Genomic DNA, 57,509 nt, shown 5'->3' on the forward strand with positions numbered 1-57,509 from the left:
CCGCGGTGTTCTTCGCGAAGCAGACCTCCGCGATGAAGTCCTCGTTCGACACCAGCGAACGCTCCACCAGCGCTCTCGTGTAGACGCGGGCCACGTCGGTCTTGCGCGCCATCTCGGTGACCGTGTTCTGCACCGACTGCCTGCTGATCAGCGGACGGCCGAACGTCTCGCGGTCGCGCACCCACTGCAGCGTGAGGTCGAGGCACCGTTGCGCGCTCGAGTAGGCCTGCGCGGCGAGGGCGATGCGCTCGGTGAGGAACGCCTGGGCGATCTGCGCGAACCCGCTGTTCTCCTCGCCGACCAGGTTGGCGGCGGGGACCCGTGCGTCGACGAACGACAACTCGGCCGTGTCCGATGCACGCCAGCCCATCTTGTCGAGCTTGCGTGCCACCTCGAATCCCGGTGTGCCCTTCTCGATCACGAGCAGGGAGACCCCGGACGCGCCGGGACCGCCGGTGCGGACGGCGGTGACCACGAAGTCGGCCCTGACGGCGGACGTGATGAACGTCTTGGACCCGTTGACGACGAAGTGGTCGCCGTCGCGGACCGCGGTGGTCCGCAGATGCCCGACGTCGGAACCGCCGCCGGGTTCGGTGATGGCGAGCGAGCCGATGAGCTCGCCGCGCAGGGTGGGGCGGACCCACTTCTCGATCTGCTCCGGGTCACCGGCCGCGGCGAGGTGCGGCAGCGCGATTCCCGACGTGAACAGGGAAGCGAACGCGCCACCCGATGCACCCGCCTGGTGGAATTCCTCGCAGATCAGCACCGCGTCGACGAGGTCGCCGCCCTCGCCCCCGACGGATGCGGGGAAGCCGGCGCCGAGGAGTCCGAGTTCGGCAGCCTCCCGGTGCAGTGTGCGGGGCAGTTCGCCGTCGCGTTCCCAGTCGTCCAGGTGCGGCAGTACCTGCCGTTCGACGAAGCTGCGCACCGTCTTGCGCAGTTCCTGCCGCTCGGGTGTGTCCCACACGCTCACAACGTCGTCCCTTCGGGGAGGAGTGCTTCCGGTATGTCGAGATGCCGGGATCTCAGCCATTCGCCGAGACCCTTGGCCTGCGGGTCGAACCGGGCCTGGGACGCGACGCCCTGCCCGAGGATTCCCTCGATCACGAAGTTGACAGCGCGCAGTTTCGGCAGCACATACCTCGTGACGGTGAGGTCGGCTGCCTCCGGGAGGAGGAGCTTCAGCTCGTCGACGGTCAGTGCGTGGGCCAGCCACTGCCACTGCTCGTCGGTGCGCACCCACACGCCGACGTTCGCGTTGCCGCCCTTGTCTCCGCTGCGCGCTCCGGCGATGGTGCCGAGCGCCACCCGGACCGTGGGTTCGGCGCCCCGCGGCTCCGGGAGCGCGGGCTCGCCGACATCTTCGAGTTCCCGGACATCGGTGGCGGGTTCGATGTCGACGCGCGTTCCGTCCGGCAGCACCGCGACGTGTGGCGCCTCCTTGGCGTACACGTATCCCGGGGTGAACACACCGTAGGGCTGCCCTTGCCCGGGCGGCGCCGTCAGCGTGAAGCCGGGATAACTCGCCAGCGCCATTTCGACTGCGACGGAGGAGAATCCGCGCCCGACCGCGTTGGCGTCGGAATCCCGGACCACGCAGCGCAGCAGCGCGCTCGCGGCCTCCTCGGTGTCGGCGTCCGGGTGATCGGTGCGGGCGAGCGACCAGTCGAGTTCGGCCGGCCGGGTGGGAAGCCACCCCTCGAGCTGCCGCTTCACCAGGGCCGCCTTGGCCTCGATGTCGAGGCCGGTGAGGACGAACACGGCCTCGTTGCGGAATCCCGCGAGCGTGTTCAGCGACACCTTGAGCTGCGGCGGCGGCGCCTCCCCGACGACGCCACTGATGCGCACGCGGTCGGGACCGTCCTGCGACACTGCGGCGGAGTCGATCCGCGCCGTCACGTCGGGGCCGGCGTAGCGGCCACCCGTGATCTCGTACAGCAACTGCGCGGTGACGGTGCCGACGTTCACGGCGCCACCGGTCCCGGGGTGCTTGGTGATGACGGACGATCCGTCCGAGTCGATCTCGGCGATCGGGAATCCGGGTCGGTCGAGGTCGTCGATCTCGGTGAAGAACGCGTAGTTGCCGCCCGTCGCCTGGGTGCCGCACTCGATGACGTGCCCGGCCACCACGGCGCCGGCGAGCTGGTCGAAAGCGTCTCGCTGCCAGCCGAAGTGGGCGGCCGCCGGACCCACGATCACGGACGCGTCGGTGACACGCCCGGTGACGACGACGTCGGCGCCGGCGTTCAGGCATTCGAGAATGCCCCACGCTCCGAGGTAGGCGTTGGCAGTCAGCGGGCTGCCCAGACCCAGTTCGGCGGCCCGGCCGATCAGGTCGTCGCCTTCGACGTGGGCGATCTTCGCCCGCAGCCCCAGCTTGTCGTTCACCTCCCGCAATGCGTCCGCGAGACCGGCCGGGTTGAGCCCGCCGGCGTTCGCGACGATGCGGACACCCTGGTCGAGGGCCGGCCCGAGGCAGTCCTCCGCCTGACGGAGGAACGTCTTGGCGTAGCCGCGGTTCGGGTCCTTCATGCGGTCGCGTCCGAGGATCAGCATGGTGAGTTCGGCGAGGTAGTCGCCGGTCAGATAGTCGAGCTCGCCGCCTTCGAGCATCTCGCGCATCGCCGACAGACGGTCGCCGTAGAAGCCGGAGCAGTTGCCGATCCGCACGGTCATCGGGTTCCCGCCTCGCGGCCGCCGCCCGCGGGGCCCGCGAAGGCCTGGGCGATGTTCAGCCACGCGTCCGCGTCGGCGCCGGTGGCCTCGAGGGCGAGATCCGCCCGGTTCGCGCGCTGGGTGACGAGCAGGCAGAAGTCCTCGGCGGGTCCGGCGACCTTCTGCGCGGCGTCCTCGGGGCCCCACGTCCAGACGGACACTCCGTCGGGGGCGGTGAGTTCGACGCGGAACTCCTCCGCGGGTGGGGCGAGTTCGTTGACGGCGTAGGCGAAGTCGCGGGTGCGGACCCCGAGGTGGGCGATGCTCTTCAACCGCTCGGTGGGCTTGCGCGGCACCGAGAGCGCGTCGGCGACGTCCTGGCCGTGCGCCCACGTCTCCATCAACCGGGCGGTGGCCATCGAGGCCGCCTTCATCGGCGGGCCGTACCAGAGGATCTTCTGTCCCGACGGCACCGCCAGGAGAGCCTCCGCCAGTCGAGCCCGGGCGGAGCGCCAGGCGGCGAGCAGTTCCGCAGGTTCCCGACGGGCGTGCTCCTCGGCGCCGGCATCGACGAAGCCGGCGGGGTTCGAGGCGGCCACCGTCAGTTGCTCGGCGAAGCCGTCGGGGTCGGTGATCGCCAGGAGGGCGGCCTCGTCGGTCCACAGCAGATGTCCGATCTGGTGGGCGACGGTCCACCCCTCGGCCGGTGTCGGATCGGCCCAGCGGGAGTCGGGGAGGTCGGCGACCAAGGCGTCCAGTGAATCGCTCTCGGCGCACAAGTCATCGATGAACCTCTGCAGTTCAGCCATGCGACCAGCATCACACCGACCCAATAAAAAAGCAAGCACGATTGATTGTTATTTGGCTGCGGATCGTCCCGCGAGCTGCCACGCTGGTCACGTGATACGACAGTTGCTCACCCATGCCGCGCTCAACCCACTCCCCTCCCCGCGCACGCTGGCCGCCCGAGTCGTACCGGGATTCGGCCACCGCATCGCCGGGAAGCGGATCCTCGTCACCGGTGGTTCCTCGGGAGTCGGTGAAGCGGCCGCACGCCGGCTCGCCGCCCTCGGCGCGGAGGTCGTCCTCGTGGCCCGCGGCTCCGACGCCCTCGAGTCCGTGCGCGACGACATCCTGCGGTCCGGTAGCGACGCGCACGCCGTCCCCTGCGACCTCACGGACCCGGAGTCCGTCGATGCCCTCGTCGCTCAGGTGCTCGGGGAGATCGGCCCCGTCGACGTTCTCGTCAACAACGCCGGGCGGTCGATCCGGCGGACGGTCGAGGACTCGCTGGACCGCTTCCACGACTTCGAACGCACCATGGCCGTCAACTACTTCGGCTCGACGCGGCTGACCCTCGCGTTGCTCCCGTCGATGATCGAGCGCCACGAGGGCCACATCATCAACGTCGCGACGTGGGGCGTGCCTGCCGGTGTCATGCCCAAGTTCTCCGCCTACCATGCGTCCAAGGCGGCCGTCGGCGCGTTCGGCCGGAGCCTCGGCGCCGAACTGCGCGACCGCGGAATCTCGGTGACGACCCTCGACTTTCCCTTGGTCCGGACGCCGATGATCGCGCCCACCACGGATTACGACGCGATGGCGGCCCTGACTCCCGAGCAGGCGGCGGAGTGGTTCGTCACCGCCGTGCGCACCCGGCCGATCGAACTGCTCCCCAGTTACGCCGAACTGTTCCGGCTGCTCGGCACGTTCGCGCCGTCCGCGACCGACGCACTGGTACGGCGCACCGGCATCTGAGCGCAATGACAGACTGGGACGGTCTCGAATCCGCGCTCACACCCGAGGGAGTCGTCCATGACCGACGCCGTGCTCACCACCCGCGATGGCGACATCGTCACCTGGACCCTCAACCGTCCGGAGGCGCGCAACCCCATCTCCGAGCCGGACGTGATCGAGGCGCTCGAGAATGCGGTGGCCGACGTCAACGGTGATCCCAGCGTGCGCGTCGCGATCGTCACCGGTGCCGGTTCGGCGTTCTCCTCCGGCGGCAACGTCAAGCACATGCGCGACCGCGCCGGAATGTTCGGCGGCTCCCCCGCCGACCTGCGGCAGGGTTACCGGCACGGCATCCAGCGCATCCCGTTGGCCCTCTACCACTGCGAGGTGCCGACCATCGCCGCCGTCAACGGACCTGCAATCGGCGCCGGATGCGACCTGACGCTGATGTGCGACATGCGGATCGCGTCCACGGCCGCCGTGTTCGCCGAGAGCTTCGTCAAGGTCGGACTCGTCCCCGGCGACGGCGGCGCCTGGTTCCTGCCGCAGGCCGTCGGGATGGCGCGGGCCAGCGAGATGGCGTTCACCGGTGACGCGATCGACGCCGCGAAGGCCCTGGAGTGGGGACTCGTCTCGCAGGTCACCGAACCCGGGGAACTCCTCGGCGCGGCGCGGGCGCTCGCCGACCGGGTGGCGGTCAACCCGCCGCAGGTGCTGCGGATGACCAAGAAGCTGCTGCGCGAAGGGCGTCACCAGAGCCTCGAGAGCCTTCTCGAACTGTCGGCGGCCATGCAGTCGCTCGCCCATCACACCGCGGACCATCACGAGGCGGTCGGTGCGATGCTCGATCGCCGCAGCCCGAACTTCACCGGCCAGTGAACCCGGGCGTCGCACACCGGTGACAGCCGAGCCGCGCAGTCAGCTTCTTCCCGTCGTCTCGGTCCTCGGATCGGTGCTGTCCGTCCAGTTCGGCGCCGCCTTCGCGAGCACCCTGTTCGAGACGGTGGGCGCCGGCGGTGCGGTGTCGCTGCGGCTGACGATCGCGGCGCTCATCCTCGGGGTGATCGTGCGGCCGCGGTGGCGACGGTGGACCCGGACGCAGCGGGAGGGTGTCCTCGCGCTCGGAGTGGCGCTGGCCGTGATGAATTCGGCGTTCTACGAGGCCCTCGCGCGGCTCCCGCTCGGCACCGCCGTCACCATCGAGTTCCTGGGTCCGCTCACCCTCGCCGCCGTGCTGTCGCGAAGACCCCGGGACGGGGTGTGGGTGCTGGCGGCGCTGACCGGCGTGGTCATGCTCGGCCTGCGCGAGAACTCGGGCGCCGAGTCCCTCGACCTCGTGGGGGTGGCATTCGCGCTCACCGCCGGCGCGGCGTGGGCCGGCTACATCGTCGCCGGTTCGAACCTCGCGGCGACGGTTCCCAGCGCGGACGGCCTGGCCGGAGCGAGCATCGTCGCGGCGGCCCTGACGCTTCCGCTCGGCGCGGTGTCCGGCGGCACCGCACTGTTCGACCCCCGAATCCTGGCCGTCGGCGCGGCGGTGGCCCTGCTGTCGTCGGTGATTCCGTACTCGCTCGAGCTGCGGGCGCTGCAGGTGATGAGCAAGAAAGTGTTCGCCGTGCTCATCGCGCTGGAGCCGGCGGCCGCGACCCTCGCCGGGGTGATCGTGCTCGGGCAGGTCCTCGGACTGCAGTCGCTGGCCGCGATCGCGCTCGTCGTCGCGGCCGGCGTCGGCTCCGTCCTGAGCAACCGGTAGCGGCACGGCCGACCGTTCGGGCTGGCAGGATCGACGCGTGAGCACCGCGAACCTGACCCGAGCCGAAACCGCCGAACGTTCCCGCGCGATCGAGGTTCTCGGCTATCGGGTGGAACTGGACGTACTCGGCGCCGTCGACCCGGAGGTCGGGACGTTCGCGACCACCACCACCGTCGAGTTCACCGCCCGCACGTCCACGACGTGGCTCGACTTCCTCGGCGCCGGTGTGGAGTCGGTGACGGTCAACGGCGCCGACGTGCCCGTCGACTACGACGGCGCCCGGATCGCGTTGACCGGACTGCGGAATTCGAACGTCGTGACCGTCGCCGCCCGCGGCGAGTACAGCCGCTCCGGTGAGGGTCTGCACCGGTTCCTCGACCCGGCAGACGGGCAGACGTACCTCTACACGCAGTACGAACCGGCGGACGCGCGGCGAGTGTTCGCGTGCTTCGAACAGCCGGACCTGAAGTCGCCGTTCACGTTCGTCGTCACCGCGCCGCGGGAGTGGGAGGTGGTCTCCAACCAGCAGGTCGCCGAGCGGGAGGACACCACCGGCGGGCAGGTCGTCACGTTCACGCCGACCCTGCCGATCTCCACCTACATCACCGCGGTCGTGGCCGGCCCCTACCACCGGGTCGACTCGGAGTGGAGCGGCGGCGACCGCACGATCCCGCTGGGCGTCCTCTGCCGGGCCTCGCTCGCGCAGTACCTCGACGCCGACACGATCTTCGAGATCACCCGGCAGGGGCTGGGGTTCTTCACGGACGGTTTCGACTACCCCTACCCGTTCGGCAAGTACGACCAGGTGTTCGTCCCCGAGTACAACCTCGGCGCCATGGAGAACCCCGGCTGCGTGACGTTCACCGAGGCGTACGTGTTCCGCGGCGCCGCCACCGACTCCCAGTACGAGGGCCGGGCGAACACGATCCTGCACGAAATGGCCCACATGTGGTTCGGCGACCTCGTCACGATGGAGTGGTGGGACGACCTGTGGCTCAAGGAATCGTTCGCCGACTACATGGGCGCACTGGCCAACGCGGAGGCCACCCGGTGGACCGACGCGTGGGTGGCCTTCGCCAACCGTCGCAAGGCGTGGGCGTACCTGCAGGACCAGTTGCCGACGACGCATCCGATCGTGGCGGACATCGTCGACCTCGAGGCCGCGAAACTGAACTTCGACGGCATCACGTACGCGAAGGGCGCCAGCGTCCTCAAACAACTCGTCGCGTACGCCGGGCGTGACGCGTTCTTCGACGGGGCGCGCCGCTACTTCCGCGCCCACGCCTTCGGGAACACCACCCTGACGGATCTGCTGACGGAACTGTCGGCGACGTCGGGCCGGGACCTGACGAGCTGGGCGCGCGCCTGGTTGCAGACCACCGGCGTGTCCGCACTGAGCCTGCAGCGGGACGCCGACGGACGCGCCTCGATCGTGCAGACCGATCCGCGTCCCCACCGCCTCGGCGTCGGGCGCTACGACTTCGACGACACCGGCGACCTCGTGTGCGTGCAGCGGGTCGAGGTCGACCTCACCGACGCCCACACCCCGGTCGATCTCGCCGACGCGCCGCTCGTGTTGCTCAACGACGCCGACCTGACGTACGCGAAGGTGCGGCTCGACGACCGATCGCTGACCACCGTCGAGACCTCGCTCGACCGGGTGCGCGACCCGCTGGCGCGTGGTCTGATCTGGTCGTCGCTGTGGAATGCGACCCGCGACAGCGAACTGGGCGCCACGCGGTATCTGTCGATGGCCCAGAGGTTCTCACCGGCGGAGGCGCACCCGACCCTCCTCACGTCGGTGCTGGCCAACGCCCCGTACGCGATCGAGCACTTCCTCCCCGAGACCGCGCGCGACACCGCCCGTCTCGACTGGCTCGAACACACCTGGCGCGCGTTGTGGAACGCCACGCCGGGTTCGGGAAGCCAGCTCGCCTGGGCACGGGCGGTGGCATCCGCGGCGGCGATGGACGGCAGCCGTGCGGCCCGCATCCGGTCGATTCTCGAGGCCGGCGGGCGGGCGCCGACCGGGCTGTCGCTCGACCCGGATCTGCGCTGGGGATTCTGGGGCGCGCTCGCCGCCACCGGGCACGCCGACGACGCGGACCTCGACGGTGAGCTGCGCCGCGACGACACCGGCTCCGGCCGCACCGCGTACCTGCGGGCAACATTCTCGCGACCGGACCCGGACGTGAAGGCGAAGGCCTGGGAATCGATCTTCCACGACCGCACACTGTCCAACGAACATCTCGGCGCGGTCATCGCCGGGTTCCGCGCAGGCGCCCGGCACGACCTCGTCGAGGGGTACGCCGGCGGCTACTTCGCCTCGATCCGCTCGGTGTGGGGGGAGCGCAGTATCGAAATCGCGCGGCGGATCGTGGTCGGGCTGTTCCCGTCCGAGACGACACTCGACGCGGCGGACGGATGGCTCGGCACCAATGCCGATGCGCCCGCCGCGTTGCGTCGGCTGGTGCTCGAGCAACGGGATCATCTTGCCCGGGACCTGCGAGCGCAGGCGTTCAACAGCCGGTCGGACGTCACCGGCTGACCGGCCGGGCACCGTTCGACGTGCGGGCCGTCCACCGATCCAGGACGCTCCGCCACAGGCCGGACGTGCTGTCGCCGGCCCAGGCGATGTAGCCGTCGGGACGCACGAGCAGTGCGGGCCCCTCGTCGGTCCGGGTCACCGCGTGGACATCGCCGGGGACAGGCGCCCCGGGCTCGGTGACCAGGACGAAACCGCCCGAGCGCATCACCTCGTACAACCGACCGCCGTCGGTGGGCAGATCCTCGGCACGTCGGCCGACCAGGGTGCTCTCGCCGGCGTCGTGGCCGTACCCGATTCCGATACCCGAGAACATCCGGGCGACCGCGTCGCCGACCGGCGGGAAGCCGAGAAGCGCCGCCACTGCCCCGTTCCGCAGCTTCCGCAGGATCCACGGCCGGACGATCATCATGCGCATCGTGGCACCGCTCGACCGCAGAACCAGCCGCCCCACCGGGTGCCGCTCGGAGTGATAGGTGTCGAGCACCGCGTCGTCCGCGCCGCCGAGGACGGCCGCGAGTTTCCAGCCGAGATTGACGGCGTCCTGAATACCGGTGTTCATTCCCTGCCCGCCTGCAGGCGAATGCACGTGGGCTGCATCGCCCGCGAGAAACACCCGGCCAGTCCGATACTGCGGGACCTGCCGTTCGTCGCTGTGGAATCGCGACTGCCAGCGCACGTCGCCGAGTCCGTAATCCGTGCCCATCGCGACTTCGATGGTGCGGCGAAGTTCCTCCCGGTCGACGGGCGCGGTGTCGTCCACCTGATGCCGCCGGTTCCAGGCGATCACCCGAAACAGTTTGTCGCCGTACGGCGCGATGAACGCGAATCCGTCGCGGACGGCATTGACGGTCACGAGATTGTCCGGTGGGTTCTCGAGTTCGACGTCGGCGAGCATGATCGACCGCAGCACGGCCTTGCCGGGGAACGGCTGCCCGATCATCGTCCGCACCGCGCTGTGCGCGCCGTCCGCACCGACCGCATATGTCGCGTGGAATGTGCTGTCACGTCCCGAACTGTCGTGGCCGGAAACGCGGACGCCGTCCCGGTCCTGTTCCACCCCGGTCACGGTGAAACCACGGATGATGTCGGCGCCGCGGTCCCGAGCGCGCTCCTCCAGGAGGGCGTCGACGTTCCGCTGCGGAGTGACGAGGACGAACGGGAACCGGGACCGCAGGCGCCCGAGGTTGAGTGCTGCACCGCGCCACAGCTTCAGTCCTGGTGAGGCGGCGCCGGTGGCCACGAGCCGGTCGGCGAGTCCGCGGGCGTCGAGCAGTTCGAGGGTTCGGGCGTGGACGCCGAATGCGCGGCTGAGGATGGACGGCGCGGCGCGCTTGTCCAGCACCGTCACCGATCGGCCCGCCGTCGCCAACTCGCCCGCGAGCATGCATCCGGTGGGTCCCGCGCCGATCACCACTACGTCGATGTGCTTCATGACGTTGCCTCCGATCGAAAGGTGTCCCATCAAGTCAACAACTGTTGACTTCGACGGTAGGCGCATCCGCGCGTCAGGTCAACAGCCGTTGACTTAGACTGTGAAAATGCCTGACCGCCGCGCCCGCTCCGCCGTCGCCACCCGCGCCGCGATACTCGACGCCGCCCGCGCCCGGTTCGGCACCGCCGGCTACGAACGCACGACGATGCGCGCCGTCGCGTCGGATGTGGGCGTCGACCCCGCACTGGTGGTCCGGTACTTCAGCAACAAGGAATCGCTGTTCGCCGAGGCCGCCGAGTTCGATCTGCACCTGCCCGATCTCCACGACGTTCCCGCGAAGGACCTCGCGACCGTGCTGATGCCGCGCTTCTTCGCGGTGTGGGAGAACGACGGCGCGTTCCTCCCCCTGCTCCGGGCGGCGGCGAGCAGCCCGCGGGCCGCCGACGCGATGTTGCAGGTCTTCGCCCGCCAGGTGGCGCCCGCGCTCGCCGTGGTCACGGCGGATCGCGCGGACGAGCGCGCCGCCCTCGTCGGGTCGCAGGTCCTCGGACTCGCCTTCTCCCGCTACATACTCCGGGTGCCGCCCGTGGCGGACATGACGCACGAACAGCTGATGCGCTGGGTCGGACCCGTGCTCGAGTACTACCTCACCACGGAACCGCGGTAGCGCTACCGGTGATGCCTGCCGCCGTTCAGCATCCAGCGGGCATCGAGCTCGCTCGTGCTGCGGCGGTGCCGCCTGATGGTGAACGACGTGATCGGAAACCGCTCGACGACGCTCGCCTCGGCACGCGGATCACCCGCGATCCCCTGTTCCAGAACCGAATACGCGGTGTGGTTGACCGAATGCACGGCCAGCCGGAGGGCGTCGAGCGCCGTCGGCCGCGGCCCGAACGCGGCGAGCGTGTGCCCGCCGTCGACCGCGGTTTCGACCACCGCGTAGAAATGCCAGTCCGCGCCCGAATCGCCAGTCATGATGCGCCTCACTCGATGTGCTTCTGTGAGCTGTGCCATCACGGTATCGCGAGGGTACGACACGTTTTCGGAGCGCCGTTCAGGCGACGGACCGGCGGCCGATCCCGAAGAGCTCTTGGGGGACATCGATTCCCTTGAGCCGGTGACTGCCCGCCGGCTCGCCCCAGAATTCGTCGGTATCGAGTTCGTCGTAGAACTCGCCGGTCACGACCACCTCGTGAGACGGTGCGACCGCGACGACGCGACTGGCCATGTTGACGGGCCTGCCGAACCAGTCGCCCGCGCTCGGCACCGCCGTGCCCCAGGCGATCCCGGCCCGCAACGGCGGAAGCCCCTCGGTGCGTGCGGCCTGCACGAGGTCGAGCGCGGTGTACGCCAACGCGTTGGGATCGGGCGAGATCATCATGACGGCGTCCCCGATCGTCTTCACCAGACGCACCGGCGGAAGCACCAGATCGGTGGCAAGCAAGTCGAGCCGCTCGGCCACCCGCCCCAGATCGGCGGGCGCCACCTGCTCACCGAGCAGCGTGAATCCGACGAGGTCGGCGAAACAGACGCCGATCTCCTGCGCTCCCCGAACCTGGAGGTTCGAGTCCCTGGCGATACCCACCGCATCGGAGCGCAACTGGTGGCGCAGAGTGGTAGCGATGAGGTGAGCCAGGATCTGCGCCTCGAAATCCGCGATGCGACGCACCTCCACCGCGTATCGCAGAGCCACCTCGGGGTGATCGCGCGCCGCCTCGAGTCGCTCCTGCAGGAGCGCGTCCGCGGCGTCGGCGACCGTCCAGAGGTTGCGGCCGAGGACCCGGGCGGCCGCGAAGATTCCGCTCTCGTCGAGCCCCAGGTCCCGGTACTGCTTGAGTCCGCGCGCGAGGTCGAGGTCGCCGTCGTCGTAGAACGTCCCGTCCTCCGACGCACCCCGGCCGATCGCCCGGAACCACCGCCGGGCGTCCTCCACGGCGACACCGGTCTTCTGGGAGATCTCGTCGATGCTGTACCGGCCCTTCGGCGACAGCGCGTGCTCGAGCAGCAGGTGCGCGAGGCGATCGTCCCGCGAGGCGACGCGGAGTTCGTCGATCGACACCCCGTCCTCAATCAGGGTGTTCAGGACCCCCATGCGCGCAGAGCGATCCGATCCGCTGAGTCCGTCGAGGAGGCCGGCGGCCTCGAACTCGTGGAGTTGTGTGGGTGGCGGACCCGGGCGTCGGAGCGGGCGAGGCGGCGGGGACACCAGACGTCCCGTCCGGGGCGTGATCCGTCGGGGCTGTCGCGGGATGCGCACATCCTCATCGTCCCAGGAACAACGTCGCCCTTCGCCGTAATCCTGCGAACTCGCCTTCCCCCACGACCACGACCGAACTATATTCGGTATGTGCCGATTCAAAGTCTGTTGCTGGATGCGGCGGAGGGCCATTTCGCCCGCCGCGGCGTCCTCGCGACGCGGCTCGCCGACATCCGGCACGAGGCCGGTGTCAGCGTGGGAGCCGTCTACCACCACTTCCCGAACAAGGAAGAGCTGTACCTCCAGGTCTGGTTACGCGCGCTCGCCGACTATCAGGACGGATTCCGGGCCGCTCTCTCGGAATGCGCCGATGCGCGGTCCGGGGTGGAAGGCGCCGTCGTCCGCCACCTGCAGTGGGTGTCCGGCAACCCGCAGCGGGCCGTCATCCTCACTGCGCCCCGGCCCCCGGGCATCGACGAGCGAGCCGATTCCACCAACGCGGCGTTCTTCCGCGACGTCACCCAATGGTGGCGAATCCACGAACACTACGGAACGGTCCGCCGATTCGACTTCGACGTGCTGTACGCGCTGTGGCTGGGCCCGGCTCAGGAGTACTCCCGCCAATGGCTCGCGGGTGCCATGACCACCGACCCCACCGCGGTGGCGCCCGAACTGGCGCGCGCCGCGTGGAACTCGCTACGGAATCAGGAGTAAGGGATGACAGTCGACGTCGCACTCACCGCCGACACCGCACAGGCCGTGCTGGAGGCCCAGCCGTTCAGCGTGCTCGTCGGCGCCCGCATGACGCAGTTCGGAGAGGGCGGCGTCACCCTCGAGATCCCCGTCCGGGACGAACTGCGGCAACAGAACGGCTTCGTGCACGGCGGTGTCCTGTCGTACGCCGCCGACAACGCTCTGACGTTCGCCGCGGGCACCGTGCTCGGCGCGAACATCATGACCGCGGGCTTCACGATCACCTACCTCCGCCCCGCCCAGGGCGTGCTGCTGCGGGCGGACGCCCGAGCCGACGCGTCGACCCGGCGCCAGGCGCTGTGCCGGTGCGACATCTACGCGGTGCAGGACGACGGCTCCGAGGTACTGTGCGCCGCCGCCCAGGGCACGGCGACGGTCAAGCAGCCGCGGTAGTCGCGGCCGCACGGGATGGAACGATGGGACCATGGCTCACTCCGTCGATCGCGCATCCGTGGACAGGGCGCGTGAGCGCATCACCGGCCTGATCCGCAGGACTCCCACGTTCCGTGCCACCGTCCCCACCGTGCACGGCGCCGTTCCGGTGATCTTCAAACTCGAGTTCCTGCAGTACGGTGGCTCGTTCAAGGTACGGGGCAGCCTCAACGCTCTGCTCCACGCCGAGGAGGACGGGCGACTCGACGACGCGGGCGTCGTCATCGCGTCCGGCGGGAACGCCGCCATCGGAGCGGCCTGGGCGTCGCGGCTCAGGGGTGTGAAGTGCACCGTGGTCGTCCCCGTCACGGCACCCGACGTCAAGATCGACAAGCTGATCGCGCTCGGCGCGGACGTGCGCAAGGTGGGTGCTCGATACGCCGAGGCAGCCGAGTATGCGGAAGAACTCGCGACGTCCGCGAACGCCCTCGCCCTGCACGCCTACGATCTCCCCGACATCGTCGCCGGGGCGGGCACCATCGCACTCGAGATCCAGGACGACGTCGCCGAGCCGCTGTCCTACGTGATCGCCGTCGGCGGTGGCGGACTGCTCTCCGGTGTCGTCGCAGGCAGCGGCGAGGACGACAGCATCTGCGGTGTGGAACCGAGCGGAGCGGCGACGCTGCACTCCGCGGTCGCCGCCCGGCAACCCGTGGACATCGACATCGACAGCATCGCCGGCGATTCCCTCGGCGCCACCAAGATCGGTTCCATCGCCTGGGACACCGTCCGGTCCCGGCCCGTGTCCAGCCTGATCGTCGACGACGACGCCCTGATCGACGCGCGAACGCTGCTGTGGGAGGAGTTCCGGATCGTCGTCGAGCACGGCACCGCCGCGGCGCTGGCCGCGATCGTCACCGGACAGCTCGCCCCCGCCGACGACAAACCGCTCTGCGTGGTGCTCTGCGGCGCCAACACGTCGCTGACCAGCTACTGATCCGCCGAAGTCTCAGCCGCGCGGTTTCAGCCGGCTGTTCGGCAGTTCGGGTGCGGGCAGCGGATCGCCGTCGTAACCCTCGACCGTGCCGAACCGGGGGTCGGCGGGCGCCGCGCCCCGGAGCTCGGACTGCCACTCACGGCGGTAGCCGACGATGTCCTCGTGGCTGCGGCCGAGGAAGTTCCACCACATGATCACCTGCTCGCCTAACGGCTCGCCGCCGAGCAGCAGCAGCCGGGCCCGGGTCCCGCCCGTGTTCCGCAGCGCCACCAGCGACTCCCCGGGCGGCTGATAGCCGAGTTCCGCCCACCGCAGCGTGGTCCCGCGCAGCTGCACCTCGCCCTCGTCGACGAGCACCCCCACCTCGAAGCCGCGCTCGATGTCGAGGGTGACGTCCGCACCCGGCTCCAGAAGGATCTCGGCGCCGAGCAGCGGCGTGAACGTGCGGACCGGCGACGTCGAGCCCGCCGTCCTCCCGAGGAACACCCGCACGGTGGCGCCGTCCAGCTCGACCGGATCGGGTGCGTACGTCTCGAACGCCGGATCCGCGTCCTGCGCCGACGCCGGCAACGCCACCCACAGCTGGGCGCCGTGCAGGATGCGGGTCTCCGGTGTCGAGACCTCGGAGTGCGCGATTCCCCGCCCCGCGGTCATCAGGTTGAGCTCACCGGGACGCACCATCGCGTGCGAACCGATGCTGTCGCGGTGTTCGATCTCGCCGGTGAACAGCCAGCTCACCGTCTGCAGTCCCGTGTGCGGGTGCGGCGGCACGTTCATCCCGCCCGTCGTCCCGACGTCGTTCGGTCCGTAGTGGTCGGCGAAGCACCAGGCTCCGATCAGCGACCGTTCCCGCTGCGGGAGGGTCCGCCGGACCGGCATCGCGCGGGGACCGCCGAGCGGGACCTCGCGCGCGCCGAGCACCTGGATGCCCCCGCCGTCGGGGTGCGACTCGCACCGCTCTTCCACCGAATTCGTCTCCAGATTGCTCACTGTTCCATCGTGCCTTCCGTCAGTCCTGTGCGCCGCGCAGTTTCGCGCAGAGTTCGGAGAGCGTGTCGAGTTCGGCCTCGGACAGGGCCGGGCCGACGTGCCGCCGGATGCTCGCCGCGTGCCGACGTCCGACGGACTTCTGCACGCGCGCACCCTCGTCCGTCAGGGCGACGACTGTCCCGCGGCGGTCGCCGGGATCGCACTCCCGCGTGACGAATCCGGAGCCGGCCAGCCGCTCGACGAGCCGGCTCAGCGACGGTTGGCTGAGCAGGATCTCCCGGTTGAGATCATGCAGGCGCAGTCTGTGCCCGGGTGCCCGGCCGAGGGTGAACAGCACGTCGTATTCGCGCATGCTCAGCTCGTCCCACACGTCGTCTGCGGCGAGGTTGCGCATCACCGCGACCTGGGCGCGGAAGAGCGCCTCCCACGCCTCGGCCGCTCGTTCGGTCCTACTGACGGGCGGCATCGACCGGCTCGCGATCGGCCTTCATCGACGCGTGCGTCGGCGGGTTGTCCGGCACGCCGGCAGGTCGCCGGGCAGCGAACTCCTTGCGCAGCACGGGCACGACCTCGCCGCCGAGCAGATCCAGCTGCTCGAGCACCGTCTTCAGGGGTAGTCCCGCATGGTCGACGAGGAACAGTTGCCGCTGGTAGTCGCCGAAGAAGTCGGCGAATGTCAGGGTCTTCTCGATCACCTGCTCCGGTGTGCCGACGGTCAGCGGGGTCTGATCGGTGAAGTCCTCGAGACTCGGTCCGTGGCCGTAGACCGGGGCGTTGTCGAAGTAGGGCCGGAACTCGTCGACGGCGTCCTTGGCGTTCCGTCGCATGAACACCTGCCCGCCCAGTCCGACGATCGCCTGGTCCGCGCGGCCGTGACCGTAGTGCTCGTACCGCTCGCGATAGAGGTCGATCAGCGCGATGTAGTGCTCCTTGGGCCAGAAGATGTTGTTGGCGAAGAAGCCGTCACCGTGGAACGCCGCGATCTCGGCGATCTCCGGGCTGCGGATCGAGCCGTGCCACACGAAGGGCGGGATGCCGTCGAGCGGGCGCGGCGTGGACGTGAAGCCCTGGAGCGGGGTGCGGAACTGCCCCTGCCAGTCCACGACGTCCTCGTCCCACAGCCGGCGCAGCAGCCGGTAGTGCTCGAGCGCCAGCGGAATGCCCTGGCGGATGTCCTGACCGAACCACGGGTAGACGGGGGCCGTGTTTCCGCGGCCCATCATGAGATCCATCCGGCCGTCCGCGAGGTGCTGCAACATCGCGTAGTCCTCGGCGATCTTCACCGGGTCGTTGGTGGTGATCAGCGTCGTGGACGTCGACAGGATGATCTTCTCGGTCTGCGCCGCGAGGTAGCCGAGCATCGTGGTCGGGGACGACGGCACGAACGGCGGGTTGTGGTGCTCGCCGGTGGCGAACACGTCGAGCCCGACGTCCTCCGCGTGCTTGGCGATGGTCGTCATCGCCTTGATGCGCTCATGCTCGGTGGGGGTGCGGCCGGTGGTGGGATCGGGGGTCACGTCGCCGACGGTGAAGATTCCGAACTGCATAGCTGTTCCTCTCGCGCCAGAACTCCATGCGTTTGCATGAACCTATTGCAACATTCAACCACTTCGTCCTATTCCGAAAACGGCCGAGGGCGGCAAGCGCAATGCGCTTGCCGCCCTCGGCGACGTTCGGATCGAACGAGCCCGATCAGTGCATCATGACCGTCGGGGCACCTTCGGCCTCGAGATGCGGGTTGACCGACTTCTTCCGCGGCAGCAGGAACGCCGGGATGAGCGTCAACGCGATCAGCACGGTAGCGACCAGGAACGTGTTGCCGAATGCATCGGCGGCCTGGCTCAGGACCTGGTCCACCATTCCGGGAGGCTCCTGTGCGGCGACCTCGGGCACGTGCTGCATCGCGACCGTCTGACTGTCGAGACCGCGATCGAGCAGCTGGTTGGTGAGGACCACCGACATGACGGCGGTACCGATCGAACCGGCGGTCTGCTGGACGATGTTCATCAGTGTCGAACCGCGCGCGACCTGCTCGTTGGACAGCGTGACGATCGCTGCCGTCATCAGCGGCATCATCGTGCAACCCATGCCCATGCCCATCACGAACAGCGCACCCATCAGCAGCCAGGTCGGCGAGTCCGACGCCACCTGCGTGAAGACACCCAGACCGATCAGGATCAGCGGCAGACCCGACAGCACGATCTTGCCGGGCCCGATCTTGTCGACCAGACGTCCGGCCACCGGCATGGTCAGCATCGCGCCGATACCCTGCGGAGCCATCAGCAGACCGGCCGCGAGCGTGGTGTGCCCGCCGACCTGGATGAAGTAGCTGGGGAACAGCAGACCCGCACCCATGAACGCGACGATGAACAGCGAAGTCGTGATGACCGCGACCGACAGCTGCCGGTTCTTGAACAGGTGCAGGTCGATCAGCGGGTGATCCTTGCGGAGTGCGTGGAAGACGAACGCGACGATCAGCGCCAGGCCGATCGCACCGGACACGAGCACGCGAGCCGAAGCGACCGTGCCCACCTCCGGGATGGACGACACACCGAACAGGAACAGAGCCAGACCCGGCGAGAGCAGCAGCATGCCGAGGAAGTCGAAGGACTCGGAGGGCGACGCGTTGTCGGACGGCAGGATGATGAACGCAGCGGCCAGTGCGATGATGCCGATGGGCAGGTTGATCAGGAAGATCCAGTGCCAGCTCGCCGCCTCGATCAGCCAGCCGCCGAGGATCGGGCCACCGATGGGGCCGAGCAGCATGGGGATTCCGAGAACCGCCATGACCCGGCCGACGCGGTCGGGGCCTGCTGCCTTCGTCATGATCGTCATGCCGAGCGGCATCAACATGCCGCCGCCGAGGCCCTGCAGGACGCGGAAGCCGATGAGCGAGGTGATGTCCCACGCGAAGCTACACAGCACCGAGCCGAGGACGAACAGCACGAGCGCCGTCATGTAGAGGCGCTTGGTGCCGAACCGGTCGGCCGCCCACCCGGTGACGGGGATGACCGTGGCCAGGGCGAGTGTGTACGCGGTCATCGTCCATGCGACGGTGGCGTAGGTGGTGTCGAACTCCGTGGCGAACGTCGGCAACGCGACGCTGACCACGGTCACGTCGAGGATCGACATGATGGCACCGAGCACCACCACGGACGCGATCTTGAGGACCGTGCCGTCGAGCTTGTCGGGCGCCGCGTTCGCGGCGGTCGGCGATGTCATCCGAATATCTCCTGGTTGAGTTCTCGCAGGGACTCCCCCGCGAGGATCGGTTGTAGTGCCTCGATCAGCCGAGTCCGCTCGATCTCCGGAACCCGCCATGCGAACCGTCGCAACTGATCACGCTTGCATTCGAGGTGCTGGGTAGCGACCTTATGTCCGGCCTCCGACAAGGAGACCCGCTTGACCCGCCGGTCGCGTTCGTCCTCCCGGCGAACGACCAAACCCAGTTTCACGAGTTGATCGACGTTCCGACCCGCTGCGGCCACCGAGAGCCGCAACCGCTCGGCCACCTCGTTGATCGGAAGTGGCTCACCGTGCTGAACCAGCGCGAAGAGCATGCGCACCTGCGAAAACGTGAGGTCCAGCTCGATGAGGTTGTCCATCGACTCCGACTCCCCCGCACTCAACAGTTGGGTGAAGAAATCGTTGAGTAGTTCGAAGAGAAGATCAGGAGATTTGTCGGGCACCCTCGAATGCTAGCGCTCATGCAACTATTGCCCAAGGGCAACTATGGCGCAACCGAATAAATGGTGTCCGGTATCACATTCCCCGACGGCACCTTCGACCTGCGGGTTCAGTCCTGGACGAGCACCGCTTTGCCCAGCACGAGCCCGGCCTCGAGATCACGCAGCGCGTCCGCGGCCTGCTCGAGCGGATACCGGGACGTGACCACGGGACGCAATCCACGTTCCACGTGCCGGATCAGCGCGGCATGCACCTCTTCCAGCGCATTCGGCTCGGTCCGGATGAACTCGCCCCACGCCGCACCCACGATGCTGATGTTGCGGAACAGCACCCGGTTCACCTTCACCTCGGGAATCGTCCCTCCCGCGAAACCGATCACGACCAGCCGGCCTTCCGGGGCAAGCACCCGAACGGCCTCGTCGAAGGCGTCGCCGCCGACCGGGTCGACCACGATCTGCGCGCCCCGACCGCCGGTCAACTCACCGACCCGGGCGCCCCAGCCGGCGCCGAGGCGGACGACCTCGTCGGCCCCCAGCTCGCGTAGGAAGTCGTCGGCCCCGTCCCGCCGCACCACCGCGATCACGCGGGCGCCGTGCGCCTTGGCCAGCTGGATGGTCGACGTCCCCACCCCACCCGCCGCACCGAGGACGACGACAGTTTCACCCGCCCGCAGCCGAGCCCGGCGCTCCAGCGCGAATTCCATCGTCTGGTAGTTGATGATCAGCGACGCCGCTTCCTCGAAATCCAGGTTCGCCGGGATGTGCAGCACCTGCGCCGGCGGCACTGCGACCCGTTCGGCGTAACCGCCTACCTGCGACGCCGCGAGCACACGGTGACCGGGCTCGAATCCGCTGTCGGCCGGTGCCGACACCACCACACCCGCGACTTCGGCGCCGGGAACGAACGGCAAATCGGGGCCGAGCTGATATTTGCCGTAGCTGATCAGCAGGTCGGGGAAGCACACCCCGCTGGCCTTGACGTCGATCAGAACGAGTCCCTCGGACGCCGGTTCGGGTACGTCCTGCAGCGTCATGCCGCCCGGCCCCGACAGCTCCGTCACCACCACTGCGCGCATGCTCGAAACAGTAGACGCGCAGGGGTGGCGAGAGGCGTCAACGAGCGAAGAGCCGCTTCCGCCTCCGGGCGACCGACACCAGCTCGACCTTGTCGGTCATCTTCATGCGGGGCCGGCCGGACCCCGCCGCCCGGCCGGTCTCCGCCTTGTCGATCGCACGCCAGCCGGCGAAGCCGATCTGTTCCGGCTGGCGCCGCTCGATGAGCTTCTTCACGTCCTTGCGGGTGCCGACCGTGCCGAGGAGCTTTCCGGCCTCGAAATCCGCGAGCAGCGACGACACCGTCTCCCTGGCGCACGCCTTGTTGGTGCCGATGACGCCGCTGGGACCGCGCTTGATCCATCCGGTCACGTACACCCGGTCGGTGACCCGGCCGTGCTCGTTGGGGATCACGCCGCGCTTCTCGTCGAACGCGACACCGCCGACGGGGTTGCCGCGGTACCCGATGGAGCGCAGCACGAGCGAGGTGTCCAGCGAGCCCTCCTCGCCCCGAGCCCGGGCGGACAACGTGCCGGACTCGTCGACCACCAGTTCGTTGCGTCCGTAGCGCAGGGCCTCGGCCTTGCCGGAACCGGCGACCTCGAGCGGCGACGTCAGGTAGCGGAACACGATGCGCTTGTGACCGGGCCGCGGGGCACGCTGCGCGAACTCCCGCGCCAGCCGGACCTTCATCGCCGTGGCCGGATCGCCCAGCAGTGCCTCGCTGGCCGGGTCGAGGTCGAGGTCGGCGTCGTCGATGACGACGTCCACGTTCCCGAGGTCGCCGAGCGCCAGGAACTCGGGGTTGCTGTAGGCGGCCTGCGCGGGCCCGCGGCGGCCGAGGAGCACGACCTCCTCGACGTTGCTGCGACGCAGCGCGGCGAGGGCGTGATCGGCGATGTCCGTCCGTTCCAGCTCCTCGACGTTCATCGTGAGGATGCGGGCCACGTCGAGCGCGACGTTGCCGTTGCCGACGATCACCGCGCGCTTCGCGGACAGGTCGAACGTGCGCTCCGCGTAGTCCGGGTGGCCGTTGTACCAGGCCACGAACTCGGTGGCGGCGTGAACGCCGGGAAGATCCTCGCCCGGGATTCCCAGACGCCGGTCGCTCGACGCCCCGACGGCGTAGATGACGGCGTGGTGATTCTCCAGCAGCTCGTCGTGGGTGACGTGCCTGCCGACCTCCACGTTGAGGTGGAACTCGAAGTTCGGCCGGTCGAGGCTCCACTCGAACATCCGGGTCACCTCCTTGGTGCCGGGGTGGTCGGGCGCGACACCCGCGCGAACGAGCCCCCACGGGGTCGGGAGCTTCTCGAACATCTCGACCTCGACGTCCGAGCGTTCGAGCAATTCACCCGCGGCGTAGCAGGCCGCGGGGCCGGCGCCGACGACGGCGACCCGGAGCTTGCCGAGGTCGCGGCGCGGCGGGGTCGCGGGCGTGAGGGGGATCCACCCGGTCGGCATGGGGTTGGTCGTGTAGTACTCGGCGTTGATGTCCTTGTAGCGGGTGAGCGAGCCGATGAGCTTGTCTTCCGGGAATATCGCGTCGACCGGACAGGCATCGACGCAGGCCCCGCAGTCGATGCAGGTTTCCGGGTCGATGTGCAGCATCTCGGTCTGCGCGAATTCCCGCTCCTCCGGCGTCGGGTGGATGCAGTTCACGGGGCATGCGGAGACGCAGCTCGCGTCGTTGCAGCACGCCTGGGTGATGACATATGCCATTGCGGTTTCCTCATACCTGTCCGGACCATCGAGCTCGTTCGTGTTACACGTAGTAACAGTTATATGAACTGTACTGAGAATCGCGTCCGCAAACAAGCACCGGCGCCGGGATGGAAGAATCGGGGCTCCGCCCACGAGCGAAGGAACCGCATCTTGGCACTCGACCGACCCCTCGCCGCTCCCCCCGCACTCGGCCGCTTCTTCGAGACGTCCTGGCCGGTCCGCACCGGCGACATCGATGCCGCCAAGCGCCTGCGCCTCGACGGGATCGCCCGCTATCTGCAGGACGCGGGCCTGGACAACCTCGACGCGGTCGACGCCGCCGACAGCCACCCGCTATGGATCGTCCGGCGGACCGTCATCGACGTCGTACGGCCGGCGGTGTGGCCCGAGCGGGTACACCTCCGGCGCTGGTGCTCCGCACTGTCGACCCGCTGGACGAACATGCGGGTTCAGATCGAGGGTGAGGCGGGCGCCCTCATCGAGACCGAAGGTTTCTGGATCCACATCAGCGGCGAAACGGGAATGCCCACCCGCATCGACGACGGATTCATCGAACGCCTCGGTGAGTCCGCGGAGGAACACCGGCTCAAGTGGAAGCGGTGGCTCGTCGAGAACGCTCCGGCCGCCGACGAGGACGGCATCGTGGACACCGAATTCGTCCTGCGCCGCACCGACATCGACCCGTTCGACCACGTCAACAATGCCGTCTACTGGCAGGCCGTCGAAGAATTGCTCGCCGACCACGAGCATCCGGGCGGCGGCCGCCTCGTCGACAACCCCCATCGCGCCGTGCTCGAGTACCTCTCGCCCATCGTGTCGACCGACGAGATCGTCCTGCGGTCGCGGCGGGACGACACGTCGCTGACCGTGTGGTTCCTGGTCGACGACGCCCTGCGTGCCGTGGCCCGGGTCGGGCCACTCGCCGCCTGATCAGACCATCTGCTGGGTGCCGATCACCCGCAACAGGTCGAGCCTGGCCCGCGCGTCGGAGCCCGGCTGCGGCATGTACACGAGCAGGTGCTGGTAGGCGCTCGGGGTCAGCAGCGTCTCGCAGACGAGGTCGATGCGTCCGACCTCGTCGTGGAGGACGGTCTTCGTGTCGGACCGGCGGACGGCCACATCGTGCCTGTCCCAGAGCGCCGCGAATTCGGCGCTGCTCTCGTAGAGGCGGTGCACCAGTTCCGTCACGTCGGCGTCACCGGCCCGCCGGGCAGCCGTCGCCCGCAGATCCGCGACGTGATTTCCGGCGAGACGCTCGTGATCGTCCTCGGGGAACATCCCGCGCTCACCGGGGTGCGCGAACCACCGCCACGGCACGTAACGATCGAGACCCGAATACCGGGACGCGTCGCCGAACAGGATCACGTGCATGCGGTTCTGGACCAGCACTTCCCCGAGGTCCGAGATCACGCAGCCCGGGGTGTCGTCGAGCTTGTCGAGCAAATGCAGCAGCCCCGGTCCGACGTGCTTGTTGCCCGCGGCCCGCATCGGCGGAACCTGACCCGACAACAGGTAGAGATGGTCTCGCTGATCGTCGGTCAGCCGCAGCGCCCGCGCGATCGACGCCAGGACCTGTGTCGACGGATGCGGGCCGCGTGCCTGCTCGAGTCGCGTGTAGTAGTCCGTCGACATTCCCGCGAGCATCGCCACCTCGTCGCGCCGGAGCCCCGGCGTCCGGCGGCGGACTCCCGGTGGCAGCCCGACGTCGGCCGGAACCAGCTGTTCCCTGCGACGGCGGAGGAAGTCGGCCAACTCGGAGCGGTTCATGCATCAACTGTGCCGGACCCACCGGGACGCTGCCAGGGATCGCCGGTCCCCCGATGAACGGTCTCTGGTTGCCGCCCCCGGCGACGGCGACGCTGGTGTCAGTCCGGAACAGACACAGACCATCGGAGCAGAACATGATCAGCACCACCGCACTCGGAACCACCGGTCCCACCGTCAGCCGGCTCGGCCTCGGCGCCATGGGCATGTCCGGGATGTACGGCAGGACGGACGACGTGGAGTCAGTCGCCACCATCCACAAGGCGCTCGACGCCGGGATCAACCTCGTCGACACCGGGGACTTCTACGGATCGGGCCACAACGAGTCCCTGATCGGCAAGGCCCTCGCCGGCAGCCGACGGGAGGACGTGACCCTCAGCGTCAAGTTCGGCGGCCTGCGCGGTCCCGGCGGCACGTGGGCCGGAGTCGATACGCGACCCGAGTCGATCCGGAACTTCCTCGCGTACTCGCTGCAGCGCCTCGGCGTCGACTACATCGACATCTACCGCCCCGCTCGTCTCGACCCCGACGTGCCGATCGAGGACACCGTCGGAACGATCAGCGAACTCGTCGAGGCCGGCTACGTGCGCCACATCGGTCTGTCCGAGGTGGGTCCCGAGACCCTTCGCCGCGCGGCGGCGGTGCACCCGATCGTGGACCTTCAGATCGAGTACTCGCTCGTCTCCCGGGGTATCGAGGCCGAGATCCTCCCGCTCTGCCGGGAACTCGGGATCGGCGTGACGGCCTACGGCGTGCTCTCCCGGGGCCTGCTCAGCGACTCGCTGCGCACCGATCAGACCCTCGCGGCCGACGACTTCCGCGCGCACAGCCCCCGGTTCCAGGGCGAGAACCTCCGGCAGAACCTCACCCTCGTCGACTCGCTCGCCGCCGTGGCCGCGCAACACGGGGTGAGCGTCGCGCAGATGGCGATCGCGTGGGTTCTCGCCCAGGGCGACGACATCGTGCCCGTCGTCGGAGCGCGCACCGTCGCCCGGCTCGAGGAGACGCTCGGCGCACTCGACGTCCACCTCGGCGCCGGTGACCTCGCGGCCATCGCCGCAGCGGTTCCCGACACCGCAGTCGCCGGGGACCGCTACGCGCCCGCGCAAATGGCCCAGCTCGACAGTGAACGCGCCGGCGTGGGGCGCTAGCGTCTAGCCATGGCCTCGCACAGCTCGTCGCGGAATCGCACCCTGATCCTGATGCGCCACGGCAAGTCGGCGTACCCGGAGGGGGTCGCAGATCACGAGCGGCCGTTGGCGCCGCGCGGACGGAAGCAGGCGGGTCTGGCCGGTGAGTGGCTGCGGTCGACCCAGCCGCCGATCGACGCCGTGCTGTGTTCGACCGCTCGCCGCACCCGGGAAACGTTGGAGGCGACCCGGGTCGGCGCTCCCGCCCGGTTCGCCGCGGAGCTCTACGGCGCGTACCCGTCCGAGGTGCTCATGGAGATCGTGCGGGTCGAACCGTCGGTGCGCACGCTGCTCGTGGTCGGGCATGTTCCCGGCATGCCGTCGACGGCTCTGGATCTGGCGGGCAACCCCGACACCGGGGACGCCGACCTGATGCGGGAGAAGTTCCCGACGTCCGCGCTCGCCGTCCTCACGGTGCCGTGCGACTGGAACGAACTCACGTCGAGCGCGGCGTCACTCGCCGCGTTCCACGTTCCGCGGTAGCGGCCTCAGAACAGCTTCCGGCCGACGACGGCGACGACACCCAGAATCAGGACCAGCACGAGGGCCGACCAGAATCCGAACAGCCACCAGACCACCCCGAAGACGACCAGTGCCGGTGCCACGGTGATGAGTGCGATCGTGGGGCTTTCCCGCAGCACTTCGAGTGCCGACTCGGTCTTGACGCGATCGATCTTCTTCTCGGACATCTCGTCTCCGTTCAGCGAACCACGCATATCGGACAGGTGTGGTCGAGGATAGTCTTCACGGGACGAGAACCCGCTCGACGGCATCGCCGCACTCACCCGGTTCGTCGAGCGCGGGCTCCTCGGCTAACTGCCCGGGAACGTCACGACGTCGAGGTACAGCGGCATCTCGTCGGAGCGCGACCCGGTCGGCGTCCCCGCCTCGTCGACCACCGGGGCGCCGGCGGTGGCAGCGGCCTCGAAGCTCTCTCCCGTCACCCGCCCGTCGAGGTCGAAGTTCTCGAACTCGAACGGAATGCCGTTCGACGCCAGATAGTCCGGCCCGTCCATCAGATGGAAGTGCAGATGCGGCGCGTCGGTGTTTCCGCTGTTGCCCAGCAACCCGATCTGGTCGCCCGCCCGCAGGTCCTGCCCGACGCTGATGTCGTCCACACTGCCGGGCTGCAGGTGCGCGTAGAACGCGTACCGCCCGTTCCCGATGTCCTGGACGACGTGGTTCCCGCCGTACTGGTCGAGGGGAAGTCCCTGCGGACTGGCTCCCGGAACCTGTTCCGACAGATTGCCCACGACGGCGATCACCTTGCCGTCCGACACCGCGCGGACCGGTGCGCCGTAGTACTCGTAGCTCGACAGCTGAGTCTTGTCGCCGACGTAGATGCGTCCCTGCTCGTCGAGCTGGACGAAATCGATCGCGAACCGCTCGGCGGCGAGCATCCGGCCGTTGATCGGCAGCACGGCCGCGCGGTGAGACGTGACCGTGCAGCAGCCGGTGCCGTCGAGCCACCGCGGACCGTCGAGGGGAGCGCGGATCCGGACGGCGTCGCGGGTGTCGACTTCCGTGTCGGCCACGTTCTCGGCGAGCTGCGACGGCACGAGCGACGTCGCCTGCGGGAAGTCGACGTTCACGACATGGCCGAGGCTGCCGGGCACGTCGTCGGGACTGTTCAGTGTCGCGTCGATCCACACGAGTCCCTGCTGTCCGGGGGCGAGGACGGTGCCGGTCTTCGGACCTCCGCCGAGGGCCTGGAACCACGGCGTCAGCGCATCACCGCTCAGGTTCACCAGTGTGCGGCCGTCACCCTTCACCTGCAGCGACGTGATCGTCGCCGGCTGCGAACCGGTGTTCGTCAGCCGCAGTTCGTAGGCCAGGTGCACGCGACCGTCGCTGCCCGTTGCCGGGATCGGTGCGGCCACCACGTCCGCGACCACCGGCGTGAGCACCGCGGGACCGGCGGACGTGGCCGGCGCCGCCGACGACGTCGCCTCGCTCTGCTGGGTGTCCGAGGCGGTGCAGGAAGTCGCGGCTCCCACGACGACGGCCAGTAGGAGTGCGATGGCGAACCTCGACCGGGCCATCATCCGACGCTAGCAACGGCGAACATCAGGCGACAAGGCATGGAGACAGATGAAGGCCCCACCCCCGAAGAGAGAGGGGTGGGGCCTTCGTCCTTGGTGAGTGCTCGGCGAGTCCTGGGACTCGTCAACCACTCACGGGCGCGGAGCGCCTACCGGTAATCGTTGCTGAAACCGTAATCGTCCAGCGGCACCGCGGCACCGGTGTTCTGGCCGAAGCCGTCCGGGCTGTAGTACTGGTCGTCGTAGGACGGAACCGCGTACGCAGCAGCGCGGGCCTCTTCGGTCGGCTGAACCTGGATGTTGCGGTAACGGTTGATACCGGTACCGGCGGGGATCAGCTTTCCGATGATCACGTTTTCCTTCAGACCGATCAGCTTGTCCGAGCGGCAGTTGATCGCCGCATCGGTCAAGACGCGAGTGGTCTCCTGGAACGACGCCGCGGACAGCCACGAGTCGGTCGCCAGCGATGCCTTGGTGATACCCATCAGCACCGGACGTCCGGCTGCCGGCTCGCCACCCTCGGCGACGACGCGACGGTTCGCCGCTTCGAAGTCCGCACGCTCGGTCAGCGAACCGGGCAGGAACTCCGTGGCGCCCGAGTCGATGATCGTCACGCGACGCAGCATCTGGCGCACGATGACCTCGATGTGCTTGTCGTGAATCGACACACCCTGGCTCCGGTACACCTCCTGGACCTCGTTGACGAGGTGGATCTGCACCTGACGGGGGCCCATGACACGCAGCACCTCGTGCGGATCGGCAGCACCTTCCATGAGCTGCTGACCGACCTCGACGTGGTCACCGTCGGCCAGAAGGCGTTCGGTGCCGTCGTCGTGCTTGAAGACACGCAGACGCTGACGCTTCGAGAGCTTGTCGTAGACAACCTCTTCGCCACCGTCGTCCGGGACGATGGTGATCTTGTAGAAGCGGTCGCCGTCCTCGAGCTGCACGCGTCCGGTGACGTCGGCGATCGGGGCCTTGCCCTTGGGGACGCGGGCCTCGAACAGCTCCTGGACACGCGGCAGACCACCGGTGATGTCTTCTCCGGCGACACCACCCTGGTGGAAGGTACGCATGGTCAGCTGGGTACCGGGCTCACCGATGGACTGGGCGGCGACGATACCGACGGCCTCACCGATGTCGACCAGCTTGCCGGTGGCCATCGAACGGCCGTAGCAGGTGGCGCAGACGCCGGTTCCCGTGGTGCAGGTGAGCACCGAACGGACCTTGACCTTCGTGATGCCTGCCTCGAGCAGTGCGTCGATTGCCGGGTCGCCCAGGTCGTGTCCGCGCTGGACGACGACGTTGCCGTTCTCGTCCACCGCATCGGCTGACAGGGTACGAGCGTAGGTGCTCGTCTCCACGTGAGCGTCGCGGATCATCGAGCCGTCGGCCTGCTTCTCCGCGATCGTGGTGATGATGCCCCGCTCGGTTCCACAATCCTCCTCGCGGACGATGACGTCCTGCGAGACGTCCACCAGACGACGGGTCAGGTAACCCGAGTCGGCGGTACGGAGTGCGGTATCTGCCAGACCCTTACGAGCACCGTGCGTGTTGATGAAGTACTCGAGAACGGTCAGGCCTTCCTTGAAGGAAGACTTGATCGGACGCGGGATGAACTCACCCTTCGGGTTGGTCACCAGACCCTTCATACCGGCGAGCGAACGAACCTGAGTCATGTTGCCGGCGGCGCCGGACTTCACGATCATCGGGATCGGGTTGTCGTCGGGGAAGTGCGCCTCCATGGCCTTACCGACCTCGTCGGTGGCCTGGGACCAGATCTTGACCAGTGCGCTGTTGCGCTCGGTCTTGTTCAGAGCACCACGCTGGTACTTCTTCTCGATCTGATCGGCCTGAGCCTCGAAGGACTCCATGATCTGAGCCTTCTCCGGCGGCACGAGGACGTCGGAGATGGAGATGGTGACACCCGAACGCGTGGCCCAGTAGAACCCTGCGTCCTTCAGCTTGTCGACGGTCTGCGCGACCACGATCATGGGGTACCGCTCGGCGAGATCGTTGATGATCGTCGCCTGACGCTTCTTCGGCATCTGCTCGTTGACGAACGGGTAGTCCGCGGGGAGCAGCTCGTTGAAGAGCACGCGACCCAGCGTTGTCTTTGCGGTCCAGCCGTCACCGTAGTTCCAACCCTCGGGGAACAGCTCTGTTTCCAAGTCACGCGGCGGACGCTGAGTCGTCAGACGCACCTTGATCAGGGACTGCACGGTGAGAGCGCCACGGTCGACCGCCATCTGCGCCTCGGCGGGCGAGGAGTACACGCCCTGCTCTGCCTGGTCGTGGCCGGCAGCAACGAGCTCACCGATAACACCCTCGTCCAGACGTGTCAGGTGGTACAGACCGGTGACCATGTCCAGACGGGGCATGGCGAGCGGTCGACCCGACGCGGGCGACAGGATGTTGTTCGACGACAGCATCAGGATGCGAGCCTCGGCCTGCGCCTCCGCGGACAGCGGAAGGTGCACAGCCATCTGGTCACCGTCGAAGTCGGCGTTGAAGGCCTCACACACCAGCGGGTGGAGCTGAATGGCCTTACCCTCGACCAGCTGCGGCTCGAAGGCCTGGATGCCCAGGCGGTGCAGCGTCGGTGCACGGTTCAGCAGCACGGGGTGCTCGGCGATGACCTCTTCGAGGACGTCCCACACCTGTGCGCGCTGACGTTCCACCATGCGCTTGGCGGACTTGATGTTCTGCGCGTGGTTCAGGTCGACCAGGCGCTTCATCACGAACGGCTTGAACAGCTCGAGAGCCATCAGCTTCGGCAGACCGCACTGGTGCAGCTTGAGCTGCGGGCCGACGACGATGACGGAACGACCCGAGTAGTCGACGCGCTTGCCGAGCAGGTTCTGCCGGAATCGACCCTGCTTGCCCTTGAGCAGATCGCTCAGGGACTTCAGCGGACGGTTACCGGGACCGGTGACCGGACGGCCACGACGGCCGTTGTCGAACAGCGCGTCCACGGACTCCTGCAGCATCCGCTTCTCGTTGTTGACGATGATCTCGGGGGCACCGAGGTCGATCAGTCGCTTGAGGCGGTTGTTGCGGTTGATCACGCGGCGGTACAGGTCGTTCAGGTCGGAGGTGGCGAAGCGGCCACCGTCGAGCTGAACCATCGGACGCAGCTCCGGCGGGATCACCGGGACGGCGTTGAGAACCATGCCCATCGGCGAGTTCCGGTTCGTCTGGAACGCTGCCACGACCTTGAGACGCTTCAGGGCGCGGAGCTTCTTCTGCCCCTTGCCGCTGCGGATGGTCTCGCGGAGGTTCTCGGCTTCGGCGTCGATGTCGAAGGTCTCCATGAGCTTCTGGATCGACTCGGCGCCCATGGCACCGGTGAAGTATTCGCCGTAGCGGTCGACCAGCTCGCGGTACAGCAGCTCGTCGACGATGAGCTGCTTGACACTCAGCTTGGTGAAGGTGGTCCAGATCTCGTCGAGACGGTCCAGCTCACGCTGCGCGCGGTCACGGAGCTGACGCATCTCGCGCTCGCCGCCGTCCTTGACCTTGCGGCGGACGTCGGACTTCGCGCCCTCCGCCTCCAGCTCGGCGATGTCGGCTTCGAGTTTCTGCGCGCGGGCCTCGAGGTCGGCGTCACGCTGATCCGCGACGGACTTCTTCTCGACCTGCATCTCGGCTTCGAGAGTGGACAGCTCGTTGTGACGCAGTTCCTCGTCGACACCGACGATGACGTACGCGGCGAAGTAGATGATCTTTTCGAGATCCTTCGGCGCCAGGTCGAGCAGGTAGCCGAGACGGCTGGGCACGCCCTTGAAATACCAGATGTGGGTGACCGGGGCAGCCAGTTCGATGTGTCCCATGCGCTCACGCCGAACCTTGGCGCGGGTCACCTCGACACCGCAGCGCTCACAGATGATGCCCTTGAAGCGGACACGCTTGTACTTACCGCAGTAGCACTCCCAGTCCCGGGTGGGGCCGAAGATCTTCTCGCAGAAGAGGCCGTCCTTCTCGGGCTTGAGCGTGCGGTAGTTGATGGTCTCCGGCTTCTTGACCTCGCCGTAGGACCAATTGCGGATGTCCTCTGCACTGGCGAGGCCAATGCGGAGTTCATCGAAGAAGTTGACGTCGAGCACGTAACTTCCTTTCCCCAGAGGGATTGTGGATCAGCGGTGGCCGCCGATACCTGACTGCCAATTCAAATGTGAACTACGCCCCCGGACCCTGATTTCTCAGGACCCGGGGACCGAAATCTAGTTCGCGAGGTCGTCGACCGTCGCCGCTTCGTTCCGGGACAAGTTGATGCCCAGGTTCGCTGCGGCCCGCTCCAGGTCCTCGTCGTCACCGTCGGCCATCGCGATGGCCGCGCCGTCCGAGGACAGCACCTCCACGTTGAGGCAGAGCGACTGGAGCTCCTTCAGGAGCACCTTGAACGACTCGGGGATGCCCGGCTCGGGGATGTTCTCGCCCTTGACGATGGCCTCGTACACCTTGACTCGACCCACCACGTCGTCCGACTTGATGGTGAGCAGCTCCTGCAGCGTGTATGCCGCGCCGTAGGCCTGCATCGCCCAGCACTCCATCTCACCGAAGCGCTGGCCACCGAACTGGGCCTTACCGCCGAGCGGCTGCTGGGTGATCATCGAGTACGGACCGGTCGAACGAGCGTGGATCTTGTCGTCGACCAGGTGGTGCAGCTTGATGATGTACATGTAGCCGACCGAGACCGGGTACGGGAACGGCTCGCCGGAACGGCCGTCGAACAACGTGGCCTTTCCGTCGGACGCGACCATGACCTCGCCGTCGCGGTTCGGCAGCGTCGAACCGAGGAGACCGGTGAGCTCGTCTTCCTTGGCGCCGTCGAACACCGGGGTGGCGATGTTGGAGTCGGCAGGTGCAGACAGCATCTCCTCCGGCAGCTGCTCCGCCCAATCGGGACGGGAGCCGTCGCCGGCGACCTGAACGTTCCAGCCGGTCTTGCCGATCCACCCGAGGTGGGTCTCCAAGATCTGACCGATGTTCATACGACGCGGAACACCGTGGGTGTTCAGGATGATGTCGACCGGAGTGCCGTCGGGCAGGAACGGCATGTCCTCCTGCGGGAGGATCTTGCCGATGACACCCTTGTTGCCGTGGCGGCCGGCGAGCTTGTCGCCGTCCTGGATCTTGCGCTTCTGTGCCACGTAGACGCGGACCAGCTCGTTGACACCGGGGGGCAGATCGTCGTCGTCGTCGCGCGAGAACACCCGGATGCCGATGACCTTGCCGGTCTCACCGTGAGGAACCTTCAGCGACGTGTCGCGAACCTCGCGAGCCTTCTCACCGAAGATTGCGCGCAGCAGGCGCTCCTCGGGGGTCAGCTCGGTCTCGCCCTTCGGCGTGACCTTTCCGACCAGCACGTCGCCGTCACGAACCTCGGCACCGATGCGGATGATGCCGCGCTCGTCGAGGTCGGCGAGGACCTCGTCGGAGACGTTCGGGATGTCGCGAGTGATTTCCTCGGCACCGAGCTTGGTGTCGCGGGCATCGATCTCGTGCTCCTCGATGTGGATCGAGGTCAGGACGTCCTCTTCCACGAGGCGCTGCGACAGAATGATCGCGTCCTCGTAGTTGTGGCCTTCCCACGGCATGATCGCGACGAGCAGGTTCTTGCCGAGCGCCATCTCACCGTTCTCGGTGCAGGGGCCGTCGGCGAGGACCTGTCCGAACTCGACACGCTGTCCCTCGTCCACGATCGGACGCTGGTTGGCGCAGGTGCCCTGGTTCGAACGCGCGAACTTGCGCATCCGGTAGGTCTTGCGGCTTCCGTCGTCGGCCATGACCGTGACGTAGTCGGCGGAGACCTCTTCCACGACACCGGTCTTCTCGGTGACGATGACGTCGCCCGCGTCGACGGCGGCACGCAGTTCCATGCCGGTACCGACCAGCGGAGCCTCACTGCGAACGAGCGGCACCGCCTGACGCTGCATGTTCGCACCCATCAGGGCACGGTTGGCGTCGTCGTGCTCGAGGAACGGAATCATCGCGGTCGCGACGGACACCATCTGTCGCGGCGAGACGTCCATGTAGTCGATCTCGGCGGACGAGACGAACTCGACCTCGCCGCCCTTACGACGGACCAGAATGCGATCGTCCGTGAAGTGACCGTTGGCGTCGAGGGCCGAGTTGGCCTGGGCGACGACGTGGCGGTCCTCTTCATCCGCGGTCAGGTAGTCGACCTGGTCGGTGACCTGGCCGTTCTCGACCTTGCGGTACGGCGTCTCGATGAAGCCGAACGGGTTGACCCGTGCGTACACCGACAGCGAACCGATCAGACCGATGTTCGGACCCTCAGGGGTCTCGATCGGGCACATGCGGCCGTAGTGCGACGGGTGAACGTCTCGCACCTCCAGGCCGGCGCGCTCACGGGACAGACCACCCGGGCCGAGGGCGGACAGACGACGCTTGTGCGTCAGCCCCGACAGCGGGTTGTTCTGGTCCATGAACTGCGACAGCTGGGAGGTTCCGAAGAACTCCTTGATCGCAGCCACGACGGGCCGGATGTTGATCAGCGTCTGCGGCGTGATCGCCTCGACGTCCTGGGTGGTCATGCGCTCACGAACCACGCGCTCCATGCGGGACAGGCCCACGCGGATCTGGTTCTGGATGAGCTCGCCGACCGTGCGCAGACGACGGTTACCGAAGTGGTCGATGTCGTCGACCTCGACGGGCACCGGAGCGCCGCCGGGGGCGGTCATCTCGGTGTCACCGGCGTGCAGGCGCACCAGGTACTCGATGGTGGCGACGATGTCTTCCTCGGTGAGGGTCGACGCGACGATCGGCTGTCCGAGGTTCAGGCCCAACTTCTTGTTGATCTTGTAGCGACCCACGCGAGCCAGGTCGTAGCGCTTGTCCTTGAAGAACAGGTTCTCCAGGAGCGTCTGCGCGCTCTCCTTGGTCGGCGGCTCGCCCGGACGCAGCTTGCGGTAGATGTCGAGCAGCGCCTCGTCGGTGCCGGCGGTGTTGTCCTTCTCGAGCGTCGCCATGAGGATCTCCGAGAAGCCGAAACGCTCGGTGATCTGCTCGGTGGTCCAGCCGAGGGCCTTCAGCAGCACGGTGACGGGCTGGCGGCGCTTGCGGTCGATGCGGACGCCGACCGTGTCGCGCTTGTCCACGTCGAACTCGAGCCATGCACCACGGCCCGGAATGACCTTGACGCTGTGCAGGTCCTTCTCGGTGCCCTTGTCGACGGAGTGGTCGAAGTAGACGCCGGGGGAACGCACCAGCTGCGAGACCACGACACGCTCGGTGCCGTTGATGATGAACGTGCCCTTGTCGGTCATCATCGGGAAGTCGCCCATGAAGACCGTCTGGCTCTTGATCTCACCGGTGTTGTTGTTGATGAACTCCGCGGTGACGAACAACGGCGCCGCGTAGGTCATGTCTTTGTCTTTGCACTCGTCCGTCGAGGCCTTCACCTCGTCGAAGCGCGGGTCCGAGAAGGACAGAGACATCGAGCCCGAGAAATCCTCGATCGGGGAAAGCTCCGCGAGAATGTCCTCGAGACCGCCGGAGATTGCGCTGTCGCCACGAGCGGCGGCGCGTTCGCGCCAGCTCTGCGCACCGATCAACCACTCGAACGAATCGGTTTGTACATCAAGAAGCCCGGGAACTTCGAGGGGTTCGCGAATCTTCGCGAAAGAAACCCTCTTCGGGGCTCCGGGGATTCCGGAAACTGCCTTGGTCTGGCTAGAGACTGCCAAGATGCGTCCTTCCAGCACCTCACGCGGGCCGCTCTGTGCTGTTGCGACCGCCGCTGTATCTGCTTCGAATTTCGCTGGTCACGACCCGAACGAAACTCGCCACAGTTGCTGAAGAGTGAATCACTTCGCAGCGGTACGGGCGAGGGGTGGACAGGAGGCAGCCAGCGCAACGTCCAAAAGTACACCCAAACTCGGTAGATGTCGAGTCGGGCACCCGAAACAGCACCCAGCCGGGCGCTTGGCCACGCGTCACTGCGCATGTTCACGCATCAGAGTGACGCGTGATCATCGCGGCGTCAAGAGTTAGGGGGCGTGTCGCGTCGTTTCGGCAGGCCCACGGCGCGTTCCCGCCGCCCCTTCCCAGCTGCCGACGGGCGGTGAACAATATGCGCACGCGATCGCCGTCGATTTCTCGAGGGAAGCAGAGCCGTGACGCGCTGGAGTTCGTTCGTCGTCGCCCGTCCGACGCTGGTCCTCGCCGCCACGGTGCTGCTGGTGCTGCTCGGTGGGGCGTGGGGTTCGGGAGTGTTCGACCGGCTGAGCCTCGGCGGGTACACCGATCCAGGCAGCGAGTCCGCGGGCGTCGAGAGCCTGATCGAGGGGACGTTCGGACGGCAGACCCCCGATCTGGCGGTCACCTATCACGCACGTCCGGGTTCGACGATCGACGACCTCGGGCCCGAGGTGGCCGCCCACCTCGCGCGGATCGCCCCCGGAGCGCTCGCCAACACCCCCCTGTCGTACTGGTCCGCGCCGCCGCAGGCGAAGGAGTTCCTGCGGTCCACCGACGGAACCGAGGGGCTGGTGGTGCTGTCGTTGAACGGCGACGAGAACACTCGGATCGCCGCGTACCACGATCTCGAATCCGTACTGGTCATCGACGGCACGGACGCGGAGTTCAGCGGCTTCAGCGCGGCCGCCAACGCCTTCAACGAGGTGTCCGAGAGTGATCTGCTGCGAGCCGAGGCGGTGTCGTTCCCGCTTCTGCTGCTCCTTCTGCTCGTCATCTTCGGCGGCCTCGTCGGCGCGGCCGTCCCGCTGTGCGTCGGCGGTCTCGCGATCCTCGGCGCCCTCGGCGCCCTGCGCGTGATCTCGTACTTCACCGAAGTCAGCGCATTCTCGGTGAACATCGCGAGCCTCGTCGGGCTCGGCATGTCCATCGACTACGGATTGTTCGTCGTGACCCGGTTCCGCGAGGAGCTGCGGTCAGGCGCCCGCACCGACGACGCCGTGCGCCGGACGCTCGCCACGGCCGGCCGGACCGTGGGGTTCTCCGCCCTCCTCCTGGTGTGTGGTTTCGTGGGCATGCTCGTGTTTCCCCAGGCCATCGTGCGGTCCTTCGCCTACGGCGGGATGGCGGCCATCGGGATCGCCGCCGTGCTGTCGCTGTCGGCACTGCCCGCGGCGCTCGCGCTGCTCGGGCCTCGCATCAACTCGCTGACGTGGCGACCGGGTGTGGTCGAACGCGGCGAAGACCGCGCGCACCGGTTCTGGGGCGGCGTCGCCGCCCGGGTGATGCGGCGGCCCGTCGCGATCGCGACGACCATCGTCGCGGGGCTGCTCGTGCTCGCCGCGCCCCTTGCAGGCGCGTCATTGGGTGATCTCGATCACACCGGACTGCCCGCTGCTCACCCGCTTCGGCTCGCCGTCGAAGATCTCGCCGCCGACTTTCCGCTCGCCAACAACGGCGCGACGCTGATCCTGCAGGGCAGCGGCGGCAAGGCCCCGCCCCCGGCCGCCACCGCAGAGTTCTTCCGGGCGACAGCCGCGGTCGACGGCGTCCAGCGGGTCGTCCCGGTCGGCGCCACCGACACGTTCGTCGCGATCCGGGCGATCTTCGACGACGCCGACCGGACGACGGGGGCCATGGAGACGGCCGCAGCGCTGCGCGACCTCCCGCCCCCGGAAGGCACCGAGAAGATGCTGGGCGGTTTGAACGCCCTGACCGCCGACGGACTGGACGCGATGGCCGCGCGACTGCCGTGGATGATCGGGATCATGGTGGCCGTCACCTTCGTGCTGATGCTGCTGGCGTTCCGGTCCGTGGTGCTGCCCCTGAAGGCGATCGCGATGGCCACCCTGAGCCTCGCCGCCTCGTTCGGCGTGCTCACGTGGATCTTCGAGGACGGTCACGGTGCCGACTTCCTCGGCGTGACGCCGGGGCCGCTGCCCGCGACGATGGTCGTTCTCATCATCGCGGTGGTGTTCGGGCTCTCCACCGACTACGAGATCTTCCTGATGTCACGGATGGTCGAGGCCCACGACAAGGGCGCGTCGACCGAGGAGGCCGTGCGGATCGGCACGGCACATACGGGGCGCATCGTGACGGCGGCCGCGGCGCTGCTGATCGTCGTCACCGGCGCGTTCACGCTCTCGGAACTGACGATGATGCGATTCATCGGGCTCGGCATGATCGTTGCGCTGCTCATCGACGCCACCGTCATCCGCATGATGCTCGTGCCCGCCCTGGTGAAGCTGATGGGTGAGGCCAACTGGTGGGCGCCGGGATTCCTGGCGCGGAAGACACCTGCTCCCGGTTCACCCGAGGATCCGAAACCGACACCGCAGCAACAGATTCCCATCCAATCGTGAAGACGATTAGATGGGAATCGGTTCGCTTTGCCGGAGAGGGCAATTCAGCACCCACCCGCCGAGGGTGCACGACTCCTGTTCCGGCTCAATTCTTTCCGGTCGGGAGGATCAGCCCTCACTGTCGGAGATGTCGGACAGCACCCACTTGCCGTCGATCTTCTCCATCTTGATCGACAACGGGGTCGCGGCACTGCCCTGAGCCACGGCGTCACCAGTGGCGCTGACGTTCATGTGCGCGAGCAGCTCGGCGCGGTCGCCGTCGAGCACCGTGACCCCGATGTCGGTGACGGAGGCCTGGGTGGCCGTCTTGGTCTGGATGGCGGCCTGCTTGGTGGTGTCGGCTGTCGAGTCGAACTCTTCCCGCTTGGCGTCGTCGAGGTAGCCGCGCGCCTTGTCGAAGTCCTGATCGATGGTTTCGTAGCTGTACGTGTACAGCGTCTCGATCGCCTCGGTTCCCGCCTTGGTCACCTCGGCGGTGGCGCCTTCGTCGACCCAGGCGGTGTTCGTGATGTCTGCGCCGGGCTTGAATGCCGCGACGACCGCGAACACCCCGAGCACCACCGCCACAGCTCCGAGGATCCCGACGAGCTTCCAGGTGATCCTGCTGGACCCGTTGCCGACGGCCGCGGTCTCGGCGGCGGTGGGGGCCTGCTGCTTACTGATGCGCGGTTGAAGGTTGGGCACCTTCGTCTTCCCCGCGGACGCGGCCTTTGCCGTCGTCACCGCCTTCGCCGTCTCGGCGGACGTGCTCGTGGTGGCCTCGGCGGCCGCTGCTGCGGTCGTCGCGGCCTCGGCCTTCGCCACCGGGGCCGACTTCACGACCGGTTCCGACTTCTCGACCGGTTCCGGCTTCTTCGCAGGTTCCGGCTTCGTGACGGGCTCCGCCTCAGTGACCGGGGTTTCCGATCGAGGAGGCTTCGGCGTTGTCTGACGGGTCCCCGCCACGCGCGGACGCCTGCCCTTTGCAGCGCTGTCCGGCACGTTGTTTCGGCGCTTGGGGGGCATAGTTCACCACTTTCTCATTACACGACGAGCTGTCGTCGACGTGGACACCGCAGCGACACGCCGCCGCGGCACATCAGGACTACTGACCGCCGCTGTCGCCTTCGGGCGCCTGTTCGGCCGGCGCCTGCTCGGCGGGGGCCGGTTCGGTGGGGGCCGGGGCAGGAGCCGCGCCGTCGGCGGGCACCGGACCGCTCTCGAGCGGAATACGTCCGCCCACCGGTTCGACCGACGAGGCCTTCCAGACCCCGTCCACGTCCTGGACGTCCATCCGCATCGTTACCTTGGCCTTGTCGAAGCGGTCGGGCCACGTGGTGGTGACTGCCACGACGACCAGCGCCTTCGCGGTGCCGTCGTCGGTGTTCAGTTCCGTGAGTGTGCCCTGGATCAGCTCGGCCTTACTCGCCGCACCCGATTGACGCATCTGGTCCGTGAACCCGTCCATCGTCGCCTGGAGATCCTGGTTCATCTTGTCGCCCGTGATCGACGACTTCATGTTCTCGAAAGATGCGTCGAGGTCTTGGGAATCGACCGAGTTGAGGTTGATCGCGGCCTGCTGGGCGCCTGTCAACGCAGAATCGCGTGCATCGGCGATCGGCTTCTCCACGAAGAGAGCGCGCGCCCACCCGAAGCCAAACCAACCGGCTGCGACAACCGCGACCACCACCAGTGCGGTCACCGCAGCAAACGAGGCCTTCAGAATTCTGTCCTTCCCCGGAGCCGGTTGTCCCGCCTCCGGGGGCGTGGTAATTCGCGTCACACCAATACCCTACTGATTGTTTTCTTCTACTCGCCGTCGGTCGGGACCGAATGCTACTTGGGAGTAACCCCGAGGAGCGGCGCGAGCTGCGTTGCGATGGGATTCAAGTTGAGAGTGTCAGGCATGACCTTCGGCTTGAAATCCCATGGCTGGATCGTGTCCGGATCGGCGAACACGATGCGATCTGCACTTCGCACACCCGTCACGCTTCCCTGAGGAGCGTCGCAGTTGGCCTTCGTGTTGAACGGGAAGTCCTGCTGGGTGTCGTCGAAGTTCGGGTCCTGCCGCTTCATCTCGGCCAGGGTCTCCTGCGTCCCTTCGTAACCGAGTGTGCACGACGGCGGATTGTTGGTTTCCAGGACGATGCCCTGGTGCACCGTGCCGTCGCCGGGAGCCACGGTCGACGCGGACGCCGCGATGGCGGGCAGGAACATCAGGATCGGCCGCAGCGCGATCGCCTGCGGTGCCAGCTTGTCGCCGACCGCGGCGAGGTTCGTCAGGTCGGTGGTGAGACTCGGACCGGTCTCGTTCACCAGCAGACCGATCTCGTCGCTTGCCGGAATTCCCTTGTCGATGATCGCGCGGAGATCGGGGTCGCTGGTCCGCAGCTGCGCCGCAACCGCGTCGAGGTCCGAACTGAACTGGACGATCGCGGAGGACTGATCGGACTGCGTCGCCAGCACCGTCTGGCTGTCCCTGATGAGGGCCAGCGTCTGCGGGAGGACGTCGAGTCCGTCCTTCGTCAGCGTCGACAGAGAGTCCGCGAGTGTCTGCAGATCCTCGCCCTTGCCGTTGAATGCCGTTCCCAGCTGGGTGACGACCGTGCGCAGCGAGTCGACCGGAACCGACCTGACCAGACCGTCGGTGGCCATCAGCACCTGCTCGACCGGAACGGGTGTCGACGTGTCGGCCTCCGTGATCACCGAACCCTGTTCGAGGAACGGCCCCTGGTCGCTGTCGGGCTGAAGGTCCACGTACTGCTCACCGATCGCGGATCGGTTGGCGACGACGGCCTTGGCCGACGCCGGGATGTCCGGCCCACCCGAGGAGATCTTCAACTCGACGTTGATGCCGTCCGCGGTGAGGGACAGATCGCCGACGCGGCCGACGGGAACCCCGCGGTATGTGACCTCGGCGTTGGTGAAGATGCCGCCGGAGTCCTTGAACTGCGCGTTCACGTCGAACTCACCGAACCCGAGCAGGTTGTCGAGGCGGACGTACTTGGCGCCGACGTAGACCAGCCCGAGCATTGCCACGATGGCGAACGCGACGAGCTGGATCCTGACCAGTCGTGACCTCACTGTCCACCCCCGATTCCGAACTGCTCCAGCAGTCCCCCGAGCGGGTTCTGCGGCGACGGCGCTGCGCCGTCCGTCGTGCCGTTCTCTGCGCCACCGTTGCCGGCCGCGGGTGCGGTTCCGGGGAGACCCGGGATCCGCAGGCCCGTCGGGGCGGGAATGATCGGGGGAATCGGCAGTAGCGACACCGTCGGCCATCCCGGCTTCGGTCCGTTGCCGTTGTAGTACGGATTCGACGGATCGACGATCGGCTTGGGCTCACCGAATTTCGGCGGCACGTACACCGGGTCGCCCTGACCGACGCCGAGCGCGCTCAGCGCGTCGCCGATCTGCAGGTCGACCGTGAGGAACAGGTTGACCGATCCGCCGAGCGCGATCTTCTCGACGCCGTCCGGGAACGGGACGGTCGGGATGAACGCGAGCGAATTGGGCAGGTTGTCGCCCGAGTCGGCGAGCGCCTTCAGCGTCGGCCGCAGCGCGAGGAGATCCGCGATCAGATCGTTCTTCGACCGGTTGATCACGTCCGTGCCGACGGTACCGAGCCGGTCCAGTTGCGTGAGCATCTGGGTGAGCTGCGGGCGCTGCTCGTTGAGCACTTCGGCGGCGATCGGGAGCTGGTCGAGGATCAGCCCGATCTTCTCGTTCTGTTCGTCCACTCGCGTGGTCAGGGCGTCGAGTCCGTCCAGTGCGCGGGTGATGTCGTCGCGCTGCTGGTTGAGACCGTCGATGAGCGTGTTCGTCTGCTCGAGAAGTCCCCGGACACGATCCTCACGCCCGTCGAGTGCGGTGGTCAGTTCGTGCACGATCGGCTGCAACTGGCCGACACCGCCGCCGTTGAGCAGCAGCGACAACGCGCCGAGTACCTGCTCGATCTCCGTGGCGTGCCGGGTGCGATCGAGAGAGATCGTGTCGCCGTCCTCGAGCCGTGCGGGATCCTTGTCTTCCGGCGGTTCGGACAGCTGGACGAACTTCTCGCCGAGCAGGTTGGTCTGCTCGATGGCGGCGACCGCGTTGGCAGCGAGGTCGACGGACGAGTCGAGGACGACCTCCACGTCCGCCGTCCAGCCGTCCGGCGCCACCTTGATCGACTCGACCCGGCCCACCGGAACACCGTCGACCTTGACGGCGGACTGCGGGACGAGGTCGAGGACGTCGTCGAACTGGATCGTCAGGTGCATCGGGTGGTCACCGACATCCGGACCGCCCGGCAGCGGAACCCCGTAGATTCCCTCCGACGAGCAGGACGTCACTGCGATGGCGACGGCGCACGCACCGGCGCCGAGGATTACCGACCGCTTCATTCGCCCTCACCACCCGTTGCGCTTTCGAATCGCGGCGACACGACACCCGGCACCGTGCCGGGCGTGACCGTCCGCTGAATGTTGTCGGCACTCATGATCCCGAAGGGAAGCACGAGCGACGGCGTCTTCGCCGATTGCGTGATCTGCGACGTGACGTTGGCGCAGTTGTCGATCAGCGGCTGCATCTGACGCCCGAGTTGCTCGAAGCGCGGATCGCCGGGAACCAGCTTGCCGAGGTCGATCAACTTGCACGCGACGCCGGCCGGATCCTGCAGATCCGGGAACGCCAGGCGCGAGGCCAGGGTGCCGGACTCCGCGTCGTAGGAGTTGGCCAGGTTGCTGATCGCCAGCGGAAGCAGGGTCAGCGAATTGACCAGCGACTCGCGGTTGTCCGCGAGGGTCTGCGTCACCGGAACCAGATCGTCGACGTTCTCGGCAAGGATCTCCCGGTTGTCGGCCACGAATTTCGAGACGTCGCCGAGGGCGATCGCCAGCTGGTTCAGGGCGGCACCGAGGTTCTCCCGCTCCCCCGCAAGAAATCCGGACAGGTCGGAGAGCTGCGAATTGAAATCACGGACCTGCTGATCGTTGGCCGCCAACGCACCCACGAACACCTGGAGGTTCTTCACGGTGTCGAACAGGTCACCGCGGCTCTCGTTGAGCGTGCGGGCGGCGTCGGACAGCTGATTGATGCTCTGCCCCAGCGCCTCCCCGTTGCCGTCGAGGTTGGCCGCGCCGGTCTCCACGAACTGTGACAGCGCGCCTTCCTTGTTCGCCCCGTCAGGGCCGAGAGCGGTGGAAAGCTTCTCGATGCTCGCGTACAGCTCATCCACCTCGACGGGAGTGGCCGTGCGGTCACGCGAGATCACGGCACCGCTCTGCATCTTGTCGCCACCCGTGTAGGCAGGCGCGAGCTGGATGTACCGGTCGGACACCACGGACGGCGTGACCTGTGCGGCCTTCGCGTCGGCGGGAATGTCGACGCCACGATCGACGCGCATGCCGACCTTCACCTGATCGCCCTGCGGCTCGACACCGTCGACGGATCCGACCTTCACACCGAGGATCCGCACGTCGGAACCCTCGTAGATGCCTACCGACTTGTCGAAGTACGCGGTGATCTTCGTGGTGCCCGCGCGGGTGAACACCCACCACAGGGCGCCGGCGATCACCAGCGCGACAATGACGATTCCCACGATGAGGGCGACCCCGCCGCGTCCTCCGCGCTCGGCTCCGTTCTCGACGTCTGCCATCAGTTACCCCCCAACGTGCGGACGGGATCGCGCGGACCGGGAATGTCGGGCAGACCCGGCGGCAGGAGGTTCACCACGACCTGGTCGAACCAGCGACCGTTACCGACCACGTTCGTGTACAGGCGGACGAACGGCTCGTACAGTTTCATCGCCTTGTCCAGGTTCTCGTTATTGGCCTTGAGGATCTCGACGACACCGTCGAGCTGTTCGAGCGCGGGGCCGATGGCGGCCTCGTTGTCGCGCACGAGTCCGGTCAATTGCTGCGACAGCCGCTGAGTTCCGGTGAGCAGCTGGGAAATCGACTGCTGACGGCTGTTGAGCTCACCGAGCAGCAGACCGGCGTCGCTGATCAACCGGTTGAATTCGGAATTGCGGTCGGCGAGGACCTTGGTGGTCTTGCCGGTCGCGTCGAACAATTTCTGCAGTTCCTGATCACGGCTGGCGATGGTCTGCGACAGCCTGCTGACACCGTCCAGAGAGGCGCGGATCTCCGTGGGAGTTCCCTCGAACGCCTGCGACAGCGTCACCATGCTCTGTGCGAGCTGATCGGAGTCGATGTCACCCACCGTCTGTGCGGCGGCCGAGAACGCCTCGATCACGTCGTACGGAGACGTGGTGCGGTCCAACGGGATCACGTCGCTCGGGTTCAACGTGTCCGAGCCGCGGGGGTCGAGGGCCAGGTACTTCTGGCCCAGGATCGTCTTGATCTGGATGGACGCGGACGTCTCGTTGCCGACCCACGCGTCCGACACCTTGAAGGCGACGTCCACATGGTCGCCGTCGAGTTCGACGGACGTGACCTTGCCGACCTTGACGCCGGCGATCCGGACCTCGTTGGAGGGCTTGAGCCCCGCCGCCTCGGTGAATTCGGCGTGATAGGTCGATCCGGCGCCGATGAACGGCAGCGAATCGAGGAAGAAGGCCGACAGGGTGGCCAACAGCACCACGAGAATGCCGAGGGCACCAGCCACTGCCGGGCTGCGACGTCTGCTCATCGTGTCTGCAACTCCTGTAGGCCGTCCTGCGTGCACCGTTTCGCCGAGTTCGTGTACAGCGGCTGGTTGACGGTGGGCAAGCCCGTGGGCAGGTTCAGTTGGGGCGCGGTACCTGGTCCTGCGACGATGTCGACTCCACAGAGGTAGAACTGGAACCAGGATCCGTAACTGGCTGCCCGGCCGAGCTTCTCGAGCTTCACCGGAAGCGTCTGGAGAACGCTGTTGACCGTGTCGGAGTTACGGTTCAACGTCGTCGCCAGCGTGTTCAGCGACGTGATGGATTCCTGGATGGACGGTCGGGTGGGTTCGAGCAGGTCGGCCGTGGCGTCGGTGAGTCCCGCGAGGGACGTCACCGCCGAACCGACGGTTCCCCGCTCGTTCGCCAGGCCCGTGACGAGTTGCTGGGTGTTGACGATCAGCGAATCGAGTTGATCGTCACGCTGATTCACCGTGGCCAGCACATCGTTGAGGTTGTTGATCACCGCACCGATCACCCGGTCCTTGTCGGCGACGGTGTTGGTGAGGCTTGCCGTGTTCTTGACGAGTTCCGTGATGGTCCCCGACTCACCCTGGAACACCTGGATGATCTGGTACGACAACTTGTTCACGTCATCGGCGCTGAGGGTCTGGAACAGCGGACGGAACCCGTCGAACAGCGTGGTGAGGTTGACGGCAGGCTTGGTCCGCTCCATCGGAATGGTGTCGCCGCCGCTCATCTTCATCCCCTGCTGGCCCTCCCCCTGCTCGAGCGCGATGTAGCGCTGCCCCACGAGGTTCCGGAAGCGGATGGTCGCGGTAGTGCTGGCGGGCAGCCAGTCACGTTCCGCCACCGTGAATTGGACCTCTGCCTCGCGGTCGTCGTGGATCGCGATCTTCTCGACCTGACCCACGCGCACACCGGCGATGCGGACCTCGTCGCCCTCGTTGAGCGAGGTGACGTCCGAGAAGATCGCGTTGAACTTGGTGCCACCGCCGCCACCGAGGTTGGCGATGGTGGCGGCCAGCAGACCGGTCGCCAGGATGGTGACCACGGCGAACACGATCAGCTTGACCAATGGTGCGGTCAGGCCCCTCACTTGAAGCTCACCTCAGTCCCCCTCATGGTCGGCGCGCCGACGAGTGTCGTCCAGCTCGGCACGTCCTCCGGCGCCATGCCCCCGGCCTCGCCGTAGACGACGTCCAGGGTGTCCTGCTCCATCTTCGAACCCGCGTAACTTGCCGGCGTGACCTGGGCTCCGTACCCCGGGACCTGATCGGGGACGCCGGCGGGCGCCGGGAAGAAGTCGATGGTCGACGGGCCGGGATTGCGCGAGGGCACCTGGTAGGCACCGTCGTTGTAGGACGACCCGCCCGGGTACTGCGGGAACTTTCCACCCGGTGCGGTGACCTGGTCGTAGCAAGCCGGTCCGCGGTTGTCGAGCAGGCGCGGCTCGTCCTGGTTGGGCACGTAGCGACCCTTCGGATTGACGAACTGCACGCTGGCACGCACACCCGGGTACGGATCGTCCGGTGCCAGCAGTTCACGGGCGACCGGTGCGGCCTTCGCGAAACCCGCGAACGTGCACTCGAAGCTCGGGGAGTAGCGGCCGAGGATCTGCAGTGCCTCACGCGAATCGGCGGCGATACTGACGATCGATTCGGCGTTCGTCTGCAAGAGGTCCGCGGTGGATGACGCGGTTCCGGTCAGCGACGCGAGCAGCGTGGAGATCTCGCCCTGCTTTTCCACCACGGTGTTTCCGGTGGTGCGCAGGTTGTCGAGGGCGTTGACCAGGTCGGGTGCCGCCTCGGAATACGTCTGCGAGAAGTCCGCCAGACCGCGCAGATCCTCCTGGATGGCAGGTAGTTCGGTGTTCAGCCCGCCGAAGATCTCCTCGAGCCGGTCGAGTGTCAGGCCGAGTTCGGCGCCGCGGCCGCTCAGACCCTGGGACAGCGCGCCGAGAGTGTTCGCCAGGTCCTGCGGCGGAATCGCCTGCAGGAGCGGCAGCAGACCGTCCAGAACCTCGCCGACCTCGACGGCGTTGCCGCTCTTGTCCTGACGCAGCGTGTCGCCGGCCTGGATCGGCGGAGCGGTGTCGCCCTCCGGAACGATCAGCGACACATACCGTTCACCGAACAGCGTCTTGGGCAGCAACCGTGCCGTCGCGTTGGACGGAATCAGCGGCGCCTTGTCCGGCTGGATCGCGAGAGCCAGAGTGACCTCGCCCTCCTGGGAGGACGCCGAGCGCACCTCGCCGACGATGAGGCCACGGACCTTCACGTCAGCATTGGGCGGCAGGGCATTTCCGGCGGTATCGGTGAGGAGGTCGATCTTGACGACCTTGGTGAACGTCTTGTTGAACATGCCGATGGTGAAGGCCAGGAACAACGCGAGGACGAGGAAGAACACCAGCCCCAGCACCCGTCGGCCCACAACAGATGTCGTGTTGCTCATCCGGCCACCCTCACTGTGGTCGTCGTGCCCCAGATGGCGAGGCTCAGGAAGAAGTCGAGAACTGCGATGGTGACGATCGCGGTGCGGACCGCCCGACCCACGGCCACACCCACACCGGCAGGACCACCCGAGGCGTGATAGCCGTAGTAGCAATGGATCAGGATCAGCACGAACGCGAAGATCAACACTTTCGCGAACGAATACAGGACGTCCTGCGGTGGCAGGAACAAGTTGAAGTAGTGGTCGTACGACCCGGTCGACTGGCCGTTGAACACGGTACTGATGACGCGGGACGCGAGATAGGCCGCAAGCAGACCGACGATGTACAGCGGGATGACGGCGACGAATCCCGCGATCATGCGGGTGGTGACGAGGAACGGCACACTCGGTACCGCCATCACCTCCAGCGCGTCGATCTCCTCCGAGATCCGCATGGCGCCGAGCTGCGCGGTGAAACCACAACCGACGGTGGCCGAGAGCGCGAGTGCCGCAACGATCGGCGCGATCTCACGGGTGTTGACGTAGGCCGACAGGAAGCCGGTGAGAACCGAGCTGCCCAGCTGTTCGAGCGCGGCGAAACCCTGCAGTCCGACGACGACGCCGGTGAAGCCGGACATCATCGCGATGACGCCGATGGTGCCGCCGATGACGGCGAGCGCGCCGCTGCCGAACGTGACCTCGGCGAGCAGCCGAAGCACTTCCTTGCGGTAGTGCACGAGAGTGTGGGGCGACCAGGCGATTGCCCGGGCGTAGAACGACATCTGCTCACCGGCCCGGTCGAGCACGTTGAGCGGCGCACGACCGACTCGGCGTGCTGCCATCAGCGTCCGGTCACCGCGTCCCTTGGCGATTGTCATCGGGTCACGATCCCTTCGCCGGAACGATCTGGAGGTACACCATGGTCAGGATCAGGTTCGCGAAGAACAACAGCAGGAACGTGATCACCACAGACTGGTTCACCGCGTCACCGACGCCCTTGGGTCCGCCCTTCGGATGGAGGCCCTTGTACGCGGCGATGACACCGGCGATGACACCGAAGACGGCCGCCTTGAGCTCGCCGACCCAGATGTCGGGAAGCTGCGCGAAGGCCGAGAACGATGCCAGGTACGCACCGGGATTACCCCCTTGGAGGATGACGTTGAAGAAGTACCCGCCCGCGATACCGACCACGGACACGAGGCCGTTGAGCAGGATCGCGACGAGGACCATGGCAAGCACCCGAGGCACGACGAGGCGCTGAATCGGGTTGATACCGAGAACCTCCATGGCGTCGATCTCTTCGCGGATCGTCCGCGCACCGAGATCCGCCGTGACGGCCGAGCCCGCAGCCCCGGCCACCAGTAGTGCCGTCACCAGCGGGGAACCCTGCTGAATGACGGCGAGCACGCTGGCCGCTCCCGTGAACGACTCCGCACCGAGCTGCTTGATGAGCGATCCGGTCTGCAGTGACACCACTGCGCCGAACGGAATCGCGACCATTGCCGTCGGCAGGATCGTGACGCTGGCGATGAACCAGGCCTGTTCGATGAACTCACGGAACTGAAAGGGCCGTTTGAACGTGTTTCGTGCGACGTCGACGAAGAGCTCGACGATGTTTCCGGCCTGCGTCAGCGCACCGTTGACCGGCCGCAAGACCGAGCTGCGGGTAACCCCCATCCGATATGCCTACCCTTGCCCGTGAGTGGTGTTTTCGTACCCTTCGCCCCGGTATGCGGGGATGACCTGTGTGTCTTCCTGGCTGTATGCGTAGTCGTAGCCCCCGCCGCCGTTTCCGCCGGAAGTCTCGTCGAGGCTTTCCTGGATGGCGATCTGGGCATTCTCCGGCAGGGTGTGCATGATGTGCCGGACGCGTTCCTGGCGGCGGGCGACGGCCTGCCGGAACGGCATCCCCGGCGTCGCCTTCATCTGCGGGACGATGCCCTCGACGTCGTCGACACCACCGGCGTGGTGACCGGCGTCGACCATCGCCTGCTCCTGCGCCATGGTGGCCTCGTCCTTCTCCTCCGACATCCCGATCGGACCGATCATCGTGCCGTTCAGGAACTGCTTGACGACCGGCTCCTCACTGGTGAGCAGCACCTCCCGCGGACCGAACATCACCAGATGCCGGCGGAACAGCATGCCGATGTTGTCCGGCACCGTCCGCGCGAGGTTGATGTTGTGCGAGACGATCAGGATCGTCGCATCGATCTCGGCGTTGATGTCGATCAACGTCTGCGAGATGTAGGTGGTACGCACCGGATCCAGACCCGAGTCCGGTTCGTCGACGAGGATGATCTGCGGGTCCAGCACCAGGGCCCGGGCCAGGCCCGCACGCTTGCGCATACCACCGGAGATCTCGCCCGGCAGCTTGTCCTCGGCCCCGAGCAGGCCGACGAGTTCCATCTTCTCCATCACGATCTTGCGGACTTCGGACTCGGACTTCTTGGTGTGCTCGCGCAGCGGGAACGCCACGTTGTCGAACAGGTTCATCGAGCCGAACAGGGCACCGTCCTGGAACAGCACTCCGAACAGCTTGCGGATCTCGTAGAGCTCCTTGCTGGAGCACTCGAGAATGTTGGTGCCGTCGATCACGATCGAGCCCTGCTCCGGGCGGAGCAGACCGATCAGCGACTTCAGGAACACCGACTTACCCGTACCCGACGGCCCGAGCAACGCACTGACCTCACCGGCGGGGAGGGTCAACGTGACGTCCTGCCAGATCCTCTGCGAGCCGAACGACTTGGTCAGTCCCTCGACGGATACCTCGACTCCCACCATTACCTCCGCGACCGTTCGATGCACTCACCCCGTGTGGGTTGCGTCACTGTATCGCATCGACGTGTTACCTGTGACAAGGGATGCTACTCATGAGTAAGGAAGCATGCCAACAGCGGGTCCCACTATGCAAAACAATGCGTCTGAACTGGGATAACGGTAGCGAAATTTCTGGTCGCGCGTCCAGCTTTCGGCCAGGAATCTCGACACTCCGAAGCCGTCTGCGGACGCGAAAAGAGGGCCACTCCCCACGGATGGGGAGTGGCCCTCTTCGTCTGCTCGGCGAGCAGCGCGGGAGAGACCGTCTTACTTGACGGTGATCTTCGCGCCGGCAGCCTCGAGCTTCTCCTTGGCGGCGTCGGCCGCGTCCTTGGCAACCTTCTCCAGGATGGCCTTCGGAGCGCCCTCGACGAGGTCCTTGGCTTCCTTCAGGCCGAGGCCGGAAACGACCTCACGGACGACCTTGATGACCTGGATCTTCTTGTCGCCGGCCGACTCGAGAACGACGTCGAACTCGTCCTGCTCCTCAGCAGCCTCAGCGGCAGCCGGTGCTCCGCCTGCAGCGGCAACGGCAACCGGAGCAGCGGCGGTGACCTCGAAGGTCTCCTCGAATGCCTTCACGAACTCCGAGAGCTCGAGGAGGGTGAGCTCCTTGAACTGGTCCAACAACTCTTCGGTGCTGAGCTTCGCCATTGTGGCGGTCCTTCCTGTAAGTCCCATGTCGCTGATCCGCGACCGGGCGGGGTTATAGCAGTGATGCGCGGGTGCGGATCAGCTTTCGGCTGCAGCCTCGGCGGGAGCTTCGGCAGCTCCGCCTTCTGCGGCCTTCTTTTCCTGCAGAGCAGCAGCCAGTCGGGCCACCTGCGAAGCAGGAGCGTTGAACAGGCCTGCGGCCTTTGCCAAGTTGCCCTTCATCGCGCCGGCAAGCTTGGCCAACAGGATCTCGCGGGACTCGAGGTCCGCGATCTTGTTGACCTCGTCCACGGACAGCGCAGCGCCGTCCATGTAGCCGCCCTTGATGATGAGCGCCTTGTTGTCCTTCGCGAAGTTCTTCAGAGCCTTCGCAGCATCGACGGGCTCGCCCTTGATGAATGCAATGGCGGTCGGACCGACGAAAAGGTCATCAAGGCCCTCAACGCCCGCCTCAGCAGCGGCACGCTTGACCAGGGTGTTCTTGGCGACGGAGTAGGTGGCACCTTCTCCGAGAGCGCGTCGCAGTGTCGTGATGTTGCCCACCGTCAGACCACGGTATTCCGTGATCACAGCAGCGGTCGAACCCTTGAACTGCTCGGTGATCTCCGCAACCGCGGAAACCTTCTCAGGCTTTGCCATACTTCGCCTCCTCTCATGACAGTCGTTATCCCACTTCGGAACCGCTGCGCACCGCCGGGTATCCCGGAGCACACAATCCACGACATGCAAAACGCCCCGGTGCAGGGCACACGGGGCGTGAAAGGAAACGATACGGTCGGGGCGCGAGCCCACAGCCGAAACGCATCCCCCTACCTCGTCCTCCTGCGTGGGCCGCCGGACATTCCCGGACTTTCAATCGCGCCCTCACGGAAGCGATCACCAACGGTCTTGGGTAGAACATGATTTGGGGTGAAGCTCAAATACTGCATTGAACTCCGCACGACAGATTACGGCATGGCCTGCACAACCGCCAAATCGCGGCCGGACTCCACCTCGATGACGTGACCGGCGTCACTACACGCACGGCAGTGTGGTTCATCAGACTGAAGCTGCGCCAATTATCTGTTACGTGACGTTACATATATGAGCTAGCTTTTCCTCATGACAATCCTCGAAGCCCGAGCCGTCGTGGCCGGGTCCCGGACGCGCCGCTTCCTCGCGCTCGCCGTGATCTGCCTGGCCGAACTGCTGGTCGTGCTCGACAACACCATCGTCAACGTCGCTCTCCCGTCGATCGGTGTCGAACTCCGCACCAGTGTCAGCGGCCTGCAGTGGGTCGTCGACGCCTACACACTGACGTTCGCAGGCCTGCTCCTGGCGTTCGGCAACCTCGGCGACCGCTACGGCCGTCGACGCGTCATGGTCATCGGCCTGATCGGCGTCGCCGTCATGTCGATCGCCGGCGCCAACGCCGAAAGTCTGGGGCAGGTCATCGCGGCCCGCGCGGCGATGGGTGTCTTCGCGGCCGCCGTCTTCCCCGCGACCCTCGCCCTCGTCATCAACATATTCACCGACGTGCGGGAACGGGCGCTGGCCATCGCCGCCTGGACTGCAATGGCCGGATTCGCAATCGCCATCGGGCCGATGGCCGGCGGGTGGCTGCTCGAGCACTTCAGCTGGCACTCCGTTTTCTGGATCAACGTACCGATCGCGGTGGTCGCGGCAGCAGCGACGCTGCTCCTGGTGCCGGAATCGCGTGCCTCCGTCATCGGACGCATGGACCTCGTCGGAATCGCCGCCTCGATCACGGGAATCACCGTCCTCGTGTGGGCCATCATCGAAGCCCCCCACCACGGGTGGACGTCGTCGGTCACCGTCGGTGCCGCCGCCCTCTCGATCGCAGTCGTGATCGGATTCGTCTACTGGGAGCTGCGCACCGAACATCCGATCCTCGACCTGCGGCTGTTCCGCAACCGCAGGTTTTCCCTGCCCGCGCTCGCGATCGCCATCGGGTACTTCTCGATGTTCGGCTTCCTGTTCCTCATCACGCAGTACTTCCAGGGTGTCCGGGAGTACACGCCGTTCGAGTTCGGTGTCGCATCGCTGCCGTTCGCGGTGTCGGTAGCCGTCGGCGCCCCCTTCGCCACGCTTCTGGCTCAGCGAATCGGGACGACCCCGGTCATCGTGTTCGGCCTCCTCCTCACCGGCGTCGGCCTGTACCTCGGCGGTCAGGTGGCCGTCGACAGCAGCTATCTGACGGACGTCCTCCCGTCGATGGTGTCGATGGCGCTCGGCTTGGCCATCGTGCAGGGGCCCGCGACAGAGTCGATCATGGCGTCGCTGCCCCTCGACGAGGCCGGAGCAGGCTCGGCCGTGAACGACACGACCAGGGAAATCGGAGGAACGCTCGGTGTCGCCGTGCTCGGATCGATCGTCGCGTCGTACTACGCGACGACGATGAGTCCGCTGCTCGACCGGATTCCGGCCGCGTTGATGAACGACGACGAGAAGGGCTTCGCACGCGCGACGGTCCTGAGTGTGCTCGAGATCCGCAAGCGGGAGATCCCGCCGTTCCTCGAACAGCAGCGTGAGAATCTCATCCTCACGATGAAGACGACGGTCCTGCAGGGGTCGCACACTGCGTCGCTCGTCGCGGCGGGCGCCGTGGTGGTCTGCGCGGTCGTCGTCGCGATCTTCATGCCCTGGGCGCCGGCACGCACGGATTCCGTGATGCTGGCGTGGCGGAAGAAGACCGAACCGGGAACCGTCGACGAAGACTGAACCCGGAAAAGCAGTTCGGCCGGTACGGAAGATTTCCGTACCGGCCGAACTGTGTGAAGCGTGACTTACGCGTCGGCATCCTCGAGAAGGTTGCGGGTGCGGTTCGGGTCCACCGGGATGCCCGGGCCGGTGGTGGTCGAAACGGTGACCTTCTTGACGTAGCGGCCCTTCGCGGAGGACGGCTTCGCACGCAGGATCTCGTCCAGCGCGGCGCCGTAGTTCTCCACCAGCTTGGCGTCGTCGAACGATGCCTTGCCGATCACGAAGTGCAGGTTGGCCTGCTTGTCGACGCGGAAGTTGATCTTTCCGCCCTTGATGTCCGCGACAGCCTTCGTGACGTCAGCCGTCACGGTGCCGGTCTTCGGGTTCGGCATCAGGCCACGCGGTCCGAGGACGCGGGCGATGCGGCCGACCTTGGCCATCTGATCGGGAGTCGCGATGGCGGCGTCGAAATCGAGCCATCCACCCTGAATCCGCTCGATGAGGTCCTCGGCGCCGACGGCGTCGGCTCCAGCTGCCTCGGCCTCGGCGGCCTTCTCTCCGACTGCGAACACGATGACGCGGGCGGTCTTACCGGTGCCGTGCGGCAGGTTGACCGTGCCGCGGACCATCTGGTCCGCCTTGCGGGGGTCGACGCCCAGACGGACGGCAACCTCGACGGTCGCGTCCATCTTGCTCGACGACGTCTCCTTCGCCAGCTTCGCAGCCTGCAGCGGGCTGTACAGCTTGTCGAAGTCGATCTTCTCAGCGGCGGCGAGATACGCCTTGCTGCGCTTTGCCATTTCTTCTGTCCTAACTTCTCACCGCAGTGTGTGTCTTGTCTGCGGTGGTGAATGGTTCAGTAGTGGTCTGGGCCTGGCCGGCCCTCCCACGCTTTCTTCGACGGCGGTGCCGTCAGTCGATCGGCGACGGTGATTCCGTCGATCGATCAGGGCCGACTCAGCCGTTGACCGTGATACCCATCGAGCGTGCGGTGCCGGCGATGATCTTCGCGGCCTGCTCGATGTCGTTCGCGTTGAGGTCTTCCTGCTTGGTCTTCGCGATTTCGCGCACCTGATCCATGGTCACGGAAGCAACCTTGGTCTTGTGCGGCTCGCCGGAGCCCTTCTGCACGCCTGCAGCCTTGAGCAGCAGCTTGGCAGCCGGAGGGGTCTTCAGCTTGAAATCGAAGGTCCGGTCTTCGTAGACCGAGATCTCGACCGGCACCACGTTGCCGCGCTGGGACTCAGTCGCCGCGTTGTAGGCCTTGCAGAACTCCATGATGTTCACGCCGTGCTGACCAAGCGCGGGACCCACGGGCGGTGCAGGGTTAGCCTGACCGGCCTGGATCTGAAGCTTGATGAGCCCTGCGAGCTTCTTCTTCTTGGGGGGCATCTCGTTTTCCTAATTCTTGCTGGGTGTGTTTCTTGCTACTGCAGTGCAAGTATGTGCCGCTAGATCTTCGCGACCTGCGTGAAGGACAACTCGACCGGGGTCTCACGACCGAAGATCGAGACCAGGACCTTGAGCTTCTGCTGCTCGGCGTTGACCTCACTGATGCTGGCGGGCAGCGTGGCGAACGGGCCGTCCATGACGGTGACCGACTCGCCGACCTCGAAGTCGACCTCGATGAGAGGCTTCGCGAAGCTCTCTCCGCCGGTCTCCCCCGCCGCAACGGTCGCCGCGGCAGCCTGCTTCTTCTGCTCCTGCTGCGGGAGCAGGAACTTGGTCACCTCGTTGAGGGTCAGCGGGGACGGACGTGACGTCGCACCGACGAACCCGGTGACGCCGGGCGTGTTGCGCACAGCTCCCCAGGACTCGTCGTTGAGATCCATGCGGACCAGAATGTAGCCGGGCAGAACCTTGCGGTTGACCTGCTTGCGCTGTCCGTTCTTGATCTCGGTGACCTCTTCGGTGGGAACTTCCACCTGGAAGATGTAGTCGCCGACGTCGAGGTTCTGGACGCGGGTCTCGAGGTTGGCCTTGACCTTGTTCTCGTAGCCCGCGTACGAGTGAATGACGTACCAGTCACCGGGTGCGCGACGCAGAGCAGCCTTGAGTTCCGCAACGGGATCCTCGGGCTCTTCGGCAGCCACAGCCTCGTCGGCGGTCTCGGCCTCGTCGGCGGTCTCGGCCTCGTCGGCGGTCTCGGCCTCGTCGGCGGTCTCGGCCTCGTCGGCGGTCTCGGCCTCGTCGGCGGTCTCGGCCTCGACTATCTCGTCGGCCTGGGAGTCCTCGGCAACGTCGTCACCGACGGTTTCCGCGGCTTCGGTGCCCTCGTCGGCAGCCTCGACATCCACTTCGGCTGCCGCCTCGGCAGAAACACGCTCTTCGGCCAAAGCCTCATTCGTGTCGTTCTCGGGGGTGCTCACTGGGGCACTCGCTTCCTCTCGTCACTCACATACTTCGGATCCACCGGGGCGGATTCCGTCAACCGAACAACCAGGTGACGCCTTTGATGACCGCCAGATCCAACACGCCGATGAACGTCACCATGAACACCACGAATACCAGGACGACGCTGGTGTAGGTGATCATCTGCTTGCGATTGGGCCAGATGACCTTGCGCAGCTCGGCGATGACCTCGCGGAGGAACCGGCGCAGGCGCTTGAAGATGTTTTCCTTGCGCGGTTTGTCGGCGCGATCCTTCTTCGCCGGCTTGACCTTGGTGGTCGTGTCCGACTTCGACAGTTCCGGTGACTTCACGGAACTCGCGGCGACCTCGGCACCTGCCGGCGAACGACGGCCCTGGCGCTTACCGCTGGGCTTGCCCGAGGGAGTGGCGGAACGCGTGGTGGCGTCGGCCGCGGTGTCGTCGGCACCGTCCGGGCGCGTCGACCCTGAAGTGTCGCCGTCGCGCTTGGCGCGCTCCTCGCTCACGTCGTTCCTCTCAGTCGCTGGCATCCGGGGGCAGGGGCGACAGGACTTGAACCTGCAACCTGCGGTTTTGGAGACCGCTGCTCTGCCAGTTGAGCTACGCCCCTTTGGTCGGGAGACCTGGTCCGAAACTAGCCTTGGACCAATTCTTGACCGACCTCTCTGTGATTACATGACACGCGCGCCACCCTTGCCGGCCGTACAGCACCGTAGGGCAGCGCGCAGCGCTGAGTAATCCCAGAAATCTCAGTGTACTTCAAAGCCCCGGAACAAACCCAATCCACCCGGCTGTCAGGCCAGACGGACCGTTGCGGTGGCGCGGCCGAAGATCTTCTTTCCCTCGGAACGCGCCACGATCGCGACTACTGCTGTCTTGCTTTCCTCGTCGAGCGACTTCACCTTACCGGTGTACTCGACCTGCGCGGCCTCGTCCTCACGGACGTAGACCGAGCTCGTGAAACGAACGTTGTATTCCTTGACCGCACCCGGATCGCCGAGCCACGACGTGACGAAGCCGCCGCCGAGACCCATGGTGAGCATTCCGTGCGCGATCACATTGTCCAGACCGGCGAGCTTGACGACCCCGTCGCTCCAGTGGATCGGGTTGGGATCGCCGGACACGCCCGCGTAGTTGACCAGGTCGCCACGCGTGAGCTTCACGATGCGCTCGGGGAGTTCTTCCCCCACCGAGACGTCCTCGAACTTACGAAGCGCCATGCATGATCACGTCCTTGACTGCGTGAGCGATGTTCTCGTCGACCTCGCCACCGGTGCGCGCGACGAGCGTCGTCCATGTGGTCTGAACGAGCTCGTCGTACTGGTCGGTGACGATGTTCTTGGTGACGATGATGTCGCTGCCGCCCATCTGACGGAACGACTCCAGGTACACGTCACAGACCAGACGGTCGCCGACCTTGATCGGCTTGTGGAACTCGAGCCGCTGGTCGGTCTGGAGAATCTGACTCGGATCGTAGCCAGTGACGATCTCCTTGAAGAGACGTCCCTGGGCGATGATGCCGACGAGCGAGATGAACGTCAGAGGAGCGAGGAGTCCGTCGTAGCCGAGGCCTTTCGCAGCTTCCTCGTCGTGGTGAGCGGGATGCCAGTCCTGCACGGCACGCGCGTACTCGCGCACCTTCTCGCGTCCGACCTCGTAGAAGTCGTCGACGCGGTAGTGGTGCCCGACCATCGCCAGTGCGTGCGCGGCAGGATCAGCAGGAACAGTCTCGGGCACGTATGCCTCTGTCTCCGTCACAGTGTCAGTCACGCGAAAGAACCTCTTCTACCCTTGACGTCAGCGCGTGAGGGCAGCCTAGAGGACTCCCTTCGCGAGCGCAGTCCTAGTTCCGGACCGTGTTACTTGGACTCGCGATGCGACTGGTGAGTTCCGCAGTTCGGGCAGAACTTCTTGATCTCCAGGCGATCGGGGTCGTTGCGCCGATTCTTCTTGGTGATGTAGTTGCGGTGCTTGCATACCTCGCAGGCCAAAGTGATCTTGGGCCGAACGTCAGTCGAGGAGGCCACGGGATGCCTTCTTTCGGGTGAATCTGATTACGAGCAATCAGGGTGGATCATGCATATTGTGTAGCGGTGACCGGACTTGAACCGGCGACGCAACGATTATGAGTCGTTTGCTCTACCAACTGAGCTACACCGCCTCGGTGTCGAGTGTCGCGCACTCGGCGCTCCACTTCAATCCAGCGAGCCCCCTAACGGAATCGAACCGTTGACCTTTTCCTTACCATGGAAACGCTCTGCCGACTGAGCTAAGGGGGCGTGCTTCGCTCGCACATCGCTGCGCGCTGAAGCCTTGACGAGATTACACAGAGTTCGCGTCCAGAACCAAATTGCCTGGTCACCGGCTTTCGCATGTCGCTGCAACCGACAGTTCGGGTGGGCAGCCCACGAAGGTCGGGGCGCCGGCCAGGCACCCGGTCTCGTCCCCGAACGACAGAACCCCGGTGAGCTGTCGCTCACCGGGGTTCTGTGTGTGGCAGATGTAGGATTCGAACCTACGTAGGCATAAGCCGACGGATTTACAGTCCGCTCCCATTGGCCGCTCGGGCAATCTGCCGGGTTGCACGAGGAGCGCGAAATCTGTGCGAAATCGCTCTCCGCTGCGGAAAGAAGAATACAACGAACGGCCCCCCGTTTTGCAAACCGGGTGGATACGGGCGGTTGCGAACCGATAGCGTCGAATCTGCTCGCCGGCATTCGGCGGGCGCCCGGCCGGGTCGCGGCGGGGAG

The 57,509-nt window shown here is 66.8% G+C and carries 51 protein-coding genes and 4 tRNA genes (1 of these 55 cut by a window edge); 13 read left to right on the plus strand and 42 right to left on the minus strand.

The genetic code is table 11. From position 1 onward, the window contains the following. The 3 genes in view from ACFWAY_RS09375 to ACFWAY_RS09385 are tightly spaced (each overlapping or abutting the next) and all read right to left on the minus strand, a layout consistent with a single transcriptional unit that may run on beyond the window. Positions 1-973, minus strand: the 5' portion of a protein-coding gene (locus ACFWAY_RS09375; RefSeq protein ID WP_378452326.1) for an acyl-CoA dehydrogenase family protein. Its footprint begins 176 nt before the window's first position; the window shows 973 of its 1,149 coding nt (coding positions 1-973); its start codon is at positions 971-973; its stop codon lies beyond the left edge, outside the window. Continuing rightward, entirely contained in the window at positions 970-2,676 is a 1,707-nt protein-coding gene (locus ACFWAY_RS09380; protein ID WP_378510518.1) for an acyclic terpene utilization AtuA family protein, read from the minus strand. Before ACFWAY_RS09380 ends, ACFWAY_RS09375 begins: the two co-directional genes overlap by 4 nt. Then, positions 2,673-3,464 (minus strand): TIGR03084 family metal-binding protein, encoded by a 792-nt coding sequence (locus ACFWAY_RS09385; protein ID WP_378510519.1) that lies wholly within the window; start codon positions 3,462-3,464, stop codon positions 2,673-2,675. The genes ACFWAY_RS09380 and ACFWAY_RS09385 overlap by 4 nt, the downstream gene beginning before the upstream one ends. On the opposite strand from ACFWAY_RS09385, the gene ACFWAY_RS09390 reads away from it, so the two are divergent. The 4 genes from ACFWAY_RS09390 to pepN are packed head-to-tail and all read left to right on the plus strand — an operon-like array spanning position 3,442 to position 8,690. Continuing rightward, positions 3,442-4,410 (plus strand): SDR family oxidoreductase, encoded by a 969-nt coding sequence (locus ACFWAY_RS09390; RefSeq protein WP_378510520.1) that lies wholly within the window; start codon positions 3,442-3,444, stop codon positions 4,408-4,410. The genes ACFWAY_RS09385 and ACFWAY_RS09390 overlap by 23 nt on opposite strands. A gap of 57 nt (positions 4,411-4,467) precedes the next feature. Next, positions 4,468-5,268 carry a crotonase/enoyl-CoA hydratase family protein gene (locus ACFWAY_RS09395; RefSeq protein WP_378452330.1) on the plus strand — a complete coding sequence of 267 codons (801 nt, stop codon included), beginning with the start codon at positions 4,468-4,470 and terminating at the stop codon, positions 5,266-5,268. A 19-nt stretch (positions 5,269-5,287) separates the two neighbouring features. Next, positions 5,288-6,142 carry a DMT family transporter gene (locus tag ACFWAY_RS09400; RefSeq protein ID WP_378510521.1) on the plus strand — a complete coding sequence of 285 codons (855 nt, stop codon included), beginning with the start codon at positions 5,288-5,290 and terminating at the stop codon, positions 6,140-6,142. A 37-nt stretch (positions 6,143-6,179) separates the two neighbouring features. After that, positions 6,180-8,690, plus strand: a complete 2,511-nt coding sequence (pepN, locus tag ACFWAY_RS09405) for an aminopeptidase N (protein WP_378510522.1) — start codon at positions 6,180-6,182, stop codon at positions 8,688-8,690. Here the strand turns inward: pepN and ACFWAY_RS09410 are convergent. Continuing rightward, positions 8,680-10,152 (minus strand): FAD-dependent oxidoreductase, encoded by a 1,473-nt coding sequence (locus tag ACFWAY_RS09410; protein ID WP_378510560.1) that lies wholly within the window; start codon positions 10,150-10,152, stop codon positions 8,680-8,682. The genes pepN and ACFWAY_RS09410 overlap by 11 nt on opposite strands. A gap of 76 nt (positions 10,153-10,228) precedes the next feature. Between ACFWAY_RS09410 and ACFWAY_RS09415 the strand changes: the two genes are divergently transcribed. Next, the gene (locus ACFWAY_RS09415; RefSeq protein WP_378452333.1) at positions 10,229-10,789 is read left to right on the plus strand and encodes a TetR family transcriptional regulator; all 561 of its coding nucleotides are present in this window, start codon (positions 10,229-10,231) and stop codon (positions 10,787-10,789) included. Between the two features lie 2 nt (positions 10,790-10,791). On the opposite strand, the gene ACFWAY_RS09420 is transcribed toward ACFWAY_RS09415, so the two are convergent. Together ACFWAY_RS09420 and ACFWAY_RS09425 are read right to left on the minus strand one after the other, a co-directional pair. Continuing rightward, positions 10,792-11,097, minus strand: a complete 306-nt coding sequence (locus ACFWAY_RS09420) for a hypothetical protein (protein WP_378452334.1) — start codon at positions 11,095-11,097, stop codon at positions 10,792-10,794. A 79-nt stretch (positions 11,098-11,176) separates the two neighbouring features. Continuing rightward, a complete protein-coding gene (locus ACFWAY_RS09425; RefSeq protein ID WP_378510523.1) occupies positions 11,177-12,379 on the minus strand; it encodes an adenylate cyclase regulatory domain-containing protein in 1,203 nt (400 codons plus the stop codon). 90 nt (positions 12,380-12,469) lie between these two features. Between ACFWAY_RS09425 and ACFWAY_RS09430 the strand changes: the two genes are divergently transcribed. From ACFWAY_RS09430 to ACFWAY_RS09440, 3 genes are read left to right on the plus strand one after another with little or no spacing between them, the layout of a single operon-like run. Further along, positions 12,470-13,033 carry a TetR/AcrR family transcriptional regulator gene (locus ACFWAY_RS09430; protein WP_378452336.1) on the plus strand — a complete coding sequence of 188 codons (564 nt, stop codon included), beginning with the start codon at positions 12,470-12,472 and terminating at the stop codon, positions 13,031-13,033. 3 nt (positions 13,034-13,036) lie between these two features. Continuing rightward, the gene (locus ACFWAY_RS09435) at positions 13,037-13,465 is read left to right on the plus strand and encodes a PaaI family thioesterase (protein ID WP_378452337.1); all 429 of its coding nucleotides are present in this window, start codon (positions 13,037-13,039) and stop codon (positions 13,463-13,465) included. A gap of 31 nt (positions 13,466-13,496) precedes the next feature. Beyond that, positions 13,497-14,441 carry a serine/threonine dehydratase gene (locus tag ACFWAY_RS09440; protein WP_378452338.1) on the plus strand — a complete coding sequence of 315 codons (945 nt, stop codon included), beginning with the start codon at positions 13,497-13,499 and terminating at the stop codon, positions 14,439-14,441. A gap of 12 nt (positions 14,442-14,453) precedes the next feature. On the opposite strand, the gene ACFWAY_RS09445 is transcribed toward ACFWAY_RS09440, so the two are convergent. From ACFWAY_RS09445 to ACFWAY_RS09475, 7 genes are all read right to left on the minus strand, one after another. After that, positions 14,454-15,431, minus strand: coding sequence for a pirin family protein (locus tag ACFWAY_RS09445; RefSeq protein WP_378510524.1), 978 nt, complete (start codon positions 15,429-15,431; stop codon positions 14,454-14,456). A gap of 19 nt (positions 15,432-15,450) precedes the next feature. Then, positions 15,451-15,897: a MarR family winged helix-turn-helix transcriptional regulator gene (locus ACFWAY_RS09450; protein ID WP_378452340.1), complete on the minus strand. Its 447-nt coding sequence runs from the start codon at positions 15,895-15,897 to the stop codon at positions 15,451-15,453. Continuing rightward, positions 15,881-16,978, minus strand: coding sequence for an LLM class flavin-dependent oxidoreductase (locus ACFWAY_RS09455; RefSeq protein WP_378452341.1), 1,098 nt, complete (start codon positions 16,976-16,978; stop codon positions 15,881-15,883). Before ACFWAY_RS09455 ends, ACFWAY_RS09450 begins: the two co-directional genes overlap by 17 nt. 145 nt (positions 16,979-17,123) lie before the next feature. Beyond that, positions 17,124-18,653, minus strand: coding sequence for a DHA2 family efflux MFS transporter permease subunit (locus ACFWAY_RS09460; protein WP_378452342.1), 1,530 nt, complete (start codon positions 18,651-18,653; stop codon positions 17,124-17,126). Continuing rightward, complete coding sequence (locus tag ACFWAY_RS09465) at positions 18,650-19,120, minus strand: MarR family winged helix-turn-helix transcriptional regulator (protein ID WP_378452343.1); 471 nt, start codon at positions 19,118-19,120, stop codon at positions 18,650-18,652. Before ACFWAY_RS09465 ends, ACFWAY_RS09460 begins: the two co-directional genes overlap by 4 nt. A 107-nt stretch (positions 19,121-19,227) precedes the next feature. Continuing rightward, positions 19,228-20,193, minus strand: coding sequence for an NADPH:quinone oxidoreductase family protein (locus ACFWAY_RS09470; RefSeq protein ID WP_378510525.1), 966 nt, complete (start codon positions 20,191-20,193; stop codon positions 19,228-19,230). Positions 20,194-20,230: 37 nt separating this feature from the next. Beyond that, entirely contained in the window at positions 20,231-21,892 is a 1,662-nt protein-coding gene (locus ACFWAY_RS09475) for an FAD-dependent oxidoreductase (protein ID WP_378510526.1), read from the minus strand. Positions 21,893-22,045: 153 nt separating this feature from the next. Here ACFWAY_RS09475 and ACFWAY_RS09480 point away from each other — a divergent pair, with 153 nt between their 5' ends. After that, the gene (locus ACFWAY_RS09480; protein WP_378452346.1) at positions 22,046-22,825 is read left to right on the plus strand and encodes an acyl-[acyl-carrier-protein] thioesterase; all 780 of its coding nucleotides are present in this window, start codon (positions 22,046-22,048) and stop codon (positions 22,823-22,825) included. On the opposite strand, the gene ACFWAY_RS09485 is transcribed toward ACFWAY_RS09480, so the two are convergent. Continuing rightward, complete coding sequence (locus ACFWAY_RS09485) at positions 22,826-23,662, minus strand: helix-turn-helix transcriptional regulator (protein ID WP_378452347.1); 837 nt, start codon at positions 23,660-23,662, stop codon at positions 22,826-22,828. Between the two features lie 134 nt (positions 23,663-23,796). Between ACFWAY_RS09485 and ACFWAY_RS09490 the strand changes: the two genes are divergently transcribed. Further along, positions 23,797-24,810 (plus strand): aldo/keto reductase, encoded by a 1,014-nt coding sequence (locus tag ACFWAY_RS09490; RefSeq protein ID WP_378510527.1) that lies wholly within the window; start codon positions 23,797-23,799, stop codon positions 24,808-24,810. 9 nt (positions 24,811-24,819) lie between these two features. Then, positions 24,820-25,332: a SixA phosphatase family protein gene (locus ACFWAY_RS09495; RefSeq protein ID WP_378452349.1), complete on the plus strand. Its 513-nt coding sequence runs from the start codon at positions 24,820-24,822 to the stop codon at positions 25,330-25,332. A gap of 5 nt (positions 25,333-25,337) precedes the next feature. On the opposite strand, the gene ACFWAY_RS09500 is transcribed toward ACFWAY_RS09495, so the two are convergent. The 4 genes from ACFWAY_RS09500 to rpoB all read right to left on the minus strand — a co-directional run bounded on the left by ACFWAY_RS09500 (position 25,338) and on the right by rpoB (position 34,621). After that, complete coding sequence (locus ACFWAY_RS09500) at positions 25,338-25,538, minus strand: hypothetical protein (protein WP_005258232.1); 201 nt, start codon at positions 25,536-25,538, stop codon at positions 25,338-25,340. A gap of 123 nt (positions 25,539-25,661) precedes the next feature. After that, positions 25,662-26,894 carry a M23 family metallopeptidase gene (locus ACFWAY_RS09505; RefSeq protein WP_378510528.1) on the minus strand — a complete coding sequence of 411 codons (1,233 nt, stop codon included), beginning with the start codon at positions 26,892-26,894 and terminating at the stop codon, positions 25,662-25,664. Positions 26,895-27,040: 146 nt separating this feature from the next. After that, on the minus strand, positions 27,041-30,997 hold the full coding sequence (locus ACFWAY_RS09510) for a DNA-directed RNA polymerase subunit beta' (protein WP_378452351.1): 3,957 nt from the start codon (positions 30,995-30,997) through the stop codon (positions 27,041-27,043). A 117-nt stretch (positions 30,998-31,114) separates the two neighbouring features. Next, positions 31,115-34,621 carry a DNA-directed RNA polymerase subunit beta gene (gene rpoB / locus ACFWAY_RS09515; protein ID WP_141469404.1) on the minus strand — a complete coding sequence of 1,169 codons (3,507 nt, stop codon included), beginning with the start codon at positions 34,619-34,621 and terminating at the stop codon, positions 31,115-31,117. A gap of 411 nt (positions 34,622-35,032) precedes the next feature. On the opposite strand from rpoB, the gene ACFWAY_RS09520 reads away from it, so the two are divergent. Next, entirely contained in the window at positions 35,033-37,195 is a 2,163-nt protein-coding gene (locus ACFWAY_RS09520) for an MMPL family transporter (protein ID WP_378452352.1), read from the plus strand. 108 nt (positions 37,196-37,303) lie between these two features. Here the strand turns inward: ACFWAY_RS09520 and ACFWAY_RS09525 are convergent, their stop codons facing one another. The 13 genes from ACFWAY_RS09525 to rplJ form a co-directional block, all read right to left on the minus strand. Further along, a complete protein-coding gene (locus tag ACFWAY_RS09525; RefSeq protein ID WP_378452353.1) occupies positions 37,304-38,200 on the minus strand; it encodes a hypothetical protein in 897 nt (298 codons plus the stop codon). A gap of 79 nt (positions 38,201-38,279) precedes the next feature. Continuing rightward, complete coding sequence (locus tag ACFWAY_RS09530; protein ID WP_378452437.1) at positions 38,280-38,876, minus strand: hypothetical protein; 597 nt, start codon at positions 38,874-38,876, stop codon at positions 38,280-38,282. Positions 38,877-39,010: 134 nt separating this feature from the next. Next, positions 39,011-40,258, minus strand: coding sequence for an MCE family protein (locus ACFWAY_RS09535; RefSeq protein WP_378452354.1), 1,248 nt, complete (start codon positions 40,256-40,258; stop codon positions 39,011-39,013). Then, entirely contained in the window at positions 40,255-41,556 is a 1,302-nt protein-coding gene (locus tag ACFWAY_RS09540) for an MCE family protein (protein WP_378452355.1), read from the minus strand. Before ACFWAY_RS09540 ends, ACFWAY_RS09535 begins: the two co-directional genes overlap by 4 nt. Continuing rightward, positions 41,553-42,809, minus strand: coding sequence for an MCE family protein (locus ACFWAY_RS09545; RefSeq protein ID WP_378510529.1), 1,257 nt, complete (start codon positions 42,807-42,809; stop codon positions 41,553-41,555). Before ACFWAY_RS09545 ends, ACFWAY_RS09540 begins: the two co-directional genes overlap by 4 nt. Next, positions 42,809-43,804: an MCE family protein gene (locus tag ACFWAY_RS09550; RefSeq protein WP_378452357.1), complete on the minus strand. Its 996-nt coding sequence runs from the start codon at positions 43,802-43,804 to the stop codon at positions 42,809-42,811. Before ACFWAY_RS09550 ends, ACFWAY_RS09545 begins: the two co-directional genes overlap by 1 nt. After that, a complete protein-coding gene (locus tag ACFWAY_RS09555) occupies positions 43,801-44,880 on the minus strand; it encodes an MCE family protein (RefSeq protein WP_378452358.1) in 1,080 nt (359 codons plus the stop codon). Before ACFWAY_RS09555 ends, ACFWAY_RS09550 begins: the two co-directional genes overlap by 4 nt. Next, positions 44,877-46,235: an MCE family protein gene (locus ACFWAY_RS09560; RefSeq protein WP_378452359.1), complete on the minus strand. Its 1,359-nt coding sequence runs from the start codon at positions 46,233-46,235 to the stop codon at positions 44,877-44,879. Before ACFWAY_RS09560 ends, ACFWAY_RS09555 begins: the two co-directional genes overlap by 4 nt. Further along, positions 46,232-47,092, minus strand: coding sequence for an ABC transporter permease (locus tag ACFWAY_RS09565; RefSeq protein ID WP_005258256.1), 861 nt, complete (start codon positions 47,090-47,092; stop codon positions 46,232-46,234). Before ACFWAY_RS09565 ends, ACFWAY_RS09560 begins: the two co-directional genes overlap by 4 nt. A 4-nt stretch (positions 47,093-47,096) precedes the next feature. After that, on the minus strand, positions 47,097-47,891 hold the full coding sequence (locus ACFWAY_RS09570) for an ABC transporter permease (RefSeq protein ID WP_005252107.1): 795 nt from the start codon (positions 47,889-47,891) through the stop codon (positions 47,097-47,099). A 9-nt stretch (positions 47,892-47,900) separates the two neighbouring features. Continuing rightward, the gene (locus tag ACFWAY_RS09575) at positions 47,901-48,995 is read right to left on the minus strand and encodes an ABC transporter ATP-binding protein (RefSeq protein ID WP_005571709.1); all 1,095 of its coding nucleotides are present in this window, start codon (positions 48,993-48,995) and stop codon (positions 47,901-47,903) included. A gap of 303 nt (positions 48,996-49,298) precedes the next feature. Further along, positions 49,299-49,685: a 50S ribosomal protein L7/L12 gene (gene rplL, locus ACFWAY_RS09580; protein ID WP_005252104.1), complete on the minus strand. Its 387-nt coding sequence runs from the start codon at positions 49,683-49,685 to the stop codon at positions 49,299-49,301. A 78-nt stretch (positions 49,686-49,763) separates the two neighbouring features. Next, the gene (gene rplJ, locus ACFWAY_RS09585; RefSeq protein WP_005252102.1) at positions 49,764-50,324 is read right to left on the minus strand and encodes a 50S ribosomal protein L10; all 561 of its coding nucleotides are present in this window, start codon (positions 50,322-50,324) and stop codon (positions 49,764-49,766) included. 462 nt (positions 50,325-50,786) lie between these two features. Between rplJ and ACFWAY_RS09590 the strand changes: the two genes are divergently transcribed. Then, positions 50,787-52,406: an MFS transporter gene (locus ACFWAY_RS09590; protein ID WP_378452360.1), complete on the plus strand. Its 1,620-nt coding sequence runs from the start codon at positions 50,787-50,789 to the stop codon at positions 52,404-52,406. 65 nt (positions 52,407-52,471) lie between these two features. Here ACFWAY_RS09590 and rplA read toward each other — a convergent pair whose 3' ends face one another. The 11 genes from rplA to ACFWAY_RS09645 form a co-directional block, all read right to left on the minus strand. Continuing rightward, a complete protein-coding gene (rplA, locus tag ACFWAY_RS09595) occupies positions 52,472-53,188 on the minus strand; it encodes a 50S ribosomal protein L1 (protein ID WP_005252097.1) in 717 nt (238 codons plus the stop codon). A gap of 157 nt (positions 53,189-53,345) precedes the next feature. Then, positions 53,346-53,780, minus strand: coding sequence for a 50S ribosomal protein L11 (gene rplK / locus ACFWAY_RS09600; protein WP_378452361.1), 435 nt, complete (start codon positions 53,778-53,780; stop codon positions 53,346-53,348). 59 nt (positions 53,781-53,839) lie between these two features. Further along, positions 53,840-54,757: a transcription termination/antitermination protein NusG gene (nusG, locus tag ACFWAY_RS09605; protein WP_378510530.1), complete on the minus strand. Its 918-nt coding sequence runs from the start codon at positions 54,755-54,757 to the stop codon at positions 53,840-53,842. A 58-nt stretch (positions 54,758-54,815) separates the two neighbouring features. Continuing rightward, positions 54,816-55,265 carry a preprotein translocase subunit SecE gene (secE, locus tag ACFWAY_RS09610; RefSeq protein WP_378510531.1) on the minus strand — a complete coding sequence of 150 codons (450 nt, stop codon included), beginning with the start codon at positions 55,263-55,265 and terminating at the stop codon, positions 54,816-54,818. Positions 55,266-55,296: 31 nt separating this feature from the next. Then, positions 55,297-55,369: transfer RNA gene (locus ACFWAY_RS09615), tRNA-Trp, on the minus strand. Positions 55,370-55,553: 184 nt separating this feature from the next. Next, positions 55,554-55,979, minus strand: a complete 426-nt coding sequence (gene hadB, locus ACFWAY_RS09620) for a (3R)-hydroxyacyl-ACP dehydratase subunit HadB (RefSeq protein WP_378452364.1) — start codon at positions 55,977-55,979, stop codon at positions 55,554-55,556. Next, the gene (gene hadA, locus ACFWAY_RS09625; protein ID WP_378510532.1) at positions 55,966-56,529 is read right to left on the minus strand and encodes a (3R)-hydroxyacyl-ACP dehydratase subunit HadA; all 564 of its coding nucleotides are present in this window, start codon (positions 56,527-56,529) and stop codon (positions 55,966-55,968) included. The genes hadB and hadA overlap by 14 nt, the downstream gene beginning before the upstream one ends. A gap of 89 nt (positions 56,530-56,618) precedes the next feature. Beyond that, the gene (gene rpmG, locus ACFWAY_RS09630; RefSeq protein WP_005252089.1) at positions 56,619-56,786 is read right to left on the minus strand and encodes a 50S ribosomal protein L33; all 168 of its coding nucleotides are present in this window, start codon (positions 56,784-56,786) and stop codon (positions 56,619-56,621) included. Positions 56,787-56,847: 61 nt separating this feature from the next. Beyond that, positions 56,848-56,920 (minus strand) — tRNA-Met (locus tag ACFWAY_RS09635). A 45-nt stretch (positions 56,921-56,965) separates the two neighbouring features. Continuing rightward, positions 56,966-57,038, minus strand: a tRNA-Thr gene (locus ACFWAY_RS09640). A 215-nt stretch (positions 57,039-57,253) separates the two neighbouring features. Continuing rightward, positions 57,254-57,336, minus strand: a tRNA-Tyr gene (locus ACFWAY_RS09645). Between the last annotated feature and the right edge of the window lie 173 nt (positions 57,337-57,509).

The sequence above is a fragment of the Rhodococcus sp. NPDC059968 genome (assembly GCF_042738615.1).
Taxonomy (GTDB): Bacteria; Actinomycetota; Actinomycetes; order Mycobacteriales; family Mycobacteriaceae; genus Rhodococcus_F.

Bases quoted from the DNA above. Each gene is read 5' to 3' on its own strand.
- ACFWAY_RS09380 (WP_378510518.1), bottom strand. From the start codon at position 2,676: ATGACCGTGCGGATCGGCAACTGCTCCGGCTTCTACGGCGACCGTCTG.
- ACFWAY_RS09390 (WP_378510520.1), top strand. From the start codon at position 3,442: ATGAACCTCTGCAGTTCAGCCATGCGACCAGCATCACACCGACCCAAT.
- ACFWAY_RS09385 (WP_378510519.1), bottom strand. From the start codon at position 3,464: ATGGCTGAACTGCAGAGGTTCATCGATGACTTGTGCGCCGAGAGCGAT.
- ACFWAY_RS09395 (WP_378452330.1), top strand. From the start codon at position 4,468: ATGACCGACGCCGTGCTCACCACCCGCGATGGCGACATCGTCACCTGG.
- ACFWAY_RS09410 (WP_378510560.1), bottom strand. From the start codon at position 10,152: ATGGGACACCTTTCGATCGGAGGCAACGTCATGAAGCACATCGACGTA.
- ACFWAY_RS09415 (WP_378452333.1), top strand. From the start codon at position 10,229: ATGCCTGACCGCCGCGCCCGCTCCGCCGTCGCCACCCGCGCCGCGATA.
- ACFWAY_RS09420 (WP_378452334.1), bottom strand. From the start codon at position 11,097: ATGACTGGCGATTCGGGCGCGGACTGGCATTTCTACGCGGTGGTCGAA.
- ACFWAY_RS09435 (WP_378452337.1), top strand. From the start codon at position 13,037: ATGACAGTCGACGTCGCACTCACCGCCGACACCGCACAGGCCGTGCTG.
- ACFWAY_RS09440 (WP_378452338.1), top strand. From the start codon at position 13,497: ATGGCTCACTCCGTCGATCGCGCATCCGTGGACAGGGCGCGTGAGCGC.
- ACFWAY_RS09450 (WP_378452340.1), bottom strand. From the start codon at position 15,897: ATGCCGCCCGTCAGTAGGACCGAACGAGCGGCCGAGGCGTGGGAGGCG.
- ACFWAY_RS09455 (WP_378452341.1), bottom strand. From the start codon at position 16,978: ATGCAGTTCGGAATCTTCACCGTCGGCGACGTGACCCCCGATCCCACC.
- ACFWAY_RS09460 (WP_378452342.1), bottom strand. From the start codon at position 18,653: ATGACATCGCCGACCGCCGCGAACGCGGCGCCCGACAAGCTCGACGGC.
- ACFWAY_RS09470 (WP_378510525.1), bottom strand. From the start codon at position 20,193: ATGCGCGCAGTGGTGGTGACGGAGCTGTCGGGGCCGGGCGGCATGACG.
- ACFWAY_RS09475 (WP_378510526.1), bottom strand. From the start codon at position 21,892: ATGGCATATGTCATCACCCAGGCGTGCTGCAACGACGCGAGCTGCGTC.
- ACFWAY_RS09485 (WP_378452347.1), bottom strand. From the start codon at position 23,662: ATGAACCGCTCCGAGTTGGCCGACTTCCTCCGCCGTCGCAGGGAACAG.
- ACFWAY_RS09490 (WP_378510527.1), top strand. From the start codon at position 23,797: ATGATCAGCACCACCGCACTCGGAACCACCGGTCCCACCGTCAGCCGG.
- ACFWAY_RS09495 (WP_378452349.1), top strand. From the start codon at position 24,820: ATGGCCTCGCACAGCTCGTCGCGGAATCGCACCCTGATCCTGATGCGC.
- ACFWAY_RS09500 (WP_005258232.1), bottom strand. From the start codon at position 25,538: ATGTCCGAGAAGAAGATCGATCGCGTCAAGACCGAGTCGGCACTCGAA.
- ACFWAY_RS09505 (WP_378510528.1), bottom strand. From the start codon at position 26,894: ATGATGGCCCGGTCGAGGTTCGCCATCGCACTCCTACTGGCCGTCGTC.
- ACFWAY_RS09525 (WP_378452353.1), bottom strand. From the start codon at position 38,200: ATGCCCCCCAAGCGCCGAAACAACGTGCCGGACAGCGCTGCAAAGGGC.
- ACFWAY_RS09540 (WP_378452355.1), bottom strand. From the start codon at position 41,556: ATGAAGCGGTCGGTAATCCTCGGCGCCGGTGCGTGCGCCGTCGCCATC.
- ACFWAY_RS09545 (WP_378510529.1), bottom strand. From the start codon at position 42,809: ATGGCAGACGTCGAGAACGGAGCCGAGCGCGGAGGACGCGGCGGGGTC.
- ACFWAY_RS09550 (WP_378452357.1), bottom strand. From the start codon at position 43,804: ATGAGCAGACGTCGCAGCCCGGCAGTGGCTGGTGCCCTCGGCATTCTC.
- ACFWAY_RS09560 (WP_378452359.1), bottom strand. From the start codon at position 46,235: ATGAGCAACACGACATCTGTTGTGGGCCGACGGGTGCTGGGGCTGGTG.
- ACFWAY_RS09565 (WP_005258256.1), bottom strand. From the start codon at position 47,092: ATGACAATCGCCAAGGGACGCGGTGACCGGACGCTGATGGCAGCACGC.
- ACFWAY_RS09570 (WP_005252107.1), bottom strand. From the start codon at position 47,891: ATGGGGGTTACCCGCAGCTCGGTCTTGCGGCCGGTCAACGGTGCGCTG.
- ACFWAY_RS09575 (WP_005571709.1), bottom strand. From the start codon at position 48,995: ATGGTGGGAGTCGAGGTATCCGTCGAGGGACTGACCAAGTCGTTCGGC.
- rplL (WP_005252104.1), bottom strand. From the start codon at position 49,685: ATGGCGAAGCTCAGCACCGAAGAGTTGTTGGACCAGTTCAAGGAGCTC.
- rplJ (WP_005252102.1), bottom strand. From the start codon at position 50,324: ATGGCAAAGCCTGAGAAGGTTTCCGCGGTTGCGGAGATCACCGAGCAG.
- ACFWAY_RS09590 (WP_378452360.1), top strand. From the start codon at position 50,787: ATGACAATCCTCGAAGCCCGAGCCGTCGTGGCCGGGTCCCGGACGCGC.
- rplA (WP_005252097.1), bottom strand. From the start codon at position 53,188: ATGGCAAAGCGCAGCAAGGCGTATCTCGCCGCCGCTGAGAAGATCGAC.
- rplK (WP_378452361.1), bottom strand. From the start codon at position 53,780: ATGCCCCCCAAGAAGAAGAAGCTCGCAGGGCTCATCAAGCTTCAGATC.
- hadB (WP_378452364.1), bottom strand. From the start codon at position 55,979: ATGGCGCTTCGTAAGTTCGAGGACGTCTCGGTGGGGGAAGAACTCCCC.